This is a genomic window from Streptomyces marinisediminis (genome assembly GCF_026262575.1).
Classification (GTDB): domain Bacteria; phylum Actinomycetota; class Actinomycetes; order Streptomycetales; family Streptomycetaceae; genus Streptomyces; species Streptomyces marinisediminis.
The window spans coordinates 1-56,067 of the sequence record NZ_JAPKFL010000027.1 but is presented as its reverse complement, the minus strand read 5'-3'; the positions used below and the strand labels follow the sequence as shown (position 1 = coordinate 56,067).

Sequence of the window (56,067 nt, the reverse complement as noted above, 5' to 3'; positions counted from 1 at the left end):
CGCCGGTCGTCGGACCGGCGCAGGGCGAACAGGCGCAGGCCGATCAGGTAGTTCATGGCGCAGCCGAGCAGCAGCGCGTGCCACGCCAGCGGTCCCGCCTGGGCGGCCAGGGCCGGGGAGGCCAGCACGACGACCGGCACGAGCAGCGCCAGCAGGAGGTGCGCGTACTCCACGACCGGCATCCAGAAGCCCAGGGAGCGCACGGGCAGGTGGCGCAGCCACCACAGGTGCCGCACCGTCGTGCCGCGCATCCACCGCAACTGCTGCCGGAAGTAGTGGCGCGGGCGGTCCGGCACGAGGGTGAAGACCACCGCCGAGGGCTGGTGCACCGTGCGGCCCGCCAGCAGGGCGTAGAGGGTGAGCATCGAGTCGTCGTTCATCTGCATCGGCACGCCGCGGAAGGACTCGCGCTCGTAGACCCCCGCGTGGCCCCGCACGACGTCGGCGCGGTAGAAGGCGAGCGTCCCGGAGTTGATCAGCACCGACCCCAGCAGGGACTGCGCGCTGCGCAGGCCGCGCGTGAAGGGGAGGTAGAGCACCGTGGTCAGCCGGGTGAGCAGGTTGGTGCGCGCGTTCAGCGGCGCGACGAGCCCGGCGACGGAGCGCACCCGGGGGTCGGCGAACGGCTTGAGCCCCTCCGCGACGGCGTGCTCGTCCAGCACCGAGTCGCTGTCGAGCGTGACGAAGACGTCCGCGTCGTCGTCGGCGAGCACGTGCATCTGCGCCCAGCGCTTGCCGCGGTTGGGCGTGCGGTCCCAGGTGGCCTCGATCCCCGCCTCGGCCGCGCGGCGCAGCAGGTGCGCGCGCTCCGCGTCGTAGCGCAGGGGCCGACCGGTCGCGGCGTCCGCCGAGCCGTCGTCGACGACCCGGACGCGCTGGACGGGACGGCTCTGCGCGAGCACGGAGTCCACGCACGCCCGCAGCGCCCGCGGGTCCTCGTTGTAGACGGGGATGTGGACGGTGACGCGCAAGGGGTCCAGCACGTCGCGCCGCTGCCGCTCGGTCACGGTGGCCGGACGCTCGAACCAGCACAGCGGCAGCCACCACAGCAGCAGGAACGACACCAGCCACACGAGCCCCAGGCCGGGTCCGGCGGTGCGCCACTGGGAGAGGTTCAGCAGGTGCCAGGCGGTCCACCCGACCACCAGGACGAGGGGCAGCGCGGCCAGCGCGGCCAGGCCGCCGGGCGGGAGGTAGCGCGCGGTGGGCCGGGGCGCGGGGGCGTCGCGCGGCGCGCCGGGGGCGCGGGGACCGGCGTCAGAGCTGGTCGGCACGCTTGCCCCGCCGGAAGGTGACGCGGACGAGCAGGGCGCCTGCCAGGACCACCGCGCAGGCGAGGGCCACGAGCCACACCTGGCCGAAGGCCAGCCCGAAGAGGGACAAACCGCCACCCGTGGCGGCGATTTCGCCATAGTTCACGGAAGTGCTCCAAGTAGGAAAATCTGCCTTCCATAACGTACGAGCGAAGCGCCCCTCCCTCGCGCATGACACGCACCGCGCCCCAGACCCCACCCCGACCGACCACCGGCCCGGCGGACCACTGGACCAGCGGGCCGCCGGACCACCGGGCCGTCCGCCCGCCGGGCCGCCGGGCCGCCCGCCGGGGTCAGCCCGCCTCGGGGCCGGACGGCTTGCGCAGCTCCATCAGGTGACCGGCGGCGGCGAAGGACTCGTTGCCCGCCAGGCGGCCCTGCTTGGTCTCGGTGACGACGAAGCCCTCGCGGACGTAGAGGGCGAGCGCCCGCTCGTTGCCCACGAGCACCGTGGTCTCCACGCGTGGACCGCCGTGGGCCACGGCGTGGCGCAGCAGCGCGGTCCCCGCACCCTCCCCGTAGCGGGCGGGATCGACGTAGAGCCAGGTCACCTCGTCGTCGGCGAGGGCGACGAAGCCGACGACCGCTCCGGGCGTCGCGGAGCCCGCGTCCTCGGCCACCCAGACCCGGTCGTCGAACAGGCCCTCCCCCTCGTAGGTCTCGGCCAGCGACAGGAACGCCTCCTCGCCGACCGAGTCGCGCAGCTCGTCCAGCCGCGCGGCGTCGTGGACCCGGGCGACGGCCTCCCAGTCCCCGGGCGCGTACGGACGGACGCGCCAGCGCGACGCGGCGGCCCCCTGTGCGGTGTGCGATGCCATGGCCGAACTCTGGCGGCCGCACCGACCGCGCGCAACGCATTTCCGGGCGGCGCCGGGCCCGGGGAGAACCGCGCCCGGGAGACCGCGCCCGGGGGGCCGCCGGGCACCCTGCCGCCACCGCCCGCCCCGCCCCGCCGCCCGGGGGCGTACGGGCGGGGCGGGCGGCGCGTCGTGACAGAAGGGTTGACACTGCTCGAAGCGTCCGGGAATCTCTTCGCACACCGCTCTTTGAGAGCGCTCTCACACCCCGGACGGCCAGGAGAAGGCGATGACGCGAATGGCTCGGAGAACCCGTCGGTCCCGGCACCGGATGGCCGCCGCCGTGGCGGCCACGCTGGGCGCCGCACTCGTCGCCGGATGCGCCGACGACGGCGGCGGTGGCGCCGCCGAGCGCGCGGGTTCGGACGGCAGGACGACGCTCACCGTCGGCCTGTTCGGCACGTTCGGCTTCCAGGAGGCGGGGCTCTACGAGGAGTACGAGCGGCTGAACCCCGGCATCGCCATCGAGCAGACGGTCGTGGAGCGCAACGAGAACTACTACCCCCAGCTCCTCACCCGCCTGGCCAGCGACAGCGGGCTCGCGGACGTGCAGGCGGTCGAGGTCGGCAACATCGCCGAGGTGACGGCGACGCAGGCCGACAAGTTCGTCGACCTCGGCGAGCGGCCCGACGTGGACCCCGGCGACTGGTTCGACTGGAAGTGGCAGCAGGGCACCACCGCCGACGGCAAGACCATCGCCCTGGGCACCGACATCGGACCGATGGCCATCTGCTACCGCAAGGACCACTTCGAGGCGGCGGGCCTGCCCACCGACCGCGCGGAGGTCTCCCGGCTCTGGGCGGGCGACTGGCGCAAGTACCTGGACACCGGGAAGCGCTTCATGGCCGACGGCCCGGACGACGTGGCGTGGGTGGACTCCGCGGGCGGCCTCTACTCCGCCGCGATCGCCTCCGCCGAGAGCCGCTACTACGACGCGGACGGCGACATCGTCTACCAGGACAACCCCGACGTGCGGGCCGCCTGGGACATCGCCACGACCGCCGCCGAGGAGGGCATGACGGCCAGGCAGGAGCAGTTCACCCCGCCGTGGGACAAGGCGATGAACAACGGCACCTTCGCCACACTCTCCTGCCCGGCCTGGATGCTCGGCTACATCCAGGACAAGGGCGGCGAGCAAAGCGAGGGACTGTGGGACGTCGCGGACGCCCCGCGCCCGGGCAACTGGGGCGGCTCCTTCCTCGGCGTGCCGGAGAGCGCGCCGCACAAGGAGGAGGCGGCGAAGTTCGTCGCCTGGCTCACCGCGCCGGAGCAGCAGGCCACGCTGTTCGAGGAGCGCGGCAGCTTCCCCAGCTCCCCCTCCTCCTACGACACGCCCACCGTGGCCGACGCCACGCACGACTACTTCGGCGAAGCGCCCATCGGCGAGATCTTCGCCCGCGCGGCCGAGGGCATCCCCACCCAGCACATCGGGCCGAAGGACCAGATCATCGCGGAGAACATCGGCCGCAGCGGCGTCCGCCAGGTCGAGCAGAAGGGGCTGTCGCCGGACGAGGCGTGGGACGAGGCCGTCAAGGCGGTCGAGAACGCGCTGGGCCGCTGAACCGATGCGTGAGACGACCACCACCGGCACGGACGGCGCGGGCGCGGCACCGCGCGACGCCGGGGCCCGCGACGCCGCCGCGCCCCGCCCGGCCCGCTCCCACGGCGCCCCCTCCCCGGCCGCGGGCGGGGCCGGGCGGGGGCGGGCGGGCGCCGCGCCGGCGCCGTCGGCCGCCGAGGAGCGCCGCCGCGCCCGGCGCTCGCGCCGCTACCGCCGGGACGTGCGCTGGAGCCCGTACGCCTTCGTCGCGCCGTTCTTCCTCGTCTTCGGCGCCTTCGGCCTCTTCCCCCTGCTCTACACCGGCTGGGCCTCCCTGCACCGCGTCTCCCTGACCGCGCCGACGGACATGGAGTGGGCGGGCCTGGGCAACTTCACCCGGCTGCTGGGGGACGAGTTCTTCTGGAACGCGCTGGGCAACACCTTCAGCATCGGCGTGCTGGCCACCGTCCCTCAGTTGCTCATGGCGCTCGGCCTCGCGCACGTCATGAACTACCGGCTGCGCGGGAGCACGTTCTTCCGCGTCACGATGCTCGCGCCGTACGCGACCTCCGTGGCGGCGGCGACGCTGGTGTTCGTGATGCTCTACGGCCGCGACTACGGGATGATCAACTGGGCGCTGGGCGCGGTCGGCGTCGACCCGGTGGACTGGCAGAACGGCACGCTGAGCTCCCAGTTCGCCATCTCCACGATCGTCATCTGGCGCTGGACGGGCTACAACACGCTCATCTACCTGGCGGCGATGCAGGCGGTGCCCCGCGACCTGTACGAGTCGGCCGCGCTGGACGGCGCCTCGCGCTGGCAGCAGTTCACGCACGTGACGATCCCGTCCCTGCGGCCGACGATCCTGTTCACCGTCGTCGTCTCCACCATCGGCGCGATGCAGCTCTTCGGCGAACCGCTGCTGTTCAGCCCGGGCGGCAGCCCCGCGGGCGGCGTCGACCACCAGTACCAGACGCTGGGCCTGTACCTGTACGAGCAGGGCTGGGTGAACCTGCACCTGGGCCGGGCGTCGGCGATCGCCTGGGCGATGTTCCTGATCCTGCTGCTCATCGCGGTCGTCGCCGCGGTGGTCGCCCGGCGGCTGCGGAAGAGCCAGTGAGGAGCCGGTCATGAGTGTGCTCAGTCCAGTGGACGCGCGGAAGCCGCGCGATCCGCGCGACCCGCGAGAACCCCGGAAAGGAGCCGCCGGACGCCCCCGGCGGCGGTCCCGGGCGGCCGGGGCCGGCGGGCAGTTCCACGGCGGGCGGATCGCCTACCTGATCCTGGCCGTGGTCACCGCCGTCTCCGTCTTCCCGCTGGTGTGGACGGCCGTCGCGGCGTCCCGGGACAACACCCGGCTCGCCGAGAGCCCGCCGCCGTTCTGGTTCGGCTCCAACCTGCCGCGCAACCTGGAGATCGCCTGGCACGACGCCAACCTCGGCCTCGCCTTCCTCAACACCCTGGTGGTGGCGGGCTCGATCGCGCTGGGCACGGTGCTCTTCGGGACGCTGGCGGGGTTCGCCTTCGCCAAGCTGCGCTTCCGCTTCCGCACCGCGCTGCTCCTGCTGACGATCGGCACGATGATGGTGCCGCCGCAGCTCAGCGTCGTCCCGCTGTTCATGGCGATCGCCGAACTCCAGTGGACCAACCGGCTGCCGGCGGTCGTCCTGCCCACCCTGGTGAGCGCGTTCGGGGTGTTCTTCATGCGCCAGTACCTGGTGCGGGCGCTGCCGGGCGAGCTGGTGGAGGCGGCGCGGGTGGACGGGGCGAACAGCCTGCGCGTGGTGTGGCACGTCGTCTTCCCCGTCGCCCGTCCGGCCATGGCGGTGCTGGGCATGCTGACGTTCGTCATGGCCTGGAACGACTTCTTCTGGCCGATCATCGCCCTCACCCAGCAGAACCCGACCGTCCAGGTGGCGTTGACCGGGCTGGGCCGCGGCTACATCCCGGACCAGTCCGTGATCATGGCCGGGGCGCTGCTGGGGACCCTGCCGCTGCTGCTCGTCCTCGCCGTCTTCGGCCGCCAGATCGTCGGCGGGATCATGCAGGGCGCCGTGAAGGGCTGAGCCCCGCCACCGCGCGCCCGGGCCGCCCGGGCCGCCGCGCCGGTCGACCGTCCGGCCGTTTGCCGTTCTTCCGTCCCTCCTTTCTTCCTTCTTCCTTTCTTCCTTCCGTCCGTCTCTTCCTTCCGTCCGTCTCTTCCTTCCGTCCGTCCGAACCCGGGAGCGCTCTCCGTTGACTGCCCACCCGTCCTCGCCCACCCCCGACTTCCCCGCCGCGTTCCTCTTCGGCTCCGCCACCTCCGCCTACCAGATCGAGGGGGGCGCCGCCGAGGGCGGCCGGACGCCGTCCGTCTGGGACACCTTCGCCCACACCCCCGGCAAGGTCCTCGGCGGCGACCACGGCGACGTGGCCGTCGACCACTACGGCCGCTGGCGCGAGGACGTGGACCTGATGGCCGGCCTGGGCCTGGACGCCTACCGGTTCTCGGTGTCCTGGAGCCGGGTGCAGCCCGGCGGCCGGGGCCCGGCCAACCAGCGCGGGCTGGACTTCTACCGCGCCCTCGTCGACGGCCTGCTGGAGCGCGGCATCACGCCCTGGCTCACCCTCTACCACTGGGATCTGCCCCAGGAGCTGGAGGACGCCGGGGGCTGGCCCGAGCGCGCCACGGCCGAGCGGTTCGCGGCCTACGCGGAGCTGGTGGCGGGCGCGCTCGGCGACCGCGTCGAGCACTGGACGACGCTCAACGAGCCATGGTGCAGCGCGTTCCTCGGCTACGCCTCCGGGGTGCACGCGCCGGGCCGCACCGACGGCGCCGCCGCGCTGCGCGCCGCGCACCACCTCAACCTGGCGCACGGACTGGGCGTGCAGGCGCTGCGCGCGGCCCTGCCGCCGCGGGCCGGGATCGGGGTGAGCCTCAACCCGGCGGTGCCCCGGGCCCGGTCCGCCTCGGCGGCCGACGCGGACGCCCGGCGGCGCATCATGGCGCTGGCCAACGGCGTCTTCGAGGGGCCGATGCTGCACGGCGCGTACCCGGACGACCTGCTCACGGACACCGCTCACCTCGTCGACTGGGCCTCCCTCGTCCACGACGGCGACCTGACCGCCGCGCACCAGCGGCTGGACGCGCTCGGCGTCAACTACTACTCCCCACTGCTCGTCTCCAGCCCCGCCGGCGCGGGCACCCGGGCGCCGGACGACCTCGAACGGCGCGACGGCCACGGCGAGAGCGAGCACTCCCCCTGGCCGGGCGCCGAGCGCGTCGCCTTCCACCAGCCCCCGGGGCTGCCCACCACCCAGATGGGCTGGGCGGTGGACCCCAGCGGGCTGCGGGAGGTGCTGCGACGGCTGAGCCGGGAGGTGCCGGGCCTGCCGCTGTACGTCACGGAGAACGGCATGGCCGCCGACGACAAGATCGCGCCCGACGGCACCGTGGACGACCCCGAGCGCGTCGCGTACCTGCACGGCCACCTGGACGCCGTGCGCCAGGCGATGGCCGAGGGGGCGGACGTGCGCGGCTACTTCCTGTGGTCGCTGCTGGACAACTTCGAGTGGTCGTACGGGTACAGCAAGCGCTTCGGCGCGGTGTACGTCGACTTCGACACCCTGGAGCGCACGCCGAAGTCCAGCGCCCACTGGTACGCCCAGCTCGCGCGCACCCGCACCCTCCCGCCGCGCTGAGGCCCGGGGCCGCCCGGGATACTGGGGGCATGGGGCGACAGCGGCAGCGGGCACGGTCACGCGCGGACGTCGAGGAGGACGTGCGCGGCGGCCGGGCCCGCCTGGTGCCCGACCCCGAGCGCCCGCGCGCCTGGACGCTGACGGTGGACGGCGCGCCCCAGTCCCACGTCGACCTCGACGACCCCACGCACCTGGACTTCGCCTACCAGCGCAGGCTGGGCCGCCTGGTGGACGCGGTCGCGGCGCCCGGTGCGCCGCTGCGCGTGCTGCACCTGGGCGGCGGCGCGCTCACCCTGGCCCGGTACGTGGCGGCGACGCGGCCCCGCTCCGCGCAGCAGGTGGTCGAGGTGGACACCGCGCTCACCGCGTTCGTCCGGCGCACCCTGCCGTGGGAGGCGGGCCGGGGCGTCCGGGTGCGCGGCGCGGACGCCCGCGCCGGGCTGGCCCGGGTCGCCGACGCCTGGGCCGACCTCGTCGTCGCCGACGTCTTCAGCGGCGCCCGGACGCCGGCACACCTGGGCACGGTGGAGTTCCTGACCGAAGTGCGCCGGGTGCTGCGGCCCGGCGGGGTGTACGCCGCGAACCTGACCGACGGACCGCCGCTGGCCCACCTGCGCGCCCAGGTGGCCACGGCGCTCGCGGTGTTCGACGCCGCCTGCGTGACGGCCGAGCCGGCGCTCTGGCGCGGTCGGCGCTTCGGCAACGCGGTGCTGTGCGCGGCGGACGGGCCGCTGCCCGTGGCCGAGCTGACCCGGCGGGCCGCCGCCGACCCGCACCCCGGGCGGCTGGCGCACGGCCGGGAGCTGGCCGACTTCACCGGCGGGGCCCGGCCGGTCACGGACGCCGCCGCCACGGCCTCTCCCCCGCCGCCGCCCGACGCCTTCGACTGACGCGCGCTGACCGACGCGCTCCGACCGACGCCCGGCGACGGCGCCCGCGCACGGAACCCGGCCCGCCGCGCACGGGCCTCCGTCCGCCGCGCGCGGGCCCGCGTCCGGCTACAGGCGGCCCGCCGCGCGCAGGAGGCGCCCGGCCTCGGCCAGCGCGGCGCGCAGCCGACCGGGTTCGGTCGCCGCCACGTAGGCGCGCTCGGGCGGCACGAGCCACCGCGCGCCCGCCACCGGGGGCTCGCCGGGCCGCAGCCGACGCGCGCCGCCGCCGCAGGTGGGCGCGCAGGCGCTGCCCGGCACGTCCCAGGCGTCGGCCGTGCCGGGCGGGACGAGGAAGCCCAGGGTGGCCCCGGAGCCGTCGTGCAGCACGGGCCCCACGTCGTCGCGCAGGCGCAGGATGTCCGCCGCCTCCAGACCCTCGCGGGCCGGGACGGTGACCAGGTCCCAGTCGGTGGAGTGCCCGGTACCGGGCCCGGTCGGCCGGACGGGAGCCGCTGCCGTGGTTCGTGAGCCGCCGGTGTCCGACAAGGGAACCTCCTCCGCTGAGCCACACGCTGAGTTCGCGTGGGTTACAACGGCCGGTCCGGCCCGGAGGGCACGGTGGACGCGGCGGCGGAGGATGGCACTTCATGGCAGAACGCGGAGCGGATTTCCGCTTTGTCGGCGCACGCCGCCAGGTGGCCGGAGGCCGTCCGTGTACCGTCCGGACATGGCGTCGTCACCGTCCACGTCATCGGGTCCCGGTCCGCTCCCCCCGCCGGCGGGGGGAGCGGGCCCCCGGCCCAACACGGCCTTCAGGAAACTGCGCGGCCACCGCTCCGCCGGCGAGTTCGCCGCGGCCATCCGCCGCGCGGCACGCGAGATCGGCGAGCACGTGTCGTGCGACGCCCGGTACGTCGGCCGGGTGGAGGCCGGGGAGATCCGTTGCCCCAACTACGCCTACGAACGGGTGTTCCTGCACATGTTCCCCGGGTGCACGCTCGCGGACCTGGGCTTCGCCCCCCGGGAGGTGGTCCGGGGACGCGCGGCGCGCCGGGGGGCGCGACCCACGGGGACGCAGGACCGACCGGCGGCGGCCGGGCCCCTTGGGGCGGACGCCACTGAGACCCCCGCGTCCCGGACCCACCCGACCCGAGCCCACCTGACCGAGACCCACCCGACCGAGACCCATCCGACCGAGACCCACGACAGCGACGAGGAGAGCGACGTGCTGCGTCGCGCGTTCATGACCGGCGGCCCGACCGCCATGGCCGCCTTCCTGGGCCTGGGGCCCGGCCGGACCGAGGACGCCTGGGCGGTGCCGCCGTCCGCCTCCGCCCGGGCGGGCGAGAGCGAGGCCGGGGCCGTGGAGGAGGCGGTCCGGCAGATCCGGGTGCTCGACGACCAGCACGGCGCCGACGCGCTCTACCAGCGGGCCGGCGCCGTGCTGCGCGGGGCCTACCGGATGCTGGACGTGGGCGTCCGGCGGCGTTCGGTGGCCGACCGGATGCACGCGGGCGCCGGGGAGCTGGCCATCTCCGTCGGCTGGCTGGCGCACGACTCCGGCCGGTTCGCCGAGGCCCACTCCCACTACGCCGAGGCCCTGGCCACCTCCCGGCTCAGCGACGACGCCGCGCTGGAGGCGCACGCGTTCTGCAACACCGCCTTCCTGGCCCGGGACGCGGGCCGTCCCCGGGAGGCGGTGCGGGCGGCGCAGGCCGGGCAGAGCGCGGCCGCCCGGGTCGGCTCGGCCCGGCTCTCGGCGCTGCTGGCGCTGCGGGAGGCGGGCGGCCGCAGCGGGCTGGGCGACCGCGCGGGGTGCCAGGAGGCGCTCGGCCGCGCCCAGACCCTGTTCGCCCGGGGCCCCTCGGACGCCGATCCGGAGTGGATGAGCTTCTTCGGCGAGGCCGAGCTGGCGGGGCTGGAGGCGCAGTGCTGGGCGGCGCTCGGGGAGTTCGGCCGGGCGGCGGCGTGCGCGCGGCGCGCGGTGGCCCTGCAGCGGCCGCACTTCGTGCGCAACACCGCGCTGTTCACGGCCGAGCTGGCCGGCGACCTGGCGGCCGACGGCGCGGTGGAGGAGGCGGCGGCCCAGGGCGCCCGGGCGCTGGACCTCATGGCCACGGTGCACTCGTCCCGCATCCAGGCCATGCTGCGCCGCACGGCGCGCCGGCTGCGGCCCCACCGGCGGGAGCCGCGCGTCGCGGCGTTCCTGGCGCGCGCCGCGCGCTGACGCGGGCCGCGCGCTGACGCGGGCGCCGTCCCCGGTCGGCGTCAACCGGTGACGTGCGCGGTGTCGTTCCAGCGCTCCACGGCCGGCATGCCGTAGGCCCAGCCGAGCACCGACAGGGCGCACGCGTCCAGCCGGAGGCGGGCGCCGAAGTCCAGGTCCAGCCCCAGCCAACGGGCGGCCAGGGCGCGCAGGAAGTGCCCGTGGGCGAAGACCAGCACGTCGCGCTCGGCCGAACGGGCCCAGGCCACCGCCTCGTCGGCGCGGGCCGCGAGCTGCGCCCGCGTCTCCCCGTCGGCGACGCCGTCCCGCCAGATCAGCCAGTCGTCCCCGGCGCGGGCCCGGATCTGCGGGGTGGTCAGCCCCTCGTACGCGCCGTAGTCCCACTCCAGCAGCGCGTCCCAGGGGCGGGCACGGGGCCCGAACCCGGCCAGCTCGCACGTCTGGGCGGCGCGCGCGAGCGGGCTAGTGCGCACCTCGACGCCGGGCAGGCCGTGCCACGGCGCGCGGCGCAGGCGCTCGCCGAGCAGCTCCGCCGTCCGGCGCCCCTCGTCGACGAGCGGCAGGTCCGTGCGGCCGGTGTGCCGTCCGAGCCTGGACCACTCCGTCTCGCCGTGCCGCACGAGCAGGATGCGCGCTGGATTCGCCATGCGGACCATTCTCCCCGCGCCCACCAGGCCGGGGGCACCGGGGGCGCCCGCCCGGCGCGCCGCACGGCCCGGCGCCCGTCCCCGGCCCGCGGGCACGGGGCTGGGCCGGTGTCGGCGGGGGATGCCACACTGCGGCGGGTGACGTACGTGAACCACCGGACGCCCGCCGCGGGCCTGCGCCGACGGCTGGCCGAGCTGCGCGGCCCGGCGCACCCACCGCGCCCGCTGGACGCCCGCGCGCTCGCGGCGCTGGCCGCGAACCCCGGCTGCCGCCGCCGCGCCCTGCTGGACGGCGCGGGCGTGGACAAGGCGGCCCTGGCCCGCGCCCTGGGCGCCCCCGCGCCGTTCGGGCAGTCGCAGTTCGCCTTCGCCCGGGGCCACGCGTTCGAGGCCCGGGTGCACGCCGACGGCTGCGCCGCGCTGGTGGGCCTGCTGCGCGCGGCCACCGGCGACACCGGGCCCGAGCCCACCGGCGTGGAGGTGCCCGACCTGACGGCCGACGGCCCGGCCGGGCGGGCCGCCCGCACCCGGCTCGCCCTCGCCGAAGCCGACGACCGCGCGGCCCGCCCGGACGGCGGCGCGGTGTGGACGGTGCTGGTGCACCCGATGCTGGCCCTGCCGGTCGCCGGGTCCCCGGTGCACCTGGAGCCGGACGCGGTCGCCGTCGCGCCGGACGGCACCCGCACGGTCGTGGAGGTCAAGTCGTTCCCGATCCTGGACGGCACCGCCGACCCGGCCAAGGTGGGCGGCGCCGCGCGCCAGGCGGCGGTGTACGCGCTGGCGCTGGAGGAGTCCGGCGGCCCGGTCGCCGACGCCCTGCTCCTGGTCTGCCCCAAGGACTTCTCCAACCTCCCCACGGCCGCCGCCGTCGACCTGCGCCGCCAGCGCGCCGCGGTGCGCCGCCAGCTCGCCCGGCTCACCGGGCTCGCGGACATCGCGGCCGCCGTCCCCGAGGGCGTCACCTTCGACGTGGAGCGCCCCGGGGCGGAGCTGGCGGCCGCCGTGGCCGACGTCCCGGCCGCCTACGCGCCGGAGTGCCTGGCCACGTGCGAGCTGGCCTTCCACTGCCGGGAGCGGGCCCGCTCCGGCGGCGAGGTGACGGTGCTGGGCCGCGCGGTGCGCGGCGAGCTGGGCGCGCTGCGGACGGTGGACGCCGTGCTGGCCGCCGCACACGGCACCGCGCCGGGCGCCGGGGCCGAGGGCGGCGGTCCTGAGGACACCGGGGCCGAGGACGCCGGCGCCGTGCCCGACCCGGCCGTCGCCGCCCTGCGCCGCGCCGCCCGGCTGCGCGCCGAGGCACTGGCGCAGGCGGGGCACGCGGCACCGGCTCCGACGCCCGCGCCCGGGGCGCCACCGCCGCGGGCCGCCCGGGACGGGGGCGGGCGATGACGCTCCTGGCGACGCTGGCCCGCGTGGAGGCGGCCGCCAGCGGCCGGGCCCAGCCACTGGCCACCGTGCGCCACCGTCACCTGGCCGAGCACCCCATGGTGTTCGTGCCGCTCACCACGGCGGGTGAGGCGGGCGCCCCGCTCGGCGCGCTGGTCGGTACCGACCCGGCCGCTCCGACGCTGCTCACCGTCCCCCAGCCGCGCGACCGCGACCTGCGGTTCCGCTTCCTCGCCGAGCTGGCGGACGTGCTGCTGCCGCACCTGGAGTCGGCGCAGGACGCGGTGGAGACCGTGCCCCGCCGCTCCGGCGAGGCGGCCGAGCGGTGCGTGGACGCGCCGCAGCTCGTCGTGCCCAACGCCGGGGGCGTCGCGTTCGTCCGGCTGCTGGGCCGCTCGATGCGGTTCCGCCGCACCGCCGAGGAGGACCCGGACGCGCCCCATCCCGCGCCCGCCCGGGTGCCGCTGCTCGGCCGGTGGCTCACGCACTACGGCGAGCGGGCCCGCGTCCCCGGCTCCGCGCTGCTGCTGTCGGCCACGGAGCTGCTCACCCGGCACTGGGCCACCGGGCAGAGCCCGCTGGAGGACCAGCACCTGGGCGCCCTGCTGGCCTGGCTGCGCGCGGCCGAGGCGGACGTGCCCGGCCGGGACGGCGGCGACGGGCGAGACGGCGGCGACGGACGGGACGGCGGTGGCGGTGCGGCGGGCGCGCGGGCCGCCCTGCGCGCCGAGACCGAGCGGGACGCCGAGGGCCTGCTGCGCACCCCGCCGGCCGGGCCCGCCACCGACCCGGCGTTCGACAACCAGCGCCTCGCCCCGGCCGTGGCGCGCTACGACGCGGGAGTGTTCGGCGCGGAGGCCGAGATCCGCACCCTGCTGGCCACCCAGCTACGCCCCACCTGGGACGCGGTCTGGGAGGCGCTGGAGCGCGTGCGCGCGCTGCCGCCCGGTGAGCGCGTCGCGGCCCGCTGGGAGGGCGACCGCTGGTCCTACACCGCGCACCGCGACCGGCTGCGCGCGGGCGAGCCGCCGCAGCCGCGCCGGGACGACGCGGTGACGGCGGCCCGCAAGCTGGCCGCGCGCGAGCGCGACCAGGCCCGGCTCTCGGCGCAGGAGGCGCTGGACGACCCGCTGGTCCTAGCCGGTCGGCGGCTGGCGGGCGAGGCGTTCGCCGGCGAGGTCACGGCGGTGGAGGAGGCGTACTCCACCGGGCGGCGCCCGATGCCGCGCCCGCTGGTGACCGTCCGCACCGGGGACGAGCCGCAGCTCGCCGTGGGCACGAAGGTGTACCGCGTCCTGCCGGGCGACGGCAGGACGCAGGGCGGGGAGTGCGCGGCCCTGCCGGGGCCGGGCCTGGTCACCGTGCGGCTGACGGGCGGGATGGGGCGCGGAGCCCAGCCCGCGGCCGGTTCCGTGCCGGTGGCGGGCGACACCGTGTGCTGGACGCTGTTCGAACACCAGCCGCGCGGCGGCCCGGACCTGCCGGACCCGGAGGACACCCCGTGGACGCACGGCGGCCCGCCGGCCGGTGGACCCGAGGAGCCGGACCGCGCCACCGGGGAGGACCTGCTGTGACCGCCACCGACCACCGCCCCGGCCCGGACCACGCGGCCCGGGCCACCCAGCCGGCGGACGGCACCGGCCCGGGCACCGGCACCGGCCCGGGCGCGGCCGCCGGCCCGGGCGCGGCCGCCGGCCCGGGCGCGGCCGCCGACCCGGGCGCGGCCGCCGCCGCGGCCACGGACGCCATCCTGGCCGACACCCTCTCCCACACCGCGCGCGGCGTGGTGGTGGACTCCCCACCCGGCGCGGGCAAGTCCACGCTCGTGGTGCGCGCGGCCCGCGAGATCGCCGCGACCGGGCGCCCGCTGATGATCGTCGCGCAGACGAACGCGCAGGTGGACGACCTGGTGGAGCGGCTGGCCACGGCCGAGCCCGAGCTGGGCGTGGGGCGCCTGCACAGCAGCGACGCCCACCCCTACGACCCGGCGCTGGACCGGCACGCGCAGGTGCGCACCTCGGCGAAGGCCGCCGACCTGGCGGGGCTGCCGGTGGTCGTCTCGACCGCCGCCAAGTGGGCGCACGTGCGCCCGCCGGACGACGTGCCGTGGCAGCACGCCATCGTCGACGAGGCGTACCAGATGCGCTCGGACGCGCTGCTGGCCGTGGCGCGGCTCTTCCAGCGGGCGCTGTTCGTCGGGGACCCGGGGCAGCTCGACCCGTTCAGCCAGGTGGGGACCGACCAGTGGGCGGGGCTGAGCCACGACCCGTCCGCGAGCGCCGTCACCGCGCTGCTGGCGCACCACCCGGACCTGCCGCAGCACCGGCTGCCGGTGTCCTGGCGGCTGCCGGCGTCCGCGGCCCCGCTGGTGTCGCGCGCGTTCTACCCGTACACGCCGTTCCGCAGCGGCACCGGGCCCGGCGAGCGGCGGCTCGCCTTCGGCGCCGGGGCGGACGGCTCGGCGGTGGACGGGGTACTGGACGAGGCCGCCCGTTCCGGGTGGGGCCTGCTGGAGCTGCCCGCCGCGCACACCCCGCGCACCGACCCGCAGGCGGTGGCCGCGGTGGCGCGGGTGGTGGGCCGCCTGCTGGCCCGCGAGGCGGTGACCGCCGACGAGCGCACCCCGCGGCCGGTGCCGCTGACGGCCGACCGGGTCGCCGTCGGCACCGCGCACCGCGACCAGGCGGCGGCCGTGCGGGCGGCGCTGACCGCGCTGGGCGTCACCGGCGTCACGGTGGACACGGCGAACCGGCTGCAGGGGCGGGAGTACGACGTCACGGTGGTGCTGCACCCGCTGTCCGGGCGGCCGGACGCGACGGCGTTCCACCTGGAGACCGGGCGGCTGTGCGTGCTGACCTCCCGGCACCGGCACGCGTGCGTCGTGGTGTGCCGGGCCGGTGTTCCGGAGCTGCTGGACGACCACCCCTCGGCGGAGCCCGTGACCCTCGGCGTGCCGGTGCGGTTCCCGGACGGCTGGGCCGCCCAGCAGACTGTGCTCGCCGAGCTGGGCGCGCACCGGGTGACCCAGGCGTGAGCGGGGGCGTGAGCGGGGCGTGAGCGAGGCCACCGCACACGGGCCGGGCGACGGGGCAGACAGTTCGTCCGGGTAAGCGGGAGAATGGTCGATGGTCCTACGAACGGGAGGTAGTCCATGTCCGAGCCGCGTCCGGCCGCGGATAGTCCGGGCGGCGAGCCGCGGTTCCGGCGGCCCGCGCCCCTGACCTTCGAGCCCGCGGCGGCGGCGGAGGACACCGAGCACTTCTTCGACCTGGAGTCGATCCACGACCCCAGGGAGCTGCTGGCCCGCTCGACGGAGCTGGCCACGGCGTTCCAGGCGGCGGCGGACCGGGCGGTGGAGTACCAGGCGATGGCGGCGGCCCAGCTCGCCGATCCGCGCCGCTTCGACCGGCTCCCGGAGGCCGCCATCGCCGACCGCGCGGCCTGGACGGAGGACTACGCGCGCCGCATGGTCGCCTTCGGACGCCACCTGATCGACGGCCGCGTGGAGGAGTGAGCCGACCGCTCGCGCACCCGCCCGGCGGCGCCCGGCAGCCGTCGGCGGCATATGCGGGGGGCAGACCATAGCGGACACCCCCCGCGGCTGTCCTCGTTTTGGTCGAGTTGCGTAGTCGTTCGGCCACGCGGGGTACACCTGAATGTCATGAGCAGCGATTCCCCCCGCACCGTGTGGCAGGACCTCGACGACGACCTCGCCCGGGAGGTCAGCGCGGGCGCGGCCTGGCTGGCGTCGGCGAGCCGGTTCCCGCGCAGCGTGCACGCCCTGTGGTCGGCGCGGCCGGAGGTCCCGCAGCCGCTGCCCTGCGGGACGGTGTTCGACGCGGTGAGCGCGCCCGGCCTGTTCGGCCGGCGCATGCTGGCGCACCTGCTGCGGCTGGACGCCGAGGGCCGCCCGGGCAGCGGCCCCGTGGCGGTGGACCGGGACCGGCTGCTGTTCCTTGCCGCACCGGGCACCGCCGCCCGGCTCCCGGCGCTGCTGCGCTGGGAGGAGTGGCAGCGGCCGCCCGCGGCGCCCGGCACCGGCGGGGCGGCGCTGCCGCCCCTGCTGGGGTACGGCTCCGGGGACGTGGTGCCCCTGCCGGCCCCGCCCCGCCCGGGGCGCCCGCTGGACCGGGGCGCGCGCTGGCTGGTCGGGCCGGACGCGTGCGGGGGCTGGCTGCCGGGGCCCGAGCGGCTGCTGTGGGCCGCCGTGCGCGCGGTCCGCGCTGGTCGCGGCCCCGCGTCGCGTCCGGCGATTTCCGCTCCCGCGCGGCCGGGTGCTAGGGTCTACGACGTCACCAGGCGCCGCTAGCTCAGTTGGTTAGAGCAGCTGACTCTTAATCAGCGGGTCCGGGGTTCGAGTCCCTGGCGGCGCACCGGTAGCCGAAGGCCCTCCGCGCGAGCGGGGGGCCTTCGCGCGTGCGGGGTCGCTCACGCACGGCGGGTGAGCCGCTCACGCGTGGCGGGTGATGCGCACCGTCCACTCCCCCGACTCCGCGCGGTCCAGCGCGGTGATGTGCACGGAACCGCCAACCACCGGCACCGACAGGCTCTCCCCGACGCCCAGCGGGGCGTCCGCGAGCGGCGGGTGGACGGAGCGGCCGTGGCAGGCGGCGGTCCCGGGGTGGCCGTCGAGCACCTCGACGGGTCCGGCCGCCGAGGCGGTGTCGCTGCGCACCCGGTAGACGAGCACTCCGCCGCGGCACAGCCCGGCGTCGTTGCCGACCGGCTCGCGCACCTCGACCGCGACGGCCTCGCTGGGCCCTGTCCGCACCACCGCCAGCCGCTTCCCGGCGCCCGGGCCGCGCTCGGCCGGGGCCCGGCCGAGCGGCTGGAGCGCGTGCAGGGTGGTGCCGGGGCCGCCCACGCAGTCGACGTGCCGCTCCCCGAGCCAGCCCAGCTTCCACTTGTGCCAGCCGAAGGGGTCGGGGGCGAGCCCGAACTGGCTGCCCATGAGGTCCCAGTCACCGACGTGGGTGTCCCAGTCGCCCTTGCCGTCGCGCGGCCGGTGGTAGAGGTCGGGCAGGTCGAAGACGTGCCCGGTCTCGTGCGCGAGCACGTTGCGGTCGGCCGGGAAGCGCTCGAAGACGGTGACGATGCGGCGCAGCTCGGTGCCGTCCACGGCGACGGGCTCGGCGAAGTTGACGACCTTGGTCGCGTCGGAGTCCACCCCGGGGGCGTCGGGGTCGGCGACGAAGTAGACGACGTCGTAGTCCGCGAAGTCGACCTCGGGGTCGGTCGCGGCCAGGGCGTCGCGCACGAAGGCGGCCCGGTGCTCGGCGTCCCAGTCGCGCGCTATCCCGTAGGAGCGGGAGGGCTGGGGCATGGCCGTCCACCGCGGCCGGGTGTGCAGGCGCAGGTCGAGCCGCCCGTAGGAGGCGCGGGTGAAGAAGTCGGCGGTGCCGGGGAAGTGGTCGGCCACCAGTTGCGCCGGGTGGGTGAGGGGGCGGGCGTCGGGGAAGGAGAGGAAGACCATGACGGCGTCGACGGTGCGCTCGGGGCGCACGTAGGCGTCGTTCCAGGTGTCCAGGCCGAGCGAGTGGTGGGCGTCGGTGCGCTCCAGGGCGCACGGCGGGGGCGCGAAGGGGTCGTGCACCGGCCCGGCGAAGGACGAGGTGCCCACGACGGCCGCGAGCGCGGCGCACACCGAGGCGGGACGGCGCAGCCGCCCGGCGCCCGGGGGCCGGGCGGGGCCCGCACGGCGCGTCCGGGAGCCGGGCGGTATCCGGCGCGGCGGGTGCGCGGGGGGCGCGGAACGCTCAGAACGCACGTCGACCTCCGGGGAGCGGACCGGGACGGATCACGGATGTCCTGCTCCACTGTGTTCCGATACCTCCCGTTTCGTCCCGCTGGACTAGGCCGAGCGAGCCCAGGGCCGGGTTTCACTTTGCGTAGCCACGCCGGGCGCCCCCGTGTGACCCCGAAGTACCGCACTGGTGTGCGCCCGCGTCCCCGTCCCGGGTGTCACCCACGTGGACGTTGCTGGCCCAACCCGACCAGAACCCCCTATGATCGGCTGACTTTCCCGTCACGAACCCCTCCGGGAGCGATCGGTGAACGCAAGCCTGGACGCGCCGGGCGACGGCCCGCACGCCACCGGAGCAGCACCCCGCCTGATCACGGAGAGTAGTGGTCGGTGGTTCCGCGCCGCGTTCGACGGCGCCCGGCTGGCCATGGCCGTCGTCGATCCCGCGGGCCGCGTCCTGGCCGCCAACCCGGCGTTCGGGCGACTCATGGACGCCCCGGCCGAGGAGCTGACCGGACTGCCGGTCAGCGAGCTGGCCCCGCTGGGACTGGACGAGCCCACCCGGGCCGCCTGCGCCGCGGTCCTGCGCGGGGACCGGGGGGAGGTCACCCGCACGCGCCGGCTCAAGCACCCCGACGGCAGGCTGCTGTGGGCGGAGGTCACGCTCGCCCCGGCCGGCGCGCCCGGTGCGCCCGCGCTGCTGTCGATCGCGGACGTCAGCGAGCACCGCGCCCTGCGCGACCGCCTGCGCCACCTCCAGCTCCACGACCCCGTCACCCGGCTGCCCAACCGGGCGCTGTTCTTCCAGCGGCTCAGCGCCGCGCTCACCGACAGCGCCACCGGCCGCGTCGGCGTGTGCTACCTGGACGTGGACGGGTTCAAGGCCGTCAACGACACGCTGGGCCACGCGGCCGGGGACGCCCTGCTGGCGGCCGTCGCGCAGCGCCTGGTGCACTGCGCCGCCGGGCAGCGCGACGGCGGCCAGCTCGTGGCCCGGCTGGGCGGCGACGAGTTCGCGCTGCTCGTCGAGGGCTCCACCGGCACCCAGCAGCTCACCGACCTCGCCGACGCCGTCCTGGCCGACCTGGCCGGGCGGCCCTTCGACCTCTCCGGCCGGCGCCACACCGTCACGGCCAGCGTCGGCATCGTCGAACGGCCGGTCGCCGGGACGAGCGCGACGGAGCTGATGCAGGACGCCGACACCACGCTCTACTGGGCGAAGGCCGACGGCAAGGCCCGCTGGACGCTGTTCGACGCCGAGCGCAACGCGCGCCGGATGACCCACCAGGCGCTCTCCCGCGCCCTGCTTCCGGCCGTCGAGCGCGGCGAGTTCACCCTGGAGTTCCAGCCGATCGTCTCCCTGGCCGACGGGACGCTGCGCGGCGTCGAGGCCCTGACGCGCTGGCGCCACCCGCACCTGGGCACGCTCGCGCCCGGGGACTTCATCTCGCTCGCCGAGGAGACCGGCGCGATCGTCCCGCTGGGCCGGTGGGCGCTCGCCGAATCGTGCCGCCAGGCCCGGCGCTGGCAACTGGAGCACACCGGCGCCCCCCCGTACGTGTCGGTGAACGTGGCGGTGCGCCAGGTGTGGGACTCCGACCTGGTGGCGGACGTGGCCGCGGTCCTGCGCGAGACGGGTCTGCCGCCGGGCCTGCTCCAGCTCGAACTGACCGAGTCCGCCGGCGTCGCACCGGCCGGCCGGCCCCTGCGCGCGCTGCACGCCCTGTCCGACATGGGCGTGCGCATCGCCATCGACGACTTCGGCACCGGCTACTCCAACCTCGCCTACCTCAGCCGGCTCCCGGTGCGCACGCTCAAGCTGGACGGCACCCTGGTGCGGGGCTTCCAGAGCCCCGCGCACCGGGGCAACGCGGACGAGGCGATCGTCGCCACGCTCGTGGAGCTGGCCCACAAGCTGGGCCTGACGGTGACCGCCGAGTGCGTCGAGGACCCCGCGCAGGCCGAGCGGCTCCGGCTGATCGGCTGCGACACCGGCCAGGGGTGGCACTACTCCAAGCCGGTGGCCGCCGAGCGCATCTCGGCCCTGCTGGCGGCCGGGTAGCCGCGCGGAGCCCACGCCGGCAGGGGCCGCGCACCAGCAGGCGGTGCGGGGCGCCGGACGCCGCGCACGACGCGCACCGCCTGGCGCCCCGCCCCGCCAGGGGGACGCTCACCCCCCGCCGCCGCCAGGCGCCGCCCGCCGTCAGGCGAACAGCGCGCCGAGCCGGGGGGCGGTGACGGTGAGGTCCAGCAGGCGCAGGCCCTCCCACAGCGTGGCCTGGTTGGCGGTGAGCACCGGCTTGCCCAGGGCCGCCTCCAGGTCGCCGACGACCTCGGCCGTGTGCAGCGCGGTGTCCGGCAGCAGCACGGCCTGCGCGTCGGCGTGGTCCCCGGCCCCGGCCATGGTGAGCACCTCCTCGCGGCCCCAGGTGCCCACCTCGGCGGCGGTGATGATGCCGCTGCCGCGCAGCGCGACGACCTCGATGCCGGCCGCCTTCAGGAACGCGGCGAAGTGCTCGGCGACGTCGGTCGGGTACGTGGCGGCGACGGCGACGCGGGTCACGCCCAGGGCCCGCGCGGCGTGCACGAAGGCGAAGGACGTGCTGGAGGCGGGCACCCCGGCGACCCGGGCCAGCTCGCGCACCTGCTCGTGGGCGCCGTCCCAGCCGAAGACGAAGCTCGCCGAGGTGCACGCCCACACCACGGCCCGCGCGCCGCGCCCGGCCAGCTCGGCCATGCCCTCGGCGAGCCGGTGCGCGGAGCCCATCTCCAGCAGGGCGTCCACCCGGTGCGCGTCCTCCCCGATGTCGGTGTGGACCAGCGGGAGCCGCACGTCGGCCCCCGCCTCGCGCACCATGGCCTCCAGCCGGGGGTAGTCGTCCTGGGCGGAGTAGCCGGGGTAGAGGAATCCGACGGCCCGGCCGTCACCGGACGCGGCGTGCTGCATGGGGGGCTCCGTTTCTCACGCGGGGGTTGGGGGGAATCGGCTCACCGGGGCGGCGGGTCGTCGGGGTAGAGCGGCTCCGCGAGCGGGTCGGCCAGTTCGGCGTCGGCGGCCGGGCCCGGGAGCGCGGAGCCGGCGAGGGCCACCTCGGACGCCGGGCCCGCGCCCGGCTCCGGCGGCCCGTCGGCTCCGCCCGGGCCCCGCTCCGGCTCGGCGCCGGGCCCGGGCGGCCCGGTGCCCGCGTCGGGTCCCGACGGCGTCATCGCCGCCGGGCCGGTTCGGGCCACCGGGTCCAGCAGCGCCTGGTAGGGGCCGACGGCCTGCTTGCCGATGCGGTGCAGCGCCGCCCACACCGTCACCTGGTTGGCCGAGAGCACCGGCATGCGCAGCTCGGCCTCCAACTGCGGGATGACGTCGTAGGTGGGCAGGTTGGTGCAGCTGATGAACAGCGCGTCGGGCGCGCCGGCGGCCGTGGCGTCGCGCGCCATGCCGGTCACGTCGCGGTAGGGCACGCGCCAGATCTCCCGGGTCAGGCCCAGGTAGCTGCGCCCGGTCACCTCGATCCCGGCCTCGCCGAGAAAGTCCTCCAGCGAGTCGGTGACGGACTTGGTGTACGGGGTGACCAGCGCGACCCTGCGGGCGCCGAGCTCGCGCAGCGCGGCCAGCAGGGCTCCGGAGGTGGTGAGCGCGGGCATCTCGCCCGCGTGGCTCATGGCCGCGCTCATCGCCAGCTCGCCGGCCTGCCCGCCGACGAAGGAGCCCGAGGTGCAGGCGTAGGCGACGACCTCGGGCGAGACGGCCGACAGCGCCTGCACGGCCTCGCGCAGCGTCTCGTGCTCGCTGACCAGCCGCGCGAGGTCCAGGCTCACCTCGACCGGGACGAAGGGGGTGCGGGTGAGGTGCAGGGAGACGTCGTCGGGGACCCAGCGCCACAGCTCGCGGTCGAGCGCGAAATCGAAAGGCGCCACGATCCCCACGCCGCGCTGCGGCTCAGGACCGCCGAGAAACGAGACATCCATTGCGAGCCCCTCAACAGACGCAGGTATGGCCTATGGCCGCAAGAAGGAGAGCGAAAAACGAAAGCCGGGACGGAAGCCGGAGACGCCGGGTCAGATGCCTTCGTTGACGAAGGTAGTTTCCCGTACCTACCGTGGTCAATCCTCCGCCTGTTCGTCTTACTCCGCACGGGGTTTGAGAAAACTCCGCCGCGTTTCGGAAGGGTTTCCCGCCCATGTCAAAGCCCCGCGTCCTGGTCCTCGACGACGAGCCGCTGCCCGACCTGCGCCGACTGGCCGGGCGAGCCGAGGTCGTGCACACCGACGAGGCCGGGCTGGCCGCGCAACTGCCCGAGGCCGACGTGCTGCTGGTGTGGAACTTCCTTTCCGACGCTGTGCGCACCGCGTGGGCGGGCGACGGACGCCGGCCCGGCTGGGTGCACACGGCCAGCGCCGGGGTGGACCGGCTGCTGCCGGAGCTGGCCGGGTCCGACACGGTGATCACCAACGCCCGCGGCGTGTTCGACCAGCCGATCGCCGAATACGTGGCCGGACTGGTGCTGGCAATGGCCAAGGATTTTGCCGGGACATGGGAATTGCAGCGCTCGCGCGAGTGGCGGCACCGCGAGACCATGCGGGTCGGCGGAACACGCGCCGTGGTGGTCGGTTCCGGCCCGATCGGCCGGGCTATCGGACGTACCCTCACGGCACTGGGTGTCACGGTGGAAGTCATCGGGCGGAGAGAAAAGGAGGACGCGGAATTCGGCCGTGTCCACGGCAGCGAAGCCCTGGACACGCTGCTGCCGGACGCGGACTGGGTGGTGTGCGCCGCCCCGCTCACCCCGGCGACGGAGAACCTGTTCGACGCCGCCGCCTTCGCCCGGATGCGGCGGGCCACGGGCTTCGTCAACATCGGCCGCGGCGCCCACGTCGTCAGCGCCGACCTGGTGGCCGCGCTGCGGGCGGGCCGGCCGCGGGCGGCGGCGCTGGACGTGTTCGACGCCGAGCCGCTGGCGCCGGACAGCGAGCTGTGGGACGCGCCGAACCTGTGGATCTCCCCGCACATGAGCGGCGACACGATCGGCTGGCGCCAGGACCTGGCCGAGCAGTTCTGCGACAACTTCGACCGCTGGGCGGCGGGCACGCCGCTGCTCAACGTCGTCGACAAGGAGCTGGGCTACGTCCCGGCACACTGACGGGAGGAACGCGTTGACCGATCTCACCGCCCTGACGGCGGCCCAGCTCGTCGCGGGCTACGCCGCGGGGGACTTCTCGCCCGCGGAGGCCACGCGGGCGGCGCTGGAGCGCGCCGAGGCCGTCGACCCGCGGGTGAACGCCTTCGTGCGCATCGACGCGGACGGCGCGCTGGACCAGGCGCGCGCCGCCACCGAGCGCTGGCGGCGCGGCGAGCCCGCCGGGCTCGTCGACGGCGTCCCGGTGACGGTCAAGGACATCCTGCTGCTGCGCGGCTCCCCCACCTACAAGGGCTCCTGGACGATCGGCGACGCCGGCCCCTGGGAGGAGGACGCGCCGTCGGTCGCCCGGCTGCGCGAGCACGGCGCGGTGTTCCTGGGCAAGACGACGACCCCCGAGTTCGGCTGGAAGGGCGTCACCGACAGCCCCCGGCACGGGTCGACCGGCAACCCCTACGACCCCGCGCGCACCGCGGGCGGCTCCAGCGGCGGCAGCGCCGCCGCCGTCGTGCTCGGCGCCGGCCCGCTGTCGCTGGGCACCGACGGCGGCGGCTCGGTGCGCATCCCGGCCGCCTTCAGCGGCCTGTTCGCGCTCAAGCCCACCTACGGGCGGGTGCCGCTGTACCCGGCCAGCGCCTTCGGCACGCTCGCCCACGTCGGCCCGATGACCCGGGACGCGGCCGACGCGGCGCTGCTCATGGACGTCGTCAGCGGCGCCGACCCGCGCGACTGGTCGGCGCTGGACCCGCCGGCCGGACACTTCCGCGACCAGCTCGCCGGCGGGGTCGCCGGACTGCGGGTGGCCTACTCCCCCGACTTCGGCGGCCGGGTGCCGGTGGCGCCGGACGTGGCCGCGGCCGTGCGCCGCGCGGTGGACGCCCTGGCCGCGCTCGGCGCCGAGGTGGAGGAGGCCGACCCCGGCTTCGAGGACCCGGTGGAGGCGTTCCACGTGCTGTGGTTCGCCGGGGTGGCCCGGGTCACCCAGGGGCTGGACGCCGGGCAGCGCGCGCGCCTGGACCCCGCGCTCGTCGAGGTGATCGACCAGGGCGCGGCGTACTCGGCGCTGGACTACCTGGCGGCCGTCGACGTCCGCATGGCGCTCGGGGCGGCCATGGGCGCCTTCCACCAGCGCCACGACCTGCTGGTGACGCCGACCACGCCGACGACCGCGTTCGCCCGCGGGGTGGAGGTCCCCGAGGGCTCGCCGCACCGGCGCTGGACGAGCTGGACGCCGTTCAGCTACCCGTTCAACCTCACCCAGCAGCCCGCCGCCAGCGTGCCGTGCGGGCTGGACGCCCAGGGGCTGCCCATCGGCGTCCAGCTCGTCGCCGCCCGGCACGCCGACGCCCTGGTGCTGCGCGCCGCGCACGCCCTGTACGGCACCGGCCTGCCCGAGCTGCCCCCGCCCCCTCCCCCGGCCGAGCCGCCCGTCGAGCCGCACTGACCCCGCCGGGCGCGGTCCGCCCCCGCCGGCGCGCGCACCGACCGCGCCCAACGGCCCGCACCCACCGACCCGCGCGCACCCCGGCGCGCCCGGGTCAGCACACCCCCGCGCACCCCTCGCGTCCGGCGCACCGCGCGCCCACCGGCGCACCCGACCCGCGGGCCCCGCCCGCGCACCCCCACCGCGCGACCGTCGCGCAACGCAACGACCAGGAGGCACGATGGCCGACCGTTTCATCGAGGTGTCGCTCGACAAGCGCGGCGTGCGCTGCACGGCGAAGCTGCTGGACGACCGGGCGCCGGTCACCTGCGCGGCGGTGTGGAACGCGCTCCCGCTCAGCGGCGACGTCTACCACGCCAAGTACGCGCGCAACGAGATCTACGCCCTGCTGGAGCCGTTCGCCCCGCAGGAGCCCCCGCTGGAGAACCCGACGATCACCCCGATCCCGGGCGACCTGTGCTACTTCACCTTCACCGACACCCAGCTCGCCACCGCCTCCTACGGGTACGAGAGCGACGCCGCGCACGCCGGCCGCCGCACCGTGGTGGACCTCGCGCTGTTCTACGAGCGCAACAACCTGCTGATCAACGGCGACGCCGGGTGGGTGCCCGGCATCGTGTGGGGCAGCGTGGTCGACGGCCTGGACCGCATGGCCGACGCCTGCCAGGACCTGTGGCGCGCCGGGGCCGTCGGCGAGACGCTCTCCTACCGCCGCCTGTGACCGGGACGGCCGCACACGCCGAAGGCCCGCACCGGGTGACCGGTGCGGGGCCTTCGGGGGCCGTGGCCCTCGGGTGCGCCGCCAGGGACTCGAACCCCGGACCCGCTGATTAAGAGTCAGCTGCTCTAACCAACTGAGCTAGCGGCGCCCGTGCCGAAAATCTTACCGTGCTCGCGCGGGTGCTCGTGACCACGGGCGTTCGGCGCCGGCGGGCGCCGCCTCCGCCTCACAGGCGCCGCCCCAGCCTCACGGGGCCGCCTCCGCCTCACAGGGACAGCGACAGCAGCAGCGGCGCCGCCTGCTGACCCAGCTTGCGGGCCGCCCCGCGCAGCCGGTGGGCGTGCTGGAGCGGCATGGAGACCGCCAGGCAGCCCACCGAGGTCCCGGCCGTCAGCGGGACGGCGGCGCACACGGTGCCGACGGCGTACTCCTGGAGGTCCAGCACCGGCACGGTCGGCGGGCGGCTGTCGAGCTGGGAGAACAGGGCCCGCTCGCTGGTCGTGGTGCGCGAGGTGAGGCGGACGGCCTTGTGCCGGGCCAGGTGGTCGCGGCGTCCGTCGTGGTCGAGCTGGGTGAGCAGCGCCTTGCCGACGGCGCTGGCGTGCGCCGCGGCCTTGAAGTCCACCCACTCCGTGACCGGCGGCGCGTGGCGCCCGGCGGCGAACTGGGTGATCTTCACCTCGCCGTCCTCGTAGCGGCTGATGTAGACCGCGGCGCCGAGGTCGTCGCGCAGTTCCACCAGCTTGCACTGGAGCTGTTCGCGCAGCACCCGGCGGCTGCCGGTGGTGCCGAGCCGGGCGAACGCCTCGCCGATGACGTAGTCGCCGTCGGGGAGGCGCCGCAGGTAGCGCTCCGCGCGCAGCATGGCCAGCAGGTGGGTGAGCTGGGCGGGCGGCAGCCGGGTGCCGCGCGCGAGCCCGTCCTCGGATATGCCGTCGCCGTGCCGGCAGACGGTCTCCAGCAGCCGCAGCGCGTGCTGGACCGAACGGAACGGTACGGCAGGCACGGGCTTCGACATCGCCACGGTGTCCCCCTCACAGGTTGTGACCGTCTCCAGCGGTGACCGTGGGCGCCTGAATGCTCGCTTCCGGTCACAGCTCCCCCTCACGATAGCGGCGAACCCCCCACCGGCAACCACCGGTTGCGCGAAACGGCATATGCCACTGACCTGCCCCGGCCGCGCGGCCCGGCCCCCGCCCGACCGGCGTCGCGCGAGGGGCGGCGCCCCGGTCGCCGCGCGGCGCGGGCCGGGAAACGCCGCTCGCCGGGCGCTACAGCACCGCGCTCAGGAACTCGCGGGTGCGCTCGTTGTCGGGGTCGTTGAACATCTTCTCCGGCGACCCGGACTCGATGACGCGGCCCTCGTTGAACATCAGCACGGTGTCGGAGATGTCGCGGGCGAACCCCATCTCGTGCGTCACGCACAGCATGGTGATGTCCGTGGTGTGCGCGATGTCGCGCAGGACGTCGAGCACGCCGGCGACGAGCTCCGGGTCGAGCGCGGAGGTGACCTCGTCCAGCAGCAGCACCTGCGGACGCATCGCCAGCGCGCGGGCGATGGCCACGCGCTGCTGCTGGCCGCCGGAGAGCTGGACCGGGTACTTGTCCATGTGCTCGGTCAGCCCGACCAGGTCCAGCAGCTCCCGCGCGCGCTGCTCGGCCTCGTCCTTCGGCATCCCCAGCACGTGCACCGGCGCCTCGGTGATGTTGCGCAGCACCCTCATGTTCGGAAAGAGGTTGAACTGCTGGAAGACCATGCCGATCTTCTTGCGCACCTCGCGGACGTGCCGCTCGCCGGCGGGCACCAGCTTGTCGCCGCGCCGCTCGTGGAAGAGGTGGTCGCCGTCGACGACGATCTCGCCCTCGTCCGGCTTGAGGAGCGTCATCAGCAGCCGCAGGATCGTCGTCTTGCCCGAGCCGGAGGGGCCGATGAGCGTGACGTGCTTGCCGGCGTCGACGCTGAACTCCAGGTTGTCCAGGACGACGTTGTCGCCGAAGCGCTTGGAGACGCGCTCGAAGCGGATCAGCTCCGCGCCGGCCGCCCTGGTCTCCGTGGACTCCGCCGGGGTGCCGGCCGGGCTGGGGGTGTTCTCACTGGGCAAGACGACGCTCCAGGGCTCGAAGGAGGAGGGAGGCCGGGTACGCGATGAGGATGAAGGCGATCCCCACGACCGTGTAGGCCTCGAACGTGAAGGTGAGGTTGGAGAAGGCCCGGGCCTCGCCGAGCATCTCGAAGGCGCCGATGACGGCGATCATGGGCGAGTCCTTCAGCATCGCCACGACGTAGTTGCCCAGCGCCGGAATGACCCGGCGGATCGCCTGCGGCAAGATCACCGACGTCCAGGTGCGGCGGCGCGGCAGGCTGAGCGCGGTGGCCGCCTCCCACTGGCCGACGGGCACGCCGTCGATGCCGGCCCGGTAGACCTCGGCGGTGTACGTCGAGTAGTGCAGACCCAGGCCGATGACGCCGGTGACCAGCGGGGACATGGACGGCCCGAAGGTGGGCACCACGTAGAAGAGGAAGAAGAGCTGCACCAGCAGCGGCGTGTTGCGGATGAACTCGGTGACGGCCGTCACCGGCCAACTGATCCACTTCCGGTGCGAGCGCTGGGCCATGGCCCACACCAGGCCGAGCGCGAAGGCGATGAGGCTGCCCAGAGCCAGCGCCTGCAGGGTGACGAGGACGCCGTCCCAGAAGGACGGCATGAAGTCCTCGACGACACTCCAGTCCCAGTTCATCCCTGGCCTCCCGCCGTGCCGGTCTTCGCCTGCCGCATCTCACCCTCCGGGCTCAGCTTCAGCGCCAGGAGCCCCCGGAAGCGCCCCTTGCCGCCGCCGCCCTGTCCGATGCCCGCCTTCGCCTTGCGTTCCACGGCGCGCATGATGCGGGTGAGGACGAAGGCGATCACGAAGTAGGAGAAGAGCAGCAGGACGTAGGCGGGCGCGGACTCGTTGGTCGCCAGCCGGGACAGGCCCGCGGCGAAGGTCATGTCGGCCACCGAGATGACCGACACCAGCGCGGTGCCCTTGAGCAGCTCGATCAGCAGGTTGTTGAACGGCGGAACCATCTCGGGCCACGCCTGGGGCAGCTCGATGCGGCGCAGCCGCTGGCCGCGGGTGAAGCTGAGCGCGATGCCCGCCTCCCGCTGCGCCGCGGAGACCGACTGCAGCGAACCGCGCACGATCTCGGACCCGTAGGCTCCGTAGGTGAGTCCGAGGGCGAGCACGCCCGCGTACATCGGCACGAACTGCCAGCCGAACATCAGCGGGAAGGCGAACGCCATCCACAACATGAACACCAGGGCGGACGTGCCGCGGAAGATCTCGAAGTAGGTCCCCGAGACGAAGCGCACGATCCACAGGCGGTGGGTGCGGGCGATGCCGACCACGAAGGCGACCAGGCCGGCCAGGGCGGCGCTGTAGACCGTCACCTGGATGGTGATCCAGACGCCGGGGAGGAACCACTCGTAGAAGATGCCTGAACTCATGAGCACAGCTCCTCTGCCGTGAGATCGGTCATCTCCTCCATCGTGAAGCCGTACGGCCGCACGATCTCCAGCAGCTCCGCGTAGTCGTTCGCCTTGAGCTTGCGGATCTCCTCGTTGAAGGCGTCGCGGAGGTTCTTCTCCGAGAGCCGGAACGCGAAGCCGCCCGCGCCGTACGCCGGCTCGCCGTCCACGACCGGCTGGAAGGGCTCGGTGGTCTCCACCTGCGACTGGCCCCGCACCGCCCGCTTGACGGTGATGTTCGTGCCCACGAACGCGTCCACCCGGCCCTGCGACACCGCGTCCAGGCCGGCCACCTGGTCGGGCAGGACCAGCACGTCGATCCCGTGCGCCTCGGCGTAGGCCACCTGGGCGTACGCCTCGCCGCTGGCCAGTTCCAGCCCCTTGTCCTTGATCGACTGGTAGTCGGTGACGCCGGCCGGGTTGCCCGCGGGCACGATGAAGGCGTCCAGCATCAGGTAGTCGGGATCGGCGAACAGGACCTGCTCGCACCGCGTGGGGTTGATGTACATCCCGGCGGAGACGATGTCGAACTGCTGGGCTTGAAGCCCGGGGATGAGGGCACTGAACTCGGTGGGCACCGGCTCGATGTTGGGCACGCCCAGCCGTTCGAAGATCACCCGGGCGATGGCCGGGGCCTCACCGGCCGCCTCGCCCTCGGAGTTGATGTAGCCGAACGGCGGCTCGCTGGCGATGCCGACGCGGGCGGTGCCGCGGTCGCGCAGGCGCTCCAGGAGGTTGCCGCCCTCCACTTCGCCCGGCGGGGGCATGCGGCTGCACCCTGCCGCGCCCAGGATCCCCAGCCCCGCTACCCCGCCGAGCAGGGCGCGGCGACTGAGGGGTCTACTCCCGATGCCACTGGATTCGCTCAATGTCTGGAACTTCCTCGGTGGTGGAGCCATGGGCGCGCGGCTACCCAAGTCGCGTGAAGATATGCCCATCTTTTCGAGCCGGTGATCTCTCCGTTGCGCGCTTGCGCCCACACGGCCGTACCGCACCGCGCGTTCGGACGGGCACAGTGGCGTCATGCGGAATGAGACGACACCCACGCACCCCGCCGACCGCGAGCCGCGGCCGGGCCCGGAGCCGGGCCCCGGCCCGGACTCGGAGCTGGTCGCGGCGGCCTGGCGGGTGGCGGCCGCCGCCGGGAGCCGCCGAGCGGTGCTGGGACTGGCCGGACCGCCCGGCGCCGGCAAGTCCACCCTGGCGGCGGCGCTGGTCAGCGCGGTGAACCAGCGCTACGGGGCGGGGGCGGTCGGGTACGTGCCGCTGGACGGCTTCCACCTGTCCAACGCCCAGCTCGACCGGTTGGGGCTCGCCTCGCGCAAGGGCTCGCCCCCCACGTTCGACGTCGCCGGCTACGCGGCGCTGCTGGCCCGGCTGCGGGAAGCGGAACCCCGCGAGGACGGGGACGAGGGCCCGGCGGAGGTCTACTGTCCGGATTTCGACCGTGACCTGAACGAGCCCATCGCGGCGCGGCACGTCATCGGCCCGCGGGTGCGGCTGGTGATCACCGAGGGCAACTACCTGGCGTGCGAGCTGCCGGGCTGGGCGGCGGTCCGCGAGCACCTGGACGCGCTGTGGTACGTGGACGCCCCGGCGCCGCTGCGCCGCGAGCGGTTGCTGGCGCGGCAGCGGGCGGGTGGCCGCGGCGCGGCGGCGGCGCGGGAGTGGGTCGCGACGAACGACGAGCCGAACGCGGAGGTGGTCGCGGCCTCCCGGGCGGCGCCGTGGGTCAGCCGGGTGGTGTGGCCGGTGCACCCGGGTTGAGCCGGTCCGGGGCCGCGTGCCGGGCCGCGGGGGGCGGGGCGCATCGTGTGATGATCCGCCGCATGCGGACGACGGGTGTGGACGTGGACGGAGCCGCCCGCGCGGCGGGGCTGCTCCTGGCCTACCGGCACGGCAACCAGCACGCCTTCGACGCGGGGCTGGCGGCGCTCGCCTGCGACGACGCCGCCCGCGACCTGGTGGCGGCCCTGTGCTGGGTGGCGTCCGAAGCGGTCGACGAAGCGGTCGACGAAGCGGTCGACGGGACGGACGCGGACGGGCGGCGGAGCGGACTGCGGGGCGCCGGGCGGGGTGGACAGCCGGGTCCGCGACCGGGTGAGGAACGGGGTGGCGGGCGCGCCGGCGAGGGCGGCGACGGGCTGCTGCGGCGGCTGGCCGCCGAGGCGCCGTACGGCGAGCGGTGGGTGGCGACCGACGAGGAGGCCGCGCCCCGGGTCGCGGAGCTGATCGAGGCCGTCCAGCGGAACGACACCACGGCCGTGCGGGAGCTGGTGACCGCCACCGCGGACACCACCTACGTGCTCGGCCGGCTCGTGCAGGCGGTGGCGCTGCTGCTGCCGGCCGTACCGCGGCCCTACCTGCGGCGGGTGCTGGCCGCGCTGCGCGAGCCGGGGTACGCGTGGTCATCGGCACCCGACGGGATCGGGTAAAGTGGGAGCGCAGGCGCCGCTAGCTCAGTTGGTTAGAGCAGCTGACTCTTAATCAGCGGGTCCGGGGTTCGAGTCCCTGGCGGCGCACACCGTCGAAGGCCCCCGTGTCCACGGGGGCCTTCGTGCTGCCCCCCCCCCCCGCACGCGGCGCCGCACCCGGCCGGTCAGGGACGCACCGGAGCGCCGTCCGGCATGTGAGACGCGGCGCGGCACGCCGAGCCACCGGTGCGCAGGGGCGCACGCGGGGCGCGTCGGGGGCGCCGGACGAGGCACGCAGGTCACGCCGAGCCGGAGCGTCGCCCGGGCCGCGGACGGCGCCGCCCGGCCCACCGGCACCGCGTGCCACATACACGGATCCGCCGCGTGCCAGGTCGCGACGGCCGCGCCCCTCGCGCACACTGAGTCGTGCTGTCGCGCGTCCCACCAGAACCGAGGGAGATGACCGACGTGACGCTGATCGAGGTCCCCACGAGCGCCGCCGAACGCGATCCGGCGCACGAGCGGCTCGCGGGGAACGAGGTGCCGGCCACCACACCGGTGATGCTGACGCTGCTCGCCGGGGAGGACGAGGAGCACGGCACCGAGCCCCACATCTGGCGCGGCATCGACTGACCCACCCCGCCCCGGCCCCGGCCACGCGGCCCAGGCGGCCACCGCCGAACCGCCCGGCCCGCCCCGGGCCGCCGCGCCACCCGGGGCCGTCCGAGCCGCCTGCCCGACGCCCTGGCCCCGCGTGCGCCGCCGTCCACCGTTGCCGCCACCCTGACTCGGGGCGCGCCGCCACCCGCTCCGCGTCCGCCGCCGCCCCGGCACGGGGCGCGGGGTCCGGCGTATGGGGTCCGGCGTACGGCGCAGGCGCACGGTGCGGGTCGCGGGGCAGGACGGGCCGTGTCGGCTGGGCGTCACTCTGATCACGTTCGTCCCGGCATACCCGCGCATACGGCGCCAACCAGGTCAAGCCTCCCTTGCGATCACTCAAGTGGTAAGAAAAGCTGACCATTGGTCACCGGCCCGGGAACCGCCAAGCCGCCGTGCGTGTCTCCCCCAGCGGCCAGAAACACACGGCACGCAGGACGCTGCGTGCGGGGGGATGGACAGATGACGCAAGCAGGCGAATCCCAGCCGCCCGCAGGCACCCGCGTCGACGCCGACGACGACCCGTCGCGCACGACGCAGCTCCGCATCGTGCGCCCCCGCTCCGGCAGCGGGAGCCGCGCGCGGTCGGGCGGCACACAGCGCTGGCCGCGCAAGCCGCCGCCGCGCTACGACTACGAGCACTACAGCCGCCTGGCCGGACCGCTGACCCAGCCCCCGCAGGGCGAGCCCTACCGGGTGCGCTACCGCAGCCTGCTGGCGAGCGAGCCGCACCGGATACGCGCGGGGCTGCTGCTCGCCGCGGCGCCCCTGCTCTCCCTCGGCCTGTTCGCGTGGCTGATGCAGCCCCAGCACTGGACCCAGCGCGACGAGGGCTCCGTCTCCGACCTCGTGCTGAAGCTCGACGTGGTCATGCTCGTGGCGATCGGGCTGATCGAGCTGTTCCGCACGCTGAACGTGCTGTCCAACTCGCACGCCACACTCGTCGCCCGGGACCCGGTGCCCGTCGTGCCGGAGGCCGGGACCCGCGTGGCGTTCCTGACCTCCTTCGTACCGGGCAAGGAACCCCTGTCCATGGTCACCAAGACGCTGGAGGCGGCCGTCCGCGTCCGGCACCGCGGCACGATGCACGTCTGGCTGCTCGACGAGGGCGACGACCCGGAGGTCAAGGCCGTCTGCGCCCGCCTGGGCGTGCACCACTTCAGCCGCAAGGGCGTGGCGAGGTGGAACACCGCCAAGGGCGCGTTCCGGGCCAAGACCAAGCACGGCAACTACAACGCCTGGCTGGACGCCCACGGCGACGACTACGACTTCTTCGCCGGCGTGGACACCGACCACGTGCCGCTGCCGAACTACCTGGAGCGGATGCTCGGCTACTTCCGCGACCCGGACGTGGGCTTCGTCATCGGCCCGCAGGTCTACGGCAACTACGACAACTTCGTCACCAAGGCCGCCGAGAGCCAGCAGTTCCTCTTCCACGCCCTCATCCAGCGCGCCGGCAACCGCTACGGCGCGCCCATGTTCGTCGGCACCAGCAACGCGGTGCGGATCAGCGCGCTCAAGGAGATCGGCGGGCTGTACGACTCGATCACCGAGGACATGGCCACCGGCTTCGAGATGCACCGGCACCGCAACCCGGCGACGGGGAAGAAGTGGCGCTCGGTCTACACCCCGGACGTGCTCGCGGTGGGCGAGGGGCCGAACGCCTGGACCGACTTCTTCACCCAGCAGCTCCGCTGGTCGCGCGGCACCTACGAGACGATCCTCAGCCAGTACTGGAAGGGCTTCGGGTCCCTGCCCGCGGGCAAGCTCTTCAACTACACGATGATGATCATCTTCTACCCGATGTCCGCGCTGAACTGGATCCTGGCCGCGCTGAGCTGCGCGCTGTTCCTCGGGCTCGGCGCCTCGGGCGTGCAGATCGACCCCGTGGTGTGGATGATGCTCTACGGCAACGCCTCCGCGCTCCAGGTCGGCCTGTACGTCTGGAACCGGCGGCACAACGTCTCGCCGCACGAGCCGGAGGGCTCCGGCGGACTGGCGGGCATGCTGATGTCCGCGCTCTCCGCGCCGATCTACGCCCGCTCGCTGCTGGACGCCGTGCTGCGCCGCAAGTCCAAGTTCGTCGTCACGCCCAAGGGCGACTCGGCCAGCCCCGACACGCTGCTGGGGACCTTCCGCATCCACCTGTTCTTCATCGCCGTCTTCGGCGGCTCGCTCGTCGGCTCCCTCTTCCTCGGGCACGACCACCCGGCGATGCTCACCTGGGCGGGGCTCGCCCTGCTCATCACCGCGGCGCCGATCATCGGCTGGCGGGTGATGGTGCGGGCGGAACTGCGCCGGCGCAGGGAGCTGCGGGCGGCCCGGCGGACGGCCGCGGACCCGAGCGCGCCCGACCGCGTGGAGGGGGACGCCCCGGCGCCGCCGCGGGAGCGCGAACCCGCCGCCCCGGCCGGCGGCGCGTCCCCCTCCGCGCGGTCGGGCCCGGCGGGCGGACGGCTGCCGAGCGTCCCCGCCGGCGTCGTCCCGGAGCCGCGGTCGGCCGCGGAGGCCGAGGACACCCTGCAGATCAGCCTCAGCGCGCTGCACCGGCAAGGCCGACGGTCGCAGACGCACCACTAGTCCCAGGGCCCCGGCCCGACCCCGCGCGGCCGCACCGCGCGCCCCGCGCACCCCGCACGTCCCGCGCCCGCCCAGCGCACGTCCCGCCAGGAGTGGTAACCCGTGAGATACCGTCCGAGCCGTCGCACGAAGCGCATCGCGATCACCACCGCGGTCCTGGTCGCCATCGGTGGTGTGAACGCCCCCTGGCTCGTCCGCTTCGGCACGGAGCGGTACCACGAGTACACGATCAACCAGGCGTCCTACAAAGCGGACATGGGCCACTGGCAGGTGCTCGACGTTCCCGAGGAGTACCGCATCAACACCATCCACGCGGCGCTGCTGCACACCGGGAAGGTGCTGCTGGTCGCAGGCAGCGGCAACGACGCCGCGCAGTTCGACGCCAAGACGTTCCGCACCGTGCTGTGGGACCCCGAGGCGAACACCTTCAAGAACATCCCCACCCCGGCCGACCTGTTCTGCGCCGGGCACAGCCAGCTCCCGAACGGCAACCTGCTGGTCGCGGGCGGCACCCAGCGCTACGAGACGCTGGAGGGCGACGTCGAGAAGGCCGGCGGTCTGATGATCGTCAGCAACGAGAACCCCGACAAGCCGATGACCCTGCCCGCGGGCACCGAGTTCGAGGGCAACCGCAGCGGCAAGGTGTTCCTCAGCCAGCAGTCGCTGCTCGTCCCCCGGGCGACGAAGGAGACCGACCCGGACACCGGCGAGGTCACCGTCACCGCCAGCCAGAAGCGCGTGTACGTGGAGGCCGAGCACAAGGGGCGCAAGCACGCGACGGGCGACACCGAGCAGTACACGATCCCGCACCTCGGCGGCGAGGACCGGCGCAACGTGTACGGCATGGCCAACAAGCTCTCCTTCGACAAGAAGGACTTCCAGGGTATCCGGGACGCCTACGAGTTCGACCCGGTGGCCGAGCGGTACGTCACCGTCGACCCGATGGAGGACGCCCGCTGGTACCCCACGCTCACCACGCTGGAGGACGGCCGCGTCATCTCCGTCTCCGGCCTGGACGACATAGGCGAGGTCTCCAAGAAGGTCGAGGTCTACGACCCGGAGGACCAGGACTGGACGACGCTGCCCTACGAGCGCTACTTCCCCACCTACCCCGGCATGTTCCTCGCCCGGGGCGGCGAGCTGTTCTACACCGGCACCAGCTCCGGCTACGGCCCCGCCGACGAGGGCCGCACACCGGGCCTGTGGGACTGGCGCACCGACGGCTTCGAGCCGATCCCGGGCATCAGCGACCCGGACGCGCTGGAGACGTCGATGGCCGTGCTGCTGCCGCCCGCGCAGGACCAGAAGTACATGGTGCTCGGTGGCGGCGGCATCGGCGAGAGCACCACGGTGACCGACAAGACCCGCATCGTCGACCTCTCCGAAGACCTGCCCCGGTTCGAGGACGGGCCCGACCTGTACGCGCCGGTCCGCTACCCCAGCAGCGTCATCCTGCCCGACGACACCGTGCTCACCACCAACGGCTCCGGCGGGTACCGCGGCTACAGCGACAGCAACGTGCTCAAGGCCGAGCTGTACGACGCCCGGACCAACACCTCGCGCACCGTGGCCGACCCGCTGGTGGGCCGCAACTACCACTCCGGCGCGCTGCTGCTGCCGGACGGCCGGGTGATGACGTTCGGCTCCGACTCGCTGTTCGCCGACGAGGCCAACACCAAGCCCGGCGAGTTCGAGCAGCAGATCGACCTCTACACGCCTCCCTACCTCTTCGCCGGCGAACGGCCCGAGCTGGTGGACGACGGCGCCGAGACCCAGGTCGTCGAGCTGGGCGGCACGGCGGAGTTCCGCACGGAGGACGCCGCGCGCGTCGACCGCGCCCGGCTGCTGCGGCCCGGCTCCTTCACCCACGTCACGAACGTCGAACAGCGCTCGATCGCGCTGGAGTTCGAGACGACCGAGGACGGCGTCCGCGTCACCGTGCCGGACGACCCAACGCTGGTGCCGCCCGGCTACTACATGGTGAACGTCGTCGACGACCAGGGCGTCCCCTCGGAGTCCGTCTGGCTCCACGTCCCCGAAGGCGCCACCCCCGCCCCCATCCCCACCACCACCGACTGACACCCCGCCCCGGGAGCGGAACCCACCACCCGCCCCCGGGCCGCCGTCCGACCGCTAGTCGGAGGGCTTGCCGATCTCGGCCAGCACGGTGCGGGCCAGCCCCTGGAACTCCTTGAAGCACGTCTTCACGTACTGCTGGGTGCTGCCCAGCGCGCCGTCCGCGGGCCGGAGGTCGAACATCGGCTTACGGGCGTCGTGGGCCAGCGGCATCAGGCTGCGGTAGTTCCTCAGCGTGGCGATCCGGTGCCGATCGTCGGGATGGGCGGGCGGCGCTTCGTTGAGAACGGCGGCGGCGTAGACCCAGGGGATGCGCTCAAGCCACCGCTGGTACGCCTTGACCGGCCGGTCGAGCCGCATCTCCGGCTGCATGATGACGTAGCCGAGCGGTCGCATCTCGGCGCGCGGGGCGGGAATGCCGTGCGGCACCCGCGGCAGCACCAGGGTCTGCCAGTCGCCGCGCCACGTGCGCAGCGTCGGCCCGAGGTTGCTGAGGCCCTTGAGGGAGAACAGGTCCGCCGCCAGGGGCATGAGCACGCTGTCGGCGGAGATCAACGCGGCCCGGTTGATCGCGCCGAGATTAGGGCCGACGTCGATCAGCACGACGTCGGCCGCCACGTCCTGCCGGGCCCGCTCGATGATGCGGTGGAAGGACGTGGAGGTGCGGATGGCCGCGACGTCGCCCGCGTAGGCGCGGGACCACTCGTTGGAGAGCTTGTCCTCGAACCGGCTGAGGTCCAGGCTCCCCGGCAGCAACCACAGTCCGGGCTCCAGCAGCGCCGGTCGTACGGCCGCGATGTCCCCGGTGCCTTCGAGGATGGGACGCACGGCGTCGGCGATCGTCTGACCGCTCTTGACGCGCCCCGTGCCGGGCGGGCCCGGGGGCACGGCCCCCTGGTCGATGAGTTCGGAGGGGTTCTCCCACAGCTCCTCGATCTCGGTCTCCTCCAGGCACATCGACGTGAGGTTGGCCTGGGGGTCGAGGTCGACGGCCAGCACGCTCAGACCCAGCCGTCTGATCATGTGCGCCAGGTGGTAGGTGAGCGTGGTCTTGCCGACGCCTCCCTTGTTGTTGAACAGCGCGATGGAGGTCATGCGGCCCTCCTGATCACGACGGCCCACGAAGCGTCGTCCACCTGGAATTCGGCCGCTGGGTTCCCGTTCGACTCCAGTGCCTTGCGCACCCGCCCGACTCCGCGACCGAACCGGTTGACGTAACCGAGGCCCTTCATCGCGGCGGCGAGGGAGGGGTTGCGGTAGTCGGTCACGCGGTCGAAGTTGTCCTCCCGCACCTGTCCGAACGGGCCGCCGGGGTTCGTGACCTCGATACGGTCCTCGAACCAGGCGATGCGGGTGGGGGCGTAGGAGGTCTCGTAGTTGCGGTGCATCAGAGCGTTCATGCAGATCTCCCTGAGGGCCTCCAGCGGATAGTCCGGCTGCGGCGTCTCCCGGAAGCCGTCCTCGATGAGCCGGGTGCGCAGGTTGCTGCGCAGCAGCGGCTCCAACCGACCGGCCAGCCCGACGAGGTTCTGGCGCAGTTCCTGCTCGTCCGCGATCGGAGCGTCCAGGTCGGTACCCTGGTACCGGACGAACTGCACGTAGGCGCCGGGGATGCGGCTACCCGGATCGAGCCCGACGGTCAGCAGGCCGAGGGCCGTGGGGTTCCCGTCCGGGGTCACCAGGTGCAGGGACGAGAGCTGGAGCTCGATGGGCCTGCCGTTCTCCTCGATGACCTCGGGAGCGACCATGGACGGCAGGTAGGACTGCCGGAAGACGTCGAGGTCCAGATCGCTCGGACTGGTCAGAGCGAGCGGCCGGGCGTCGAACGGAGCGTCCATCGCACGCCGGCGCTCGGCCAGGACGCGCTCGTCCTCCCGGTTGGCCCTCCGCGTCGTGGGGCCTGGGCGCACCCAGACGCACCCTTCGAACCGCACCGGTGGAGTGGCACTGGCCCGCACCTGAATACGGATGACCGGACTCCCCCGGTACACGGCCGGCTCGACGGTGAAGGAGGGGCGGTCCAGAATGCGGCCGTCGTCCCGAAGGTCGGTCAGCGCGAGGAGCGCACGGTCGCCGGTGTCGACTCCCGCCACCGGTCGCCCCGCGTCGTCCACCCCGATCAGGATGTCGCCACCGCCCCGTCCACACAGATCGTTGGCCATGGCACAGACCGCTTTACCGATGGCGTCCCCCCGCCTGCCTTCCCGCTTCGCTGTGCTCTTGAACTCGAGCACAGGTGTCTCCTGCGTGCCCAGGAGGTCGGCCAGATCCGCTGCGTTCTCGTTCACAGCGTCATTCTGCCGTGTCGGCACCGCCCGCAGCCGTCCACGCCGGCCCCGCCGGGTCGGCGTCGTGGCGGGGTGGGGTCAGGGGTGGGTGGCGTTGCGGGCGAGTTCGAGGGCGTAGGAGTGGTGCCACTCGCCGGCCGGGGGGCCGCCCTTGCAGGTGCCGTCGGACTCGCCGGGCCGCTTGACCCACAAGAAGGCGTCCACCAGCTCCTCACCCGTGCGCGTCGTCGGCTCGGTGCCCAGGGCGCGGCCGGGCGGGTTGCACCACGCCTCCTCGTCGCCCCCGCCCTCCGCTGGGCCGTTGCCGTTGCGGCTGGTGTCGATGACGAAGTGCTTGCCGCCGACCATCGAGGACAGCCGGGTGCCGTACTCGACGTTCGCCTCCGTGGTCTGGTAGTTGGAGACGTTGAGCGAGAAACCGTCGGCCTGGGCGATCCCGGCCCGCTGGAGCGGCTCGACCATGCCGCCGGGGTCCTGGACCCACTGGGGGTTGCCGGCGTCGAGGTAGACCCGGGTGCCGGGCAGGGCGCTGAGGGACTCGACGGCCTCGCGCAGCAGCGTGTACTGCTCCTCGTGGAACTCGCCGGGCACGCAGCCGGGCACCAGGAGGTGGGCCAGCGCGTCCGGTTCCAGCACGACCCACGCCGCCCGGTCGCCGATGCCGCTGACCACGCGCGCGATCCAGTCGCGGTAGGCGTCGGCGGTCGGGGCGCCGCCCTCGCTGTACTGGCCGCAGTCGCGGTGCGGGATGTTGTAGAGCACGAGGAGCGGCGGACGGTCGGCCGCCTGGGCCGCCTCGGTGATGCGGCGGGCCTCGGTCTCGGGGTCCTCGGTGCCGAGCCACTGGCCCGCCGGCTGTTCGGCGATGGCCGCGACCAGCTCGGCCTCCTGCGCGTCGCCGGACTCCTCGGCCGTGGCGAGCGCCTGCTGGGCGCGGCTGTCCGGGTTCACCCAGAACGGGGCCTCGGAGGAGCCGTCGGGGCGCTCGGAGGCCTGCGCGGGCCGCGGGGACGCGTCGTCGGGCGATGAGCAGGCCGCGAGCAGGACGGTCGCGGCCAGCGCGGTCCCGGCCACGGCGCGACGGCGGCGGCGCGCGGCGGCGCGGCGCGCGGGCTGGCGGCGGTGGCCGGCGTCTGTGCCGTACATCCACTCCCCTTTGGAGACGGTCCGAACCGGTCGGGCTCATCGTGGCACATCGACCGGGCACCCGCAGCCGCGGTGCGCCCGACTACGCCTCACCGGTGCCGGAGAGATAGGCGGAGACGACGACGTTGGCGGTGTAGCTGTCCGCCTCCTCGTCGTAGCTTCCCCCGCAGGTGATCAGACGCAGCTCCGCCCGCCCGGCGTGCCGCTGCCCGTACACCCGGTCGGCGTCGAAGGAGTCGCGTTCCACCACCTCGACGTCCTCCACGGTGAACGCGGCGAGCGAGCCGTCCGCCCGGGTGACGGCCACCTCGGCCCCGGGCCGGAGCGTGCTCAGCTCGTAGAAGACGGCCCGCTCGGTCTCGGTGTCGACGTGGCCGACGAGCACCGCCGTGCCCTCCTCGCCGGGCGACGCGCCGCCGGTGTACCAGCCGACGGTCTCGGCGCGGCTCATCGGCGGCGGGTCCACCGCGCCGTCCGCGTCCAGGCCCCGGCCCACCACGTCGGCGTCCACCCCGATCTCCGCGATGGCCAGGTGGCGCGGGGGCCCGGCGTCGGCCAGCGGTGCGCGGGCGGGCGGCAGGGGGCGCCCGTCGCCGGCCCGCTCGGCGGTGGCCGCCCCGCGCGCGGGCTGCGGGAGGGCGCCGTCGGTGAGGTCCTTGCCCCACAGCCACAGGGCCAGCAGCAGCACCGTCCAGGCGGTGGCGGTCACCAGCCGCCCGGTGCCCGGTGCCGAGCCCTCGCCGGACACGGCGTCAGCCGTCGGCGCCGCGCCGCGCCACCGCCCGCCGCAGCAGGGCCGCGCCCGCCAGGCCCACGACGGCGCCGGTCACCCCGAGGGCGAGCGGGGTGGAGCCGCCGTCGGCGTCGCCCGCCGTGCCGCCGCCGCCCGCCTTCACCGGCGCGTGCGGCCGGTGGTGGTGGTCGTGGTGGGTGGGGGTCGGCGCGGGGCGCTTGGCCTCGACGCGGAAGGTCCCCTCGGCGATGCCGGTCTTGAGGTTGCCGGTCTTGTCGTAGCAGTCCACGGTGACGCGGTGGGAGCCCGGTTCGGCGGTGGTGCGGACGGCGGCGTCGCCGCTGAGCGTGGCGTCTGCGGCGGCGTGCAGGGCGACGGTGGCGACGAACGCCGACGAGCGGGCCAGCGCCTTGTCCCCGTCGCAGGCGTCGACGCGGACGTTGACCTTGCCGCCGGGGTGGACCGTGGCGGGGCTGATGACGACCGACCCGGTCCCGGCGGCGGCCGGGAGGGCGACGGCGCACAGCGCGGTCGCGGCGAGGGCCAGCGCGGCGCCGGTGCGGGCGGGACTCATGCGGAACCTCCGGTTGGGTGCGGTTCGACGATCCCCCGGCCCGGGCCGGGGGCGCACGCGGTGCGCGGCCGAAAGGGTGCTGCCGGTGCGCGGCCGCAAGGCTGCGTCCGGTGTGCGAGACGGCGCGGTCCCGGGCGACGCGGCGGCGCGGGCTGCGCATACGCTGGGGGCCCGTACGCGAGGTGGGAGTTCCGCAGTGGCAGAGCGCAAGCCGATCGAGTCCTGGCTGACGGACATGGACGGTGTCCTCATCCACGAGGGTGTGCCCATTCCGGGCGCCGACGCCTTCATCAAGCGGCTGACGGAGTCCGGCAGGCCGTTCCTGGTGCTGACGAACAACTCGATGCAGACGCCGCGCGACCTGCACGCCCGCCTGTCCCGCCTGGGGCTGGAGGTGCCGGTGGAGAACATCTGGACCTCGGCGCTGGCCACGGCCAAGTTCCTGGACGACCAGCGGCCCGGCGGCACCGCGTACGTCATCGGCGAGGCGGGGCTGACCACCGCCCTGCACGACATCGGCTACATCCTCACCGACACCCACCCCGACTACGTGGTGCTCGGCGAGACGCGCACCTACAGCTTCGAGGCGCTGACGAAGGCGATTCGTCTGATCAACAACGGGGCGCGCTTCATCGCCACCAACCCGGACGAGACCGGGCCGTCCACCGACGGCCCGCTGCCCGCGACCGGTTCCGTGGCGGCGCTGATCACCAAGGCCACGGGCCGCGAGCCCTACTTCGTGGGCAAGCCCAACCCGCTGATGATGCGGGCCGGGCTGAACAAGATCGGCGCCCACTCCGAGACCAGCGCGATGGTCGGCGACCGGATGGACACCGACGTGCTCGCCGGTCTGGAGGCGGGCATGGAGACGTTCCTGGTGCTGACGGGGCTGACGCGCACGGAGGAGGTCGAGCGCTACCCCTACCGGCCGTCCACCGTGGCCGACTCCATCGCCGACCTCGTCGAGCGCGTCTGACGCCGCCTCGGCGCGGCGCCCGCACCGACCGCCCGGCCGCGCGCGGTGGCCGCACCGGCCGCCGTGGCGGGACCGGCCGCCCGCACCGGGTGCCCGGTCCCGCGCCAGTCCGCGCCGGGGCGGCCGCGTCCGCCGTCCGCGCCGGGCGCCCGGCCGTGTTCGGGCACCCCGGCGCGGACCGGCGCGGGACTGTCGTGCGGGAGGCCGGGCGGGCGGCCGGGCGGGCGGGGGTTGCCGCCGGGCCGGGCGGGGCGGTTGGTCGTCGCCCCGGCACCCTGGCAGCATGACCGGGTACATCCGAACGTCAGGTCATCGGAGGTCATGGTGGAGACACGCGCGCTGCGGGTCGGGCTGATCGGGTACGGACTCGCCGGGTCGGTCTTCCACGCCCCGCTGATCGCCGCGACGCCCGGGCTCGCGCTGGAGCTGGTCGTCACCTCCAGCGGCGAGCGGGCCCGGCAGGCGGTCGAGGAGCACCCCGGGGTGCGGATCGCGGGGGACGCCGACACGCTCTTCGCGCGTCCCGACGAGCTCGACCTCGTCGTCGTCGCCTCGCCCAACCGCACCCACGTGGAGCTGGCCGAGCGGGCGCTGCGCGCCGGGCTGCCGGTGGTGGTGGACAAGCCGCTGGCCGCGACCGCCGCCGAGGCCGAGCACCTGGCCGCGCTGGCCGAGGAGCGCGGGCTGCTGCTGTCGGTGTTCCAGAACCGGCGCTGGGACAACGACTTCCTCACCCTGCGCCGCCTGCTTGAGCGCGGCGAGCTGGGCCGCGTCCACCGGTTCGAGTCGCGCTTCGAGCGCTGGCGGCCCAAGCCCAAGGGCGGCTGGCGCGAGTCGGGCGACCCGCGGGACCTCGGTGGCCTGCTCTACGACCTGGGCAGCCACGTGGTGGACCAGGCGGTCGCCCTGTTCGGCCCGGCGGCGCACGTGTACGCCGAGTCCGACGTGCGGCGGCCCGGCGCCGAGGCGGACGACGACACCTTCATCGCGCTCACCCACGCCGACGGCGTCCGCTCCCACCTGTGGGTCAGCGCGACGGCCGCGCAACCCGGCCCGCGCTTCCGGGTGCTGGGCAGCACGGCGGCGTACGTCAAGTACGGGCTGGACCCGCAGGAGAACGCGCTGCGCGCGGGCGAGCGCCCAAGCCTGGCCGACTGGGGCGTGGAGCCGCGGTCGGCCTGGGGCACGCTGGGCGAGGAGCAGGACGCGCGCCCGGTGCCGACGGTGGACGGCGACTACCCCGCGTACTACGCGGCCGTCGCCACCGCGGTCCGCGCTGGCGAGGCGCCGCCGGTCACCGCGCGGGACGCCGTCGAGGCGCTGCGCGTCCTGGAGGCGGCCCGCCACTCGGCGCGCACGGGCGAGACCGTCCACCTGCGCTGAGCGCCGACCGGGACGGGGCGGGCGGAGGCGAACTCCCGCGCCGCCCCGCCCGCGCGCACCGGCTGCTCCTCGCCGGTGCGCCGGAAGCCGCCCCGCTCGTACAGCCGCCCGGCCCGCGGGTCGGCCACCACCACCCACCGGCACACCTGCGCGGCGCCGTCTGCGGCGGCCGGCGTCAGGGCCCGGCGCACCAGCGCGTCCGCGACGCCGCTGCCGCGGGCCCCGGGCCGCACCCACGGCGACACCGGCTCCGCCCGGCCGTCCGCCTCCGGTGGCCGTACGCCGACGAGCCCGCACGGCCGCCCGTCCCGCTCGGCGACGCGGGTGGTGCGCGCGGCCGGCCGACCGGGCCAGGCGTCCTCGGTGAACGCCCGCTCGCGGGCGGGCGTGGAGCCGAACGCGTACGGCGCCTTTGCGAGCGCCGCGAGCCGCACGTCCCGGTGGCACCGCCACTGCGCGGACTCCGGCACCCGCACGCTGATCTCGGTCATCCCCGGGCCGTGCCACCCGCCCGCCCCGCGCCCGCAACGCCGTATCGGGGCGGGGCGGGCGACCCCGCACGGCGTTGGCCCGCGCACGGCGTTGGCCCGCGCACGGCCCCGCGCCGTCGGCGCCGCGGGTACGGCCCCGGGCGGGCCCGCCTCAGGCCGCTTCCAGCGTCGAGCGCTGGCGGCCGAGGCCGTCGACCTCCAGCTCGACGACGTCCCCGGGGCGCAGGAAGGGCTTGGGGAGGGGCCGGCCGTTGGCGACGCCCGCCGGGGTGCCGGTGTTGATGACGTCGCCGGGGCGCAGCACCATGAACTGGCTGAGGTAGCGGACGACTTCGGTGACGGGGAAGATCTGGTCGGCCGTGCTGCCGTGCTGCTTGAGCTCGCCGTTGACCCACAGGCGCAGGCCGAGCGCCTGCGGGTCGGGGACCTCGTCGGCGGTGACGAGCCAGGGGCCGAGCGGGTTGAACGTCTCGCAGTTCTTGCCCTTGTCCCACTGGCCGCCGCGCTCCAGCATGAACTCCCGCTCGGAGACGTCGTGGGTGATGGCGTACCCCGCGATGGCGGCGGCGGCCTCCTCGGCGCTCGCCAGGTAGCGGGCGGTGCGGCCGATGACGACGGCGAGTTCGACCTCCCAGTCCGTCCGGGCGCTGCCGCGCGGGATGAGCACGGCGTCGTGCGGGCCGACGACCGTGTCCGGGGCCTTCATGAAGACCAGGGGCTCCTCCGGGATGGGCTGGCCGGTCTCCTCGGCGTGGTCGCGGTAGTTGAGGCCGATGCAGACGATCTTGCCGATGGCGCCCACCGGCGGGCCCAGGCGCAGCCCGGTGGGGTCCAGGACCGGCAGCCCGCCGTCGTCCAGGGCCGCCCGGACGCGGGCCAGCGCGGCGGCGTCGGCGAGCAGGGCCCCGTCGACGTCGGCCACGATCCCGGACAGGTCGCGCAGCGCCCCCGAGGGGTCCAGGGCCGCCGGACGTTCCGCCCCCGCGGGCCCGACACGCAACAGCTTCACAGTCACACTCCAGGAAAGTGAGGGTCGCGATGGGGACGGCCACCGGTCGAGGAATCGGATGATCCTCCAAGGCCTCCCCCGAGGAAGCAACCGTTATCCACGTACTGGACCGTAACTTTCGCTTCGTGGGCTGATCGCCTACCCGCCCGCCCCTCCGGGCCGCCGGGCGCGGCGGCGGACCGTCACCCGCCGAGCAGCCGGGTGAACGCGTGGATGGCCAGCCCGGCCAGCGCGCCGACGACGGTGCCGTTGATGCGGATGAACTGGAGGTCGCGCCCGATGTTGGCCTCGATCTTGCGGGCGGTCTGGTCCGCGTCCCAGCCGGCCACCGTCTCGCTGATCAGCGAGGTGATCTCGGTCCGGTAGGTGGTCACGACGTAGGTGGCCGCGCCCTCGATCCAGTCGTCCACCTTGTGCTGGAGCCGCCCGTCGGCCGCCAGCCGCCGCCCCAGCGACAGCAGCGAGGCGCGCACCCGCAGCCGCAACTGGCTGTGCTCGTCCTCCGCCGCCGCGACGATCATCGCGCGCACCGAGGACCACGCCGAGGCGATCAGCTCCTGCACCTCGTCCCGCGCCAGCACCTCCGACTTCAGCCGCTCCACCCGCGCCCGGGTCTGCTCGTCGGCCTGGAGGTCCCGCGCGAAGTCGGTCAGGAAGCGGTCCACCGCGCCGCGCGCCGGGTGGTCGGGCATGTCGCGGATCTCGGCCGCGAAGCGCACCAGCTCCCGGTAGACGCGGTCCCCGATCCGCTGGTCCACGAAGCGCGGCGTCCACCCCGGGGCGCCCCCGGCCACCGCGTCCAGCACCGAGGAGCGGTGTTCGACCAGCCAGTCGTGCGCCCGCGCGGCCACCAGGTCCAGCGCCCGCCGGTGCCCGTGGTCGACTACGACGCGCTCCAGCATCCGGCCCAGCCCCGGCGCGATCTCCTGCGCGTCCGCCCGCCGGTTGATCGCCTCACCGATCACCGCCTGCACGTCCGCGTCGCGCAGCACCTCCAGCGCACCGCGCACCGCGGCGGCCAGCTCGGCCGTCACCCGGTCGGCGTGCGCGGGCTCGGCCAGCCAGGCGCCCAGCCGGCTGCCGATGCCCACCGCGCGCAGCCGGTCGCGCACCACGTCGGCGGAGAGGAAGTTCTCGCCCACGAAGTCGCCGAGGTTCTGCCCGAGCTGGTCCTTCTTGGTGCGGATGATCGCCGTGTGCGGGATGGGCAGCCCCATCGGGCGGGTGAACAGCGCGGTCACGGCGAACCAGTCCGCCAGCGCGCCCACCATCCCCGCCTCCGCCGCCGCCGCGACGTACCCGGCCCACGCCCCGGCGCCCGCGTGCTCCGCCCACGTGGCCAGCGCGTACACCAGCGCGGCCAGGGCCAGCGCCCCCGTCGCGATGGCCTTCATCTGCCGCACGCCGCGCTGCTTCTCGACGTCGGCCGCCGTGAACGCCGCCAGGTTCCGGCCTGCGCCCGTCCCGCGCGGCGGTGCCTGCCGCCCCGCCCCCTGCTGTGTGCCTGCCATCCACTTCACCCGTTCAGCCGTCGGGTCGGTCGTGTGCCCCGCCGTTCCGGGGGCGGGACGCGCCCGGGCCCGCCCGCGTCCCGCCCCGCCGGAGCACCACCGCCCTGCCGCGCCCGGTCGGGCCCCACCGCCCCGGCGGGCGGTGGGGCGCCCATGGGATCATGGCAGGTGCACCGCGACCGTCCGGAGGAACGCCCCCGCATGACCACCAGCAGCCGCCGATGAGAGCGCGCGAGCAGCGCCGGGGCTACGCCCCGCTGGCCGGGCTCCTGGCCCTCGTCATCGCCGTCTCCGGCGCGCTGTACGCCGGCTTCGGCGGCCTCCTGGGCGGGCTGGGCACCGACACCGCGGCACGCCCCGGCGTGCGGGGCAGCGCGGCGCCGGTCTCCTCCGGACAGTGGATCGGCACCTGGGCCGCCGCGCCCGCCTCCGCCGAGTCCGCCGACGACGACCCGGCGGGGCGTGCCGCCGACGGCCACCCGGACACCTCGATACGCAACGTCGTCCGCTCCACCGTGGGCGGCAGCGCGGCCCGCGTCCGGCTCACCAACGTCTTCGGCACCCAGCCGCTGACCGTCACGCACGCCTCCCTCGCGCTCGCCGCCGCGCCCAGCGCACCGGCCGCCGCCCCCGGGACCCTGCGCCGGCTGACGTTCGGCACCCACCGCTCGGTCACCATCCCCCCGGGGCGGCACGTCACCAGCGACCCGGTGCGGCTGCGGGTCCCGGCCGCCGCCGACCTGCTGGTCACCCTCTACTCCCCCACGCCCTCCGGCCCGGCCACCCACCACCCCTTCGCCCGCCAGACGAGCTACCTCGCACCCGGCGACCACGCCGACGACGTCACCGGCACCCCCTACACCGAGACCACGCCCTACTGGCGCCACGTCACCGGCGTCGACGTCTGGAGCACCGAGGCCACCGGCGCCGTCGTCGCGCTCGGCGACTCGCTCACCGACGGCATATCCTCCTCCGTCGGCGCCAACCGCCGCTGGACGGACTTCCTCGCGGCCCGGCTGCGCACGGAGTCCGGCGCGCCGCACTACAGCGTGCTCAACGCCGGGATCAGCGGCAACCGGGTGCTGCGGGACGCCCCCGCGGACCGGCCGACCAACGGGCCCAGCGCCCTGAGCCGGCTGGAGCGCGACGTGCTCTCGCGCTCCGGGGTGCGCACCCTGGTCATCCAGCTCGGCCTGAACGACCTGGGCAAGCGCCCGCGGCAGACGGACGCCGGGAAGCTGGTCGCGGGCCTGGAGGAGCTGGCCCGCCGGGCCCAGGCGCGCGGCGTGCGCGTCGTCGGCACGACGATCACCCCCTTCGCCGGGCACCCGGCGCACACCCCGCGCCTGGAGGACGTGCGGCAGCGGGCCAACGCGGCGATCCGCGCGAGCGAGGTCTTCGACGCCGTCGCCGACTTCGACGCGGCCCTGCGCGACCCCGCCCGGCCGCACCGCCTCCTGCCCGTGTACGACTCCGGGGACCACATCCACCCCAACGACAACGGCTACCGCGCGATGGCCCGCGCCGTCGACCTCCCCTCCCTGACCGCCCCCACCCCGGCCACGGACCTCTAACCCCCGACCCGCGCCCCGCCCCCGTCCGGCCGGCTACCGGGGCGCCGCCGTGGGCGCGGGGACGCCGCCGGAGGCGTACACGCGGGCGATGACCTCCTCGATGTCCGGCTCGCGCACCGACAGGTCCGCCAGCGGGTACCGCGCCGCCAGCGCCGCGACGACCGGCGCCGCGCTCGCCCCGGCCGGGAGCGCCAGCCACTGGCGCGGCCCCTCCGAGCGCACGAAGCGGGCTCCGGGCACCTCGACCGGCGGGGCCTCCCGCGCCAGGTCGACCACGAGCGTCCGCTCGCCGCCGCCCGCCGCGCGCAGCCCGGCCAGGCCGCCGTCGTAGACCAGCCGCCCGCGGTCGATGACCACCACCCGGTCGCACAACTGCTCGACGTCGGTGAGGTCGTGCGTGGTGAGCAGCACCGTCGTGCCCCGCTCCGCGTTCACGTCCCGCAGGAAGCCGCGCACCTTGGCCTTGCTGACGACGTCGAGCCCGATCGTCGGCTCGTCCAGGTAGAGCACCTCCGGGTCGTGCAGCAGGGCCGCCGCGATGTCGCCCCGCATCCGCTGGCCGAGGGAGAGCTGGCGCACGGGCACGTCCAGCAGGGCGCCGAGGTCGAGCAGGTCAACGCAGCGCTCCAGGTTCACCCGGTAGCGGGCCGGCTCGATCCGGTACAGGCGGCGCATCAGCGCGTAGGAGTCGCGCAGCGGCAGGTCCCACCACAGCGTGGTCCGCTGCCCGAAGACGACGCCCATGCGCCGGGCCAGGCGGGTGCGGTCGGTGGCCGGGTCGATGCCCGCGACGCGCAGGCGCCCGCCACTGGGCGTCAGGATGCCGGTGAGCATCTTGACGGTGGTGGACTTCCCCGCCCCGTTGGGGCCGATGTAGCCGACCATCTCACCGCGCGCGACGGTGCAACTGATGCCGTCCACCGCCCGCACCTCCCGCCGCTCACGGCGCAGCCGGCCGGCCCTGCGGCGCACGGTGAACACCTTCTCCAGACGGTCCAGCTCGATGAAGTCCGGCACGCTTCCTCCTCCCACTCGCGATGTCCCCCGCTCCCCGCCCCCCCCGACGCCCCCGGCGCGCCTCAGCTCCCGGTGCTGCGGTAGCCGCGCAGACCCGCGCGCCAGGCGAGCCCGGCCCCGGCGCAGCAGACCAGGGCGACGGCCGGAGAGGCGAAGTCCACCCAGCCGGGCAGGCCCAGCGGGTCGTCGCGGCCGAGCACGCGCAGCGCGGGCACCCAGTTCACGAACGCCAGCGGGACGACGAACGTCACCCCGCGCACCAGTTCCGCGCCGAACACCGTGGGCGGGTACTGCAGCAGCGTGTTGCCGCCGTAGGTGAAGGAGTTCTGCACCTCCGCGGCGTCCTGCGCCCAGAACTGGAACGCCGCGCCGCCCGCGTAGAGCGCGCCGTAGATGGCGGTGCCGCTCAGCACCATCATCGGCACCATCAGCCACTGCCCGGCGCTCCAGGACGCGGCGTCGAGCTGCACCAGCGACCAGCCGAGCACCAGCAGCGCCTGGCTGACGCGGCCCAGGCGGCGCAGCGCGAAGCGGTCGGCGGCGACCTGGAGGAAGACCGGCACGGGGCGGACGAGCAGGACGTCCAGCGTGCCGTCCCGCACCCGCTGCCCCACCCCGTTCATGGACCCCAGCAGCAGGTCCGCCAGGCCGAACGCGGCGCTGGTGGTGCCGTAGAGGAAGGCCACCTCCGCCATGGCGAAGCCGCCGAGCGCGTCCACGTGGCCGAACATGATCATGATCGCGACGAAGTCGAGCGCGGTCACGGCGAAGTTGGCCACGACCGTCATCGCGAACGACGCCCGGTAGGCCAGCGTCGAGCGCACCCACATGCCGGTGATCAGCGCGTACGCCCGCAGCCCGTCAACCACCCTGGACCACCACCTTGCGCACCGCCAGCCGCTGCACCGCGCGGCCCAGCGCCAGCAGGGCCAGCGCCCAGCCGGCCTGGAACGCCAGCGCCGCCAAAGTGTCGCCGCCCCGGTGCACGCCGAGCAGCACGTCGGCCGGAACCTGGAGCATCGCCGCCCAGGGGAGCCAGCGCACCACCTCGCCGAAGACACCGGGGAAGAGCGTCAGCGGCAGCAGCATGCCGGAGAAGAAGACCCCCAGCAGCCCGCTGAGCGCGCGCACGCCCACCCCGTCCAGCAGCCAGAACGCGCTGAGCGCGACGAGGTAGCGGATGGCGAACCCGACGACGACGCCGAGGGCGACCGAGACCAGGAACAGCAGCCAGGGCAGCGGCAGCGCGGGCAGCGCGAGCGGAAAGCCGAGCGCGCCCACGGCCAGCGGCACGATCCCGCGGCCGAGCAGGTGGAACGCCGCGCGCCCGAGGTCGGCGGACAGCCACCACACCTGGAGGTCGGCCGGCCGGTGGAGGTCGATGCCGACGTCGCCGCTGCGGACGCGGCCGTGCAACTCCTCCTCGACGCCGCCGCCCATCAGCGCCACGGTGGCCAGCAGTGCCTGCCCGATCCACACGAAGGTCAGCGCCTGCTCGGGGGTGTAGCCGCCGAGCTGCGGGCGCTCGTGCCACAGGGCGACGAAGGTGTAGGCGAGGATGAAGCCGAAGACGGTGTTGGTGAAGACGCCCGCCAGCGTGGCCACCCGGTAGGTGGCGTAGCGCCGGAAGCTGTGGCCCGCCACCGTGAGCGAGAGCCGGACGGCGTGCATGCGCGGCGACTCCTGCTCGCGTCGGGGAGGGTGGGGCGGGAAGAAGGGAGCGTAGCGGCGGGTGACGCCGCTGGGCCACCGGATTGTTTGCGCTGGCGTGGCCCGCCCCCGTTGCCCGGTGCCCGGGGCGGCGCGGTGTTCCATGAGCGCATGGGGTTTATGAGACGTTTTTCGGCATGGCGTCACCTTTGGACGAGTCACTCGAAAGGTGAGACGCGCGGAGAGGCACCGGCCCGGCGGAGCGAGGCCCGACCGACCGGGGGCCCCCCGGACGCGCAGAGCGCGGCGGCCCGCGCACCGGCCGACGGCCCCGGGGCGCCCGGCGGCGCCGCGCGCACGGACGGCGCGCCGGGTGCCGACGGGCCGGGCGCCGACGGGCCGACGGGCGGCGTGCCGACCACCGGGGTGTCCGCCACCGGGGCGGCCGGTGCCGACCGGCCGGGTGGGGCCGCCGCGGGGCGGGACGCCGCGGCACCGGACGGGGACGAGCACCCCGCGGCCGACGCGGGGCGGCGGCGCGGCGGCCGCACCGGCTGGCGCCGCCTGGCACCGGCCGCCCGCGTCCTCGTGGGCGCCTTTCTCGTCTCCGTGCTGCTCGTCTCCGGCGCCCTCGTCGTGGGCTACCTGCTCGTCCCCATCCCCGAGCCCAACCAGGCCGCGACCGCCCAGAGCAACGTCTACCTCTACTCCGACGGCTCCCTGCTGGCCAAGGACGGCGACGTCAACCGGGAGAACGTGACGCTGGCCGAGGTGCCGGAGGCCACCCAGCACGCGATGCTCGCCGCCGAGGACCGCGACTTCTACCACGAGTCCGGCGTGGACCCGACGGCCATGGTCCGGGCGGGCTGGAACATGCTGCGCGGCGAGGGCAAGCAGTCCGGCTCCACCATCACCCAGCAGTACGTCAAGAACTACTACCTCTCCCAGGAGCGGACCATCACCCGCAAACTGGAGGAGTTCGTCATCGCCATGAAGCTGGACCGCGAGGTCGGCAAGAAGGAGATCCTCGCCGGGTACCTCAACACCAGCTACTTCGGCCGCAACTCCTACGGCATCCAGGCCGCCGCCCGCGCCTACTACGACAAGAGGGCGGCCGACCTGACCACCGCGGAGGGCGCCTACCTGGCCGCCCTGGTCAACAGCCCCAGCAGCTACGACGTGGTGGCCAACCCCGAGCACCGCGACCGGGCCGTCGCCCGCTGGCGGTACGTGCTCGACGGCATGGTGTCCGAGGGCTGGCTCGACGAGGCCGAGCGCGCGCGCATGGAGTTCCCCGAGCCGCGCCGGGTGCAGCCGCCCATGGCCCTCTCCGGCCAGCGCGGCTACCTGCTCGGCGCGGTCCGCGACCACCTGACCTCGCGCGGCATCGTCAGCGAGGAGCGGCTGGCCACCGGCGGCTTCCGCATCACCACCACCCTGGACCGGGAGAAGCAGGAGGCGTTCGTCGCCGCCGTCGAGGAGCAGCTCTACAGCCGGCTCAGCGAGGAGCGCGAGGTCGACAGCTACGTGCGGGCCGGGGGCACCTCCATCGAGCCGGAGACCGGTGACGTCGTGGCCATGTACGGCGGCGTCGGCTACACCCAGCAGTACGCCAACAACGCCACGCGCACCGACTACCAGGCGGCCTCCACCTTCAAGCCGTTCGTGTACGCGGCGGCCATCGCGAACGGGGCCACCACGCAGGACGGCGAGCCCATCGGCCCGAGCACCCTCTACGACGGCACCAGCGAACGCGAGGTCGTCAACGACGGGCAGGCCGTCGGCTACAACCCGCAGAACGAGGGCGACCACTCCTTCGGCGAGATCCCCGTCAGCGAGGCCATGGACAAGTCCGTCAACGCCGTCTTCGCCCAACTCGGCGTCGACGTCGGACCGGAGCGGGTCGAGGAGACGCTCGTCAAGGCCGGCATCCCCGCCCGGACCCCGGCCCTCCAGGACGCGGGCGCCTCCCTGGCGCTGGGCACCGCGACGCCCAGCACGCTCCATCTCGCCCAGGCCTACGCCACCCTCGCCAACCACGGCGAGCGCGTCGACCACCGGCTGGTCTCCCGGGTGACCCGCGGCAGCGAGGAGGTCAGACTCCCCCCGACCCGGCGCGAGCAGGCCATCCCGGCGGTCGCGGCGGACGCGGCGACGGCGCTGCTGCGCGGCGTCGTCGAGGGCGGCACCGGTACGGCGGCCCAGACCGCGGGACGCCCGGCGGCGGGCAAGACCGGCACCGCGGAGAAGGACCGCGCCGCCTGGTTCGCCGGGTACACGCCGGACCTGGCCACCGTCGTCGCCGTCATGGGCCAGGACCCGCAGACCGGCGCGCAGAAGGCGCTCTACGGGGCGGCGGGCCTGGAGAAGATCAGCGGAAGCGGCTTCCCCGCGCGCATCTGGGGCCAGTACACCGGCGCCGCGCTCGCCGGTGAGCCGGTGCGCGACTTCGACCTGTCGCCCGAGGTGCCCAAGCCCTCGCCCCTCCCGAGCGGCGGCGCGTCCGGCGCGCCGGGCGAGGAGGGCGACGGGGGCGAGGAGGGCGACGAAGGCGGCCGGGAGGGCGGCGAGCCCGCCCCCCGGCCCACCGAAGTGGGCGGCGCCCCGTCGGGCGCGGGCCCGGATGCCGGCTCCGGCTCCGGCTCCGGCTCCGGCTCCGGCTCCGGCTCCGGCTCCGGCTCCGGCTCCGGCTCCGGCTCCGGCTCCGGCTCCGGCTCCGGCTCCGGCTCCGGCTCCGATGGCAACGCGCCCGCGCCGCCGGACGATGCGGGCCCGGTCCCGGGCGGTGACGGCGCCGATCCCGCGCCCCCGCCCGCCCAGGCGCCCACGCCCCCGGCGTGACCCCGGCGGCCGGCCCGCCCCGCGCCCGCGAACCGGCGCGGGGCGGGCCGACCCCCTGCGTCAGTGGCCGGACGTCGCCTTCAGGCCGACCACGGCCACCAGGAGCAGCGAGATGAAGAAGATGCGGGCGGCGGTCACCGGCTCGTTCAGCACGGCCATGCCCACGACGGCCGCGCCCGCGGCGCCGATGCCGACCCACACCCCGTAGGCGGTGCCGATCGGCAGCGTCCTCGCCGCCTGCGCGAGCAGGAACATGCTGGCCAGGAAGCCGGCGGCGGTGAACACGCTCGGCCACAGCCGGGTGAAGCCCTCGGTGTAGGGAAGCCCGACCGCCCAGCCGACCTCCAACAGACCGGCGATCACCAGAACGACCCATGCCATGACGGCACCTCCGTGAACAGTTCGCTGATCGAAGGGTGCGTCGTCTTTGCCTTGGGCCCGGTACGGCGCGTCTCGTCGGGCGTCCCGGCCATTCTGGCAAACCCCGCAAAGAGGGGCAAGGCGTACGAGACCGGCACCGGGTCCGCCGAGGGCGTCCGGGATTGGTCCGGGCCCCGGGGCACGTGGCGGCCGGGGCCGCACAGGCCGGCTACGTCGTCACAGGTACAGCCCGGTCGAGTCCGAGCCCTCCAGCCGCTCGGCCGCCACCGCGTGCAGGTCGCGCTCGCGCATCAGCACGTAGGCCACCCCGCGCACCTCGACCTCGGCCCGCTCCTCCGGGTCGTACAGCACCCGGTCGCCCGGCTCGACCGTCCGCACGCTCTGTCCGACGGCGACGACCTCCGCCCACGCCAGCCGCCGTCCCACAGCGGCCGTGGCCGGGATGACGATGCCACCGGAGGAGCGGCGCTCGCCCTCCGGGATGTCGGTGCGGACGAGCACCCGGTCGTGCAGCATCCGGATGGGCAGCTTGTCGTCGGTATGCGAACTCACGGGCAGACCGTATCTCAGCCCCCGCCCCCCGCAGGCCACGGCCCCGCACCGCGGACCACCCGGCGCGGGGCGCGCGGGGAGGGGGCACGGCGGGCGGCGCCCGGACGACGGCGCCCACGACGCGCGCACGAAGGCCCGCGCGGGCCACCGGCGCGGGTCAGCGGCGTCTGATCAGTGGCCCGGGCCACCGGCGCGGGTCAGCGGCGACGGCGCGCGGAGGCCACCCACAGGCCGGTCACCGCGACGGCGACCAGCGCCACCGGCACGACGCGCTCCATGCGCGGCGCGCCGTCCTCCGACACGAACCGCGACCGGGTCGAGGTCAGCGCGCGGTTCACCGCCACGTAGGCGCGGCCCGCCGTGCGGTCCACCGCGTCGGCGGCCTTCGCCTTGACGTCGTCGGCGATGGTCTTCGGGTGCACCCGCATCGCGAGCTCGTCCAGGGTCGCGGCGAGCTGCTCCCGTCGGCGGGTGATGTCCGCCTCGATCTGCGCGGGGGTCCTGGCTTCGGGCACCGCAACTCCTCCGTCGTACTCGTTGGTCACCTTGTCCTGGCGGACAGTCTGTCAGCAAGACCGCCCCGATGCCCCACCACACCCCCGTCGACGCGCGGCTACGCTCGGGGCAGCGGCACACCGCCGCGGCACCGTCCCCCAGCACCCCGAGGAGCACCCGATGAGCGAGCGCCTGCGGCCCGGCGACACCGCCCCCGCCTTCACCCTGCCCGACGCCGACGGCAATCAGGTCTCCCTCGCCGACTACGCCGGCCGGAAGGTCATCGTCTACTTCTACCCCGCCGCTCTTACCCCGGGCTGCACCAAGCAGGCCTGCGACTTCACCGACAACCTCCAGGTGCTCGCCGACGCCGGGTACGAGGTCGTCGGCGTCTCCCCGGACAAGCCGGAGAAGCTGGCGAAGTTCCGCGAGCAGGAGGACCTGAAGGTCACCCTCGTCGGCGACCCCGCCAAGGAGACGCTCGCCGCCTACGGCGCGTTCGGCGAGAAGCAGATGTACGGGCGCACGGTGACCGGCGTCATCCGCTCCACGATCGTCGTCGACGAGGAGGGCCGCGTCGAGCGCGCCCTCTACAACGTCCGCGCCACCGGCCACGTCGCCAAGCTCCTCAAGGACCTCGCCGTCCC

Annotated in this window: 51 protein-coding genes, 3 tRNA genes, 1 pseudogene and 1 riboswitch (1 of these 56 only partly in view); of the genes and pseudogenes, 27 read left to right on the top strand and 28 right to left on the bottom strand. The window is 75.1% G+C overall.

The genetic code is table 11. The annotated features are described in order from the left end of the window. The 3 genes from OSB71_RS20035 to OSB71_RS20025 all read right to left on the bottom strand — a co-directional run. Positions 1 to 1,274, bottom strand: partial view of a glycosyltransferase family 2 protein gene (locus OSB71_RS20035; protein ID WP_265949950.1) — the 5' portion only. Its footprint begins 157 nt before the window's first position; the window shows 1,274 of its 1,431 coding nt (coding positions 1–1,274); the start codon lies at positions 1,272 to 1,274; its stop codon lies beyond the left edge, outside the window. Further along, positions 1,258 to 1,419, bottom strand: coding sequence for a hypothetical protein (locus OSB71_RS20030; protein ID WP_265949948.1), 162 nt, complete (start codon positions 1,417 to 1,419; stop codon positions 1,258 to 1,260). Before OSB71_RS20030 ends, OSB71_RS20035 begins: the two co-directional genes overlap by 17 nt. 187 nt (positions 1,420 to 1,606) lie before the next feature. Further along, positions 1,607 to 2,131 (bottom strand): GNAT family N-acetyltransferase, encoded by a 525-nt coding sequence (locus OSB71_RS20025; protein ID WP_265949946.1) that lies wholly within the window; start codon positions 2,129 to 2,131, stop codon positions 1,607 to 1,609. A 268-nt stretch (positions 2,132 to 2,399) separates the two neighbouring features. Between OSB71_RS20025 and OSB71_RS20020 the strand changes: the two genes are divergently transcribed. From OSB71_RS20020 to OSB71_RS20000, 5 genes are all read left to right on the top strand, one after another. Next, a complete protein-coding gene (locus OSB71_RS20020) occupies positions 2,400 to 3,731 on the top strand; it encodes an ABC transporter substrate-binding protein (RefSeq protein ID WP_265949945.1) in 1,332 nt (443 codons plus the stop codon). A 4-nt stretch (positions 3,732 to 3,735) separates the two neighbouring features. Then, positions 3,736 to 4,830, top strand: a complete 1,095-nt coding sequence (locus tag OSB71_RS20015; protein WP_265949943.1) for a carbohydrate ABC transporter permease — start codon at positions 3,736 to 3,738, stop codon at positions 4,828 to 4,830. 10 nt (positions 4,831 to 4,840) lie between these two features. Beyond that, complete coding sequence (locus OSB71_RS20010; RefSeq protein ID WP_265949942.1) at positions 4,841 to 5,776, top strand: carbohydrate ABC transporter permease; 936 nt, start codon at positions 4,841 to 4,843, stop codon at positions 5,774 to 5,776. Between the two features lie 169 nt (positions 5,777 to 5,945). Then, complete coding sequence (locus OSB71_RS20005; RefSeq protein ID WP_265949940.1) at positions 5,946 to 7,391, top strand: glycoside hydrolase family 1 protein; 1,446 nt, start codon at positions 5,946 to 5,948, stop codon at positions 7,389 to 7,391. 29 nt (positions 7,392 to 7,420) lie between these two features. Then, the gene (locus OSB71_RS20000) at positions 7,421 to 8,281 is read left to right on the top strand and encodes a spermidine synthase (RefSeq protein ID WP_265949939.1); all 861 of its coding nucleotides are present in this window, start codon (positions 7,421 to 7,423) and stop codon (positions 8,279 to 8,281) included. 108 nt (positions 8,282 to 8,389) lie between these two features. Here the strand turns inward: OSB71_RS20000 and OSB71_RS19995 are convergent, their stop codons facing one another. After that, positions 8,390 to 8,809: a hypothetical protein gene (locus OSB71_RS19995; RefSeq protein ID WP_265949937.1), complete on the bottom strand. Its 420-nt coding sequence runs from the start codon at positions 8,807 to 8,809 to the stop codon at positions 8,390 to 8,392. Between the two features lie 181 nt (positions 8,810 to 8,990). On the opposite strand from OSB71_RS19995, the gene OSB71_RS19990 reads away from it, so the two are divergent. Beyond that, complete coding sequence (locus OSB71_RS19990; protein WP_265949936.1) at positions 8,991 to 10,490, top strand: NsdA family TPR-like regulatory protein; 1,500 nt, start codon at positions 8,991 to 8,993, stop codon at positions 10,488 to 10,490. Between the two features lie 41 nt (positions 10,491 to 10,531). Here the strand turns inward: OSB71_RS19990 and OSB71_RS19985 are convergent, their stop codons facing one another. Further along, positions 10,532 to 11,137 carry a histidine phosphatase family protein gene (locus OSB71_RS19985; protein ID WP_265949934.1) on the bottom strand — a complete coding sequence of 202 codons (606 nt, stop codon included), beginning with the start codon at positions 11,135 to 11,137 and terminating at the stop codon, positions 10,532 to 10,534. 129 nt (positions 11,138 to 11,266) lie between these two features. On the opposite strand from OSB71_RS19985, the gene OSB71_RS19980 reads away from it, so the two are divergent. The 6 genes from OSB71_RS19980 (at position 11,267) to OSB71_RS19955 (ending at position 16,896) form a co-directional block, all read left to right on the top strand. Then, complete coding sequence (locus OSB71_RS19980) at positions 11,267 to 12,526, top strand: hypothetical protein (RefSeq protein ID WP_416237299.1); 1,260 nt, start codon at positions 11,267 to 11,269, stop codon at positions 12,524 to 12,526. Next, a complete protein-coding gene (locus OSB71_RS19975; RefSeq protein ID WP_265949930.1) occupies positions 12,523 to 14,097 on the top strand; it encodes a hypothetical protein in 1,575 nt (524 codons plus the stop codon). The genes OSB71_RS19980 and OSB71_RS19975 overlap by 4 nt, the downstream gene beginning before the upstream one ends. A gap of 173 nt (positions 14,098 to 14,270) precedes the next feature. Then, entirely contained in the window at positions 14,271 to 15,557 is a 1,287-nt protein-coding gene (locus OSB71_RS19970) for an AAA domain-containing protein (protein ID WP_265949986.1), read from the top strand. 117 nt (positions 15,558 to 15,674) lie between these two features. Beyond that, positions 15,675 to 16,037 carry a DUF8844 domain-containing protein gene (locus OSB71_RS19965; RefSeq protein WP_265949929.1) on the top strand — a complete coding sequence of 121 codons (363 nt, stop codon included), beginning with the start codon at positions 15,675 to 15,677 and terminating at the stop codon, positions 16,035 to 16,037. A 147-nt stretch (positions 16,038 to 16,184) separates the two neighbouring features. Continuing rightward, positions 16,185 to 16,832 carry a hypothetical protein gene (locus tag OSB71_RS19960; protein ID WP_265949927.1) on the top strand — a complete coding sequence of 216 codons (648 nt, stop codon included), beginning with the start codon at positions 16,185 to 16,187 and terminating at the stop codon, positions 16,830 to 16,832. Further along, positions 16,823 to 16,896, top strand: a tRNA-Lys gene (locus tag OSB71_RS19955). Before OSB71_RS19960 ends, OSB71_RS19955 begins: the two co-directional genes overlap by 10 nt. Positions 16,897 to 16,973: 77 nt before the next feature. On the opposite strand, the gene OSB71_RS19950 is transcribed toward OSB71_RS19955, so the two are convergent. Then, positions 16,974 to 18,245, bottom strand: a complete 1,272-nt coding sequence (locus OSB71_RS19950) for a M6 family metalloprotease domain-containing protein (RefSeq protein ID WP_416237298.1) — start codon at positions 18,243 to 18,245, stop codon at positions 16,974 to 16,976. 388 nt (positions 18,246 to 18,633) lie between these two features. Here OSB71_RS19950 and OSB71_RS19945 point away from each other — a divergent pair, with 388 nt between their 5' ends. Next, a complete protein-coding gene (locus OSB71_RS19945; RefSeq protein WP_265949982.1) occupies positions 18,634 to 20,328 on the top strand; it encodes a putative bifunctional diguanylate cyclase/phosphodiesterase in 1,695 nt (564 codons plus the stop codon). Positions 20,329 to 20,469: 141 nt separating this feature from the next. On the opposite strand, the gene OSB71_RS19940 is transcribed toward OSB71_RS19945, so the two are convergent. Both OSB71_RS19940 and OSB71_RS19935 read right to left on the bottom strand, forming a co-directional pair. After that, a complete protein-coding gene (locus OSB71_RS19940; protein ID WP_265949925.1) occupies positions 20,470 to 21,213 on the bottom strand; it encodes a maleate cis-trans isomerase family protein in 744 nt (247 codons plus the stop codon). 41 nt (positions 21,214 to 21,254) lie between these two features. Continuing rightward, a complete protein-coding gene (locus OSB71_RS19935; protein ID WP_265949923.1) occupies positions 21,255 to 22,229 on the bottom strand; it encodes a maleate cis-trans isomerase family protein in 975 nt (324 codons plus the stop codon). A 212-nt stretch (positions 22,230 to 22,441) separates the two neighbouring features. Here OSB71_RS19935 and OSB71_RS19930 point away from each other — a divergent pair, with 212 nt between their 5' ends. From OSB71_RS19930 to OSB71_RS19920, 3 genes are all read left to right on the top strand, one after another. Then, on the top strand, positions 22,442 to 23,401 hold the full coding sequence (locus tag OSB71_RS19930) for a D-2-hydroxyacid dehydrogenase (RefSeq protein WP_265949922.1): 960 nt from the start codon (positions 22,442 to 22,444) through the stop codon (positions 23,399 to 23,401). A gap of 13 nt (positions 23,402 to 23,414) precedes the next feature. Further along, positions 23,415 to 24,842, top strand: coding sequence for an amidase (locus OSB71_RS19925; protein WP_265949920.1), 1,428 nt, complete (start codon positions 23,415 to 23,417; stop codon positions 24,840 to 24,842). A 220-nt stretch (positions 24,843 to 25,062) separates the two neighbouring features. Beyond that, positions 25,063 to 25,563, top strand: coding sequence for a DUF3830 family protein (locus OSB71_RS19920; protein WP_265949919.1), 501 nt, complete (start codon positions 25,063 to 25,065; stop codon positions 25,561 to 25,563). A gap of 74 nt (positions 25,564 to 25,637) precedes the next feature. On the opposite strand, the gene OSB71_RS19915 is transcribed toward OSB71_RS19920, so the two are convergent. The 6 genes from OSB71_RS19915 to ehuB form a co-directional block, all read right to left on the bottom strand. Further along, positions 25,638 to 25,711 (bottom strand) — tRNA-Lys (locus OSB71_RS19915). A gap of 117 nt (positions 25,712 to 25,828) precedes the next feature. Further along, positions 25,829 to 26,581 (bottom strand): IclR family transcriptional regulator, encoded by a 753-nt coding sequence (locus OSB71_RS19910; RefSeq protein WP_265949917.1) that lies wholly within the window; start codon positions 26,579 to 26,581, stop codon positions 25,829 to 25,831. A 253-nt stretch (positions 26,582 to 26,834) separates the two neighbouring features. Then, positions 26,835 to 27,665, bottom strand: a complete 831-nt coding sequence (gene ehuA, locus OSB71_RS19905) for an ectoine/hydroxyectoine ABC transporter ATP-binding protein EhuA (protein WP_416237297.1) — start codon at positions 27,663 to 27,665, stop codon at positions 26,835 to 26,837. After that, complete coding sequence (gene ehuD / locus OSB71_RS19900; RefSeq protein ID WP_265949916.1) at positions 27,655 to 28,302, bottom strand: ectoine/hydroxyectoine ABC transporter permease subunit EhuD; 648 nt, start codon at positions 28,300 to 28,302, stop codon at positions 27,655 to 27,657. Before ehuD ends, ehuA begins: the two co-directional genes overlap by 11 nt. Next, positions 28,299 to 29,051, bottom strand: a complete 753-nt coding sequence (gene ehuC, locus OSB71_RS19895) for an ectoine/hydroxyectoine ABC transporter permease subunit EhuC (protein ID WP_265949914.1) — start codon at positions 29,049 to 29,051, stop codon at positions 28,299 to 28,301. Before ehuC ends, ehuD begins: the two co-directional genes overlap by 4 nt. Further along, complete coding sequence (gene ehuB, locus OSB71_RS19890) at positions 29,048 to 29,971, bottom strand: ectoine/hydroxyectoine ABC transporter substrate-binding protein EhuB (protein ID WP_323055320.1); 924 nt, start codon at positions 29,969 to 29,971, stop codon at positions 29,048 to 29,050. The genes ehuC and ehuB overlap by 4 nt, the downstream gene beginning before the upstream one ends. Before the next feature lie 124 nt (positions 29,972 to 30,095). Between ehuB and OSB71_RS19885 the strand changes: the two genes are divergently transcribed. The 6 genes from OSB71_RS19885 to glxA all read left to right on the top strand — a co-directional run bounded on the left by OSB71_RS19885 (position 30,096) and on the right by glxA (position 36,802). Next, entirely contained in the window at positions 30,096 to 30,839 is a 744-nt protein-coding gene (locus OSB71_RS19885; protein ID WP_265949911.1) for a nucleoside/nucleotide kinase family protein, read from the top strand. A gap of 62 nt (positions 30,840 to 30,901) precedes the next feature. Then, complete coding sequence (locus tag OSB71_RS19880) at positions 30,902 to 31,507, top strand: hypothetical protein (protein ID WP_265949909.1); 606 nt, start codon at positions 30,902 to 30,904, stop codon at positions 31,505 to 31,507. Between the two features lie 13 nt (positions 31,508 to 31,520). After that, positions 31,521 to 31,594 (top strand) — tRNA-Lys (locus OSB71_RS19875). Positions 31,595 to 31,945: 351 nt separating this feature from the next. After that, positions 31,946 to 32,119 carry a hypothetical protein gene (locus OSB71_RS19870; RefSeq protein WP_265949907.1) on the top strand — a complete coding sequence of 58 codons (174 nt, stop codon included), beginning with the start codon at positions 31,946 to 31,948 and terminating at the stop codon, positions 32,117 to 32,119. A 486-nt stretch (positions 32,120 to 32,605) separates the two neighbouring features. Beyond that, the gene (locus tag OSB71_RS19865) at positions 32,606 to 34,723 is read left to right on the top strand and encodes a glycosyltransferase family 2 protein (protein WP_265949905.1); all 2,118 of its coding nucleotides are present in this window, start codon (positions 32,606 to 32,608) and stop codon (positions 34,721 to 34,723) included. Between the two features lie 102 nt (positions 34,724 to 34,825). Next, positions 34,826 to 36,802 carry a radical copper oxidase GlxA gene (gene glxA / locus OSB71_RS19860; RefSeq protein WP_265949904.1) on the top strand — a complete coding sequence of 659 codons (1,977 nt, stop codon included), beginning with the start codon at positions 34,826 to 34,828 and terminating at the stop codon, positions 36,800 to 36,802. A 54-nt stretch (positions 36,803 to 36,856) separates the two neighbouring features. Here glxA and OSB71_RS19855 read toward each other — a convergent pair whose 3' ends face one another. The 5 genes from OSB71_RS19855 to OSB71_RS19835 form a co-directional block, all read right to left on the bottom strand. Then, on the bottom strand, positions 36,857 to 37,894 hold the full coding sequence (locus tag OSB71_RS19855) for a ParA family protein (protein WP_265949902.1): 1,038 nt from the start codon (positions 37,892 to 37,894) through the stop codon (positions 36,857 to 36,859). Further along, positions 37,891 to 39,087, bottom strand: a complete 1,197-nt coding sequence (locus OSB71_RS19850) for an RNA/DNA-binding domain-containing protein (protein WP_265949900.1) — start codon at positions 39,085 to 39,087, stop codon at positions 37,891 to 37,893. The genes OSB71_RS19855 and OSB71_RS19850 overlap by 4 nt, the downstream gene beginning before the upstream one ends. Positions 39,088 to 39,165: 78 nt before the next feature. After that, complete coding sequence (locus tag OSB71_RS19845; RefSeq protein ID WP_265949898.1) at positions 39,166 to 40,233, bottom strand: glycoside hydrolase family 6 protein; 1,068 nt, start codon at positions 40,231 to 40,233, stop codon at positions 39,166 to 39,168. An 82-nt stretch (positions 40,234 to 40,315) separates the two neighbouring features. Next, entirely contained in the window at positions 40,316 to 40,981 is a 666-nt protein-coding gene (locus OSB71_RS19840) for a class F sortase (RefSeq protein WP_265949896.1), read from the bottom strand. Positions 40,982 to 40,985: 4 nt separating this feature from the next. Continuing rightward, positions 40,986 to 41,540 carry a hypothetical protein gene (locus OSB71_RS19835; RefSeq protein WP_265949894.1) on the bottom strand — a complete coding sequence of 185 codons (555 nt, stop codon included), beginning with the start codon at positions 41,538 to 41,540 and terminating at the stop codon, positions 40,986 to 40,988. Between the two features lie 196 nt (positions 41,541 to 41,736). Here OSB71_RS19835 and OSB71_RS19830 point away from each other — a divergent pair, with 196 nt between their 5' ends. Both OSB71_RS19830 and OSB71_RS19825 read left to right on the top strand, forming a co-directional pair. Further along, on the top strand, positions 41,737 to 42,516 hold the full coding sequence (locus OSB71_RS19830; protein WP_265949893.1) for an HAD-IIA family hydrolase: 780 nt from the start codon (positions 41,737 to 41,739) through the stop codon (positions 42,514 to 42,516). A gap of 321 nt (positions 42,517 to 42,837) precedes the next feature. Then, a complete protein-coding gene (locus OSB71_RS19825; RefSeq protein WP_265949891.1) occupies positions 42,838 to 43,899 on the top strand; it encodes a Gfo/Idh/MocA family oxidoreductase in 1,062 nt (353 codons plus the stop codon). Positions 43,900 to 43,973: 74 nt separating this feature from the next. Here the strand turns inward: OSB71_RS19825 and OSB71_RS19820 are convergent. The 3 genes and pseudogenes from OSB71_RS19820 to OSB71_RS19810 form a co-directional block, all read right to left on the bottom strand. Continuing rightward, positions 43,974 to 44,390: pseudogene (locus OSB71_RS19820) on the bottom strand (GNAT family N-acetyltransferase); the annotation flags it as partial. A 151-nt stretch (positions 44,391 to 44,541) separates the two neighbouring features. Continuing rightward, a complete protein-coding gene (locus OSB71_RS19815) occupies positions 44,542 to 45,399 on the bottom strand; it encodes a fumarylacetoacetate hydrolase family protein (protein ID WP_265949890.1) in 858 nt (285 codons plus the stop codon). Between the two features lie 182 nt (positions 45,400 to 45,581). Then, entirely contained in the window at positions 45,582 to 46,910 is a 1,329-nt protein-coding gene (locus tag OSB71_RS19810; protein ID WP_265949888.1) for a DUF445 domain-containing protein, read from the bottom strand. 221 nt (positions 46,911 to 47,131) lie between these two features. Here OSB71_RS19810 and OSB71_RS19805 point away from each other — a divergent pair, with 221 nt between their 5' ends. Beyond that, positions 47,132 to 48,484 (top strand): SGNH/GDSL hydrolase family protein, encoded by a 1,353-nt coding sequence (locus OSB71_RS19805; RefSeq protein WP_265949887.1) that lies wholly within the window; start codon positions 47,132 to 47,134, stop codon positions 48,482 to 48,484. Positions 48,485 to 48,517: 33 nt separating this feature from the next. Here OSB71_RS19805 and OSB71_RS19800 read toward each other — a convergent pair whose 3' ends face one another. The 3 genes from OSB71_RS19800 to OSB71_RS19790 all read right to left on the bottom strand — a co-directional run bounded on the left by OSB71_RS19800 (position 48,518) and on the right by OSB71_RS19790 (position 51,172). After that, complete coding sequence (locus tag OSB71_RS19800) at positions 48,518 to 49,501, bottom strand: ABC transporter ATP-binding protein (protein WP_323055319.1); 984 nt, start codon at positions 49,499 to 49,501, stop codon at positions 48,518 to 48,520. A 62-nt stretch (positions 49,502 to 49,563) separates the two neighbouring features. After that, complete coding sequence (locus OSB71_RS19795; RefSeq protein ID WP_265949979.1) at positions 49,564 to 50,331, bottom strand: ABC transporter permease; 768 nt, start codon at positions 50,329 to 50,331, stop codon at positions 49,564 to 49,566. Positions 50,332 to 50,362: 31 nt separating this feature from the next. Next, entirely contained in the window at positions 50,363 to 51,172 is an 810-nt protein-coding gene (locus OSB71_RS19790; RefSeq protein WP_265949883.1) for an ABC transporter permease, read from the bottom strand. 390 nt (positions 51,173 to 51,562) lie between these two features. Here OSB71_RS19790 and OSB71_RS19785 point away from each other — a divergent pair, with 390 nt between their 5' ends. Continuing rightward, a complete protein-coding gene (locus OSB71_RS19785) occupies positions 51,563 to 53,992 on the top strand; it encodes a transglycosylase domain-containing protein (protein ID WP_265949882.1) in 2,430 nt (809 codons plus the stop codon). A 60-nt stretch (positions 53,993 to 54,052) separates the two neighbouring features. Here OSB71_RS19785 and OSB71_RS19780 read toward each other — a convergent pair whose 3' ends face one another. The 3 genes from OSB71_RS19780 to OSB71_RS19770 form a co-directional block, all read right to left on the bottom strand. Next, positions 54,053 to 54,373, bottom strand: a complete 321-nt coding sequence (locus OSB71_RS19780; RefSeq protein WP_265949880.1) for a DMT family transporter — start codon at positions 54,371 to 54,373, stop codon at positions 54,053 to 54,055. Positions 54,374 to 54,407: 34 nt separating this feature from the next. Continuing rightward, positions 54,408 to 54,476, bottom strand: a riboswitch (guanidine-III (ykkC-III) riboswitch). 113 nt (positions 54,477 to 54,589) lie between these two features. Then, positions 54,590 to 54,889, bottom strand: a complete 300-nt coding sequence (locus OSB71_RS19775) for a GroES family chaperonin (RefSeq protein ID WP_265949977.1) — start codon at positions 54,887 to 54,889, stop codon at positions 54,590 to 54,592. 233 nt (positions 54,890 to 55,122) lie between these two features. Next, the gene (locus OSB71_RS19770) at positions 55,123 to 55,440 is read right to left on the bottom strand and encodes a DUF3618 domain-containing protein (RefSeq protein WP_265949878.1); all 318 of its coding nucleotides are present in this window, start codon (positions 55,438 to 55,440) and stop codon (positions 55,123 to 55,125) included. A 160-nt stretch (positions 55,441 to 55,600) separates the two neighbouring features. Between OSB71_RS19770 and bcp the strand changes: the two genes are divergently transcribed. After that, a partial coding sequence (bcp, locus tag OSB71_RS19765) for a thioredoxin-dependent thiol peroxidase (protein ID WP_265949877.1) occupies positions 55,601 to 56,067 on the top strand: 467 nt, incomplete at its 3' end.

What these genes read in the sequence shown, in the direction of transcription:
- OSB71_RS19810 (WP_265949888.1), bottom strand. Translation starts at nt 46,910, where the DNA reads ATGGCAGGCACACAGCAGGGGGCGGGGCGGCAGGCACCGCCGCGCGGG.
- OSB71_RS19990 (WP_265949936.1), top strand. Translation starts at nt 8,991, where the DNA reads ATGGCGTCGTCACCGTCCACGTCATCGGGTCCCGGTCCGCTCCCCCCG.
- OSB71_RS19805 (WP_265949887.1), top strand. Translation starts at nt 47,132, where the DNA reads ATGAGAGCGCGCGAGCAGCGCCGGGGCTACGCCCCGCTGGCCGGGCTC.
- OSB71_RS20020 (WP_265949945.1), top strand. Translation starts at nt 2,400, where the DNA reads ATGACGCGAATGGCTCGGAGAACCCGTCGGTCCCGGCACCGGATGGCC.
- OSB71_RS20025 (WP_265949946.1), bottom strand. Translation starts at nt 2,131, where the DNA reads ATGGCATCGCACACCGCACAGGGGGCCGCCGCGTCGCGCTGGCGCGTC.
- OSB71_RS19910 (WP_265949917.1), bottom strand. Translation starts at nt 26,581, where the DNA reads ATGTCGAAGCCCGTGCCTGCCGTACCGTTCCGTTCGGTCCAGCACGCG.
- OSB71_RS19975 (WP_265949930.1), top strand. Translation starts at nt 12,523, where the DNA reads ATGACGCTCCTGGCGACGCTGGCCCGCGTGGAGGCGGCCGCCAGCGGC.
- OSB71_RS19790 (WP_265949883.1), bottom strand. Translation starts at nt 51,172, where the DNA reads ATGCACGCCGTCCGGCTCTCGCTCACGGTGGCGGGCCACAGCTTCCGG.
- OSB71_RS19845 (WP_265949898.1), bottom strand. Translation starts at nt 40,233, where the DNA reads ATGTACGGCACAGACGCCGGCCACCGCCGCCAGCCCGCGCGCCGCGCC.
- OSB71_RS19775 (WP_265949977.1), bottom strand. Translation starts at nt 54,889, where the DNA reads ATGCTGCACGACCGGGTGCTCGTCCGCACCGACATCCCGGAGGGCGAG.
- OSB71_RS19835 (WP_265949894.1), bottom strand. Translation starts at nt 41,540, where the DNA reads ATGAGTCCCGCCCGCACCGGCGCCGCGCTGGCCCTCGCCGCGACCGCG.
- OSB71_RS19780 (WP_265949880.1), bottom strand. Translation starts at nt 54,373, where the DNA reads ATGGCATGGGTCGTTCTGGTGATCGCCGGTCTGTTGGAGGTCGGCTGG.
- OSB71_RS19880 (WP_265949909.1), top strand. Translation starts at nt 30,902, where the DNA reads ATGCGGACGACGGGTGTGGACGTGGACGGAGCCGCCCGCGCGGCGGGG.
- OSB71_RS19965 (WP_265949929.1), top strand. Translation starts at nt 15,675, where the DNA reads ATGTCCGAGCCGCGTCCGGCCGCGGATAGTCCGGGCGGCGAGCCGCGG.
- OSB71_RS19985 (WP_265949934.1), bottom strand. Translation starts at nt 11,137, where the DNA reads ATGGCGAATCCAGCGCGCATCCTGCTCGTGCGGCACGGCGAGACGGAG.
- ehuC (WP_265949914.1), bottom strand. Translation starts at nt 29,051, where the DNA reads ATGAGTTCAGGCATCTTCTACGAGTGGTTCCTCCCCGGCGTCTGGATC.
- OSB71_RS19885 (WP_265949911.1), top strand. Translation starts at nt 30,096, where the DNA reads ATGCGGAATGAGACGACACCCACGCACCCCGCCGACCGCGAGCCGCGG.
- OSB71_RS19930 (WP_265949922.1), top strand. Translation starts at nt 22,442, where the DNA reads ATGTCAAAGCCCCGCGTCCTGGTCCTCGACGACGAGCCGCTGCCCGAC.
- ehuD (WP_265949916.1), bottom strand. Translation starts at nt 28,302, where the DNA reads ATGAACTGGGACTGGAGTGTCGTCGAGGACTTCATGCCGTCCTTCTGG.
- OSB71_RS19865 (WP_265949905.1), top strand. Translation starts at nt 32,606, where the DNA reads ATGACGCAAGCAGGCGAATCCCAGCCGCCCGCAGGCACCCGCGTCGAC.
- OSB71_RS19855 (WP_265949902.1), bottom strand. Translation starts at nt 37,894, where the DNA reads ATGACCTCCATCGCGCTGTTCAACAACAAGGGAGGCGTCGGCAAGACC.
- OSB71_RS19870 (WP_265949907.1), top strand. Translation starts at nt 31,946, where the DNA reads ATGACCGACGTGACGCTGATCGAGGTCCCCACGAGCGCCGCCGAACGC.
- OSB71_RS19920 (WP_265949919.1), top strand. Translation starts at nt 25,063, where the DNA reads ATGGCCGACCGTTTCATCGAGGTGTCGCTCGACAAGCGCGGCGTGCGC.
- OSB71_RS20015 (WP_265949943.1), top strand. Translation starts at nt 3,736, where the DNA reads ATGCGTGAGACGACCACCACCGGCACGGACGGCGCGGGCGCGGCACCG.
- OSB71_RS19960 (WP_265949927.1), top strand. Translation starts at nt 16,185, where the DNA reads ATGAGCAGCGATTCCCCCCGCACCGTGTGGCAGGACCTCGACGACGAC.
- OSB71_RS20000 (WP_265949939.1), top strand. Translation starts at nt 7,421, where the DNA reads ATGGGGCGACAGCGGCAGCGGGCACGGTCACGCGCGGACGTCGAGGAG.
- OSB71_RS19795 (WP_265949979.1), bottom strand. Translation starts at nt 50,331, where the DNA reads ATGTGGGTGCGCTCGACGCTGGCCTACCGGGCGTCGTTCGCGATGACG.
- OSB71_RS20010 (WP_265949942.1), top strand. Translation starts at nt 4,841, where the DNA reads ATGAGTGTGCTCAGTCCAGTGGACGCGCGGAAGCCGCGCGATCCGCGC.
- OSB71_RS19935 (WP_265949923.1), bottom strand. Translation starts at nt 22,229, where the DNA reads ATGGATGTCTCGTTTCTCGGCGGTCCTGAGCCGCAGCGCGGCGTGGGG.
- OSB71_RS19825 (WP_265949891.1), top strand. Translation starts at nt 42,838, where the DNA reads ATGGTGGAGACACGCGCGCTGCGGGTCGGGCTGATCGGGTACGGACTC.
- OSB71_RS19940 (WP_265949925.1), bottom strand. Translation starts at nt 21,213, where the DNA reads ATGCAGCACGCCGCGTCCGGTGACGGCCGGGCCGTCGGATTCCTCTAC.
- ehuB (WP_323055320.1), bottom strand. Translation starts at nt 29,971, where the DNA reads ATGGCTCCACCACCGAGGAAGTTCCAGACATTGAGCGAATCCAGTGGC.